A 55549-nucleotide genomic window follows, 5' to 3' on the forward strand; every position below is an offset into this window, starting at 1 on the left:
CAGTGACGGCGAAAAGGTCTGCGCCCGTGTGGGTATAGAGCACGATGCTGCCGGTGACGCAGGTGCCGAGCGGGAAGGTGAAGCCCCACCAGGTCAGGTTGAAGCTCAATTCGCCTGCGCGGGCGGTCTTTACGGTGACGGCCAGGGCGAGCGCCAACCACAGCATGGCGAACCCCCAGGCGACGATGCCGAAGATGACCGAGAAGACCATGAAGCCCTTGGCATAGAGGTCGGGCAAGGCCGAGGGGGCGGCGTTGGCGAGCAGCCCTGCGGCGGTGATCGATTGACCGAGGGGACCGAGCACGATCCACAAGGTGGGAACTGTGCCCGCGGCCGGAGTCCCGTGATGAACCAGGCGCGACCAGATCATGGTGATGGTGACCAGGGCGGCGATCAGGCTGAGACCGAACATGGCGACACACAGCAGGATCATGGTCAGGCGCGGCTGGCCCGCGGGAGTGTGCGGGACGAGCAGCGCCCCCATCGCGGCCGAAACCATCGGCGGCACCACCGGCATCAGCCAGCCACCGAACGCGGCATCGGCGTCGACCCGGCGCCGAGTGAACATGCGGTAGGGGACTGCGAAGGCGGTCAGCAGACCGAGCGCGGTGCCCGCGGTCCACAGCACCCAGTCGATCGCCACCGCGGCGGACATCCCGATCACATCGCCGCCCAGCAGCAGGGTTCCGCCGCCGACGGTCAGCAATGCCATCGGCGGAGCGCCGAAGAACTGTGACATCACCGGATGATTGCGCTGGTCGCGAGCGGTATCGGGGAAACGCACCCAGTGCGCGACCCAGGCCACGCTCAATGCCACCAGCAGCGCGGCGGCCAGTGCCCACACGAGGGTCGCGGCGCCGCGTAGTCCGGTGAATTGCAGCGGCAGGGTGGCTGCGGCAGTGGCGACGATGCCGGTGCCCATCACCGCGGCGAACCAGTTGGGGCCGAGCTGGCGCAGCGAGCCGGACCGGCGGCCCTTGTGGTCGAGGTCGCCGACCAGACGCCGCGGGGCGGCGGGAGGGAAGGTCACGGTGGCGGTCATGTCTCCAGCCTCGCCCGCTGTCGCCGGGTCAGGTAGCTGGCCTGTTCCTATGCATGCATAGACTCGTTCTATGCCGCTGTCGCCGCGTGTCCCCGACCTGGCCGCGCTCGATCTGCTGCTCTCGGTCATCGAACTGGGCAGTCTCGGTCGCGCGGCGGCGGCGCACGGCATCAGCCAGCCCTCCGCGTCCTCTCGCATCCGCTACCTGGAAAAACTCGTCGGGGTTCCGGTGCTGGAACGCACCACGCTCGGTTCCCGCCCGACCCCCGCGGGATCGCTGATCGCGGAGTGGGCCCGCGGCGTAATTCACGCGGCGGAGCAACTCGATGCCGGGATCGACACCTTGCGCGCCGAGCGGCACTCGCACCTGCGGGTCGCGGCAAGCCAGACGATTGCCGAATACCTGTTCCCCGGCTGGCTCATGAAACTGCGCGCCACCGCACCGGACACCGCCATCGCGTTGGAGTCCGGCAACTCGGTCGAGGTCGCCCAGCAGGTCCTCGACAACAAGGCGGCCATCGGATTCATCGAAAGCCCGCAGCACTTCCGCGGTCTGGAGTCACACATCGTTACCGGCGACCGACTCGTCGTGGTGGTCGCGCCGACGCATCGGTGGGCGCGTCGCGGCTCGATAACGCTCGACGAACTCGCCGAAACCCCGCTGATCCAACGGGAACCCGGCTCCGGCACCCGAAACTGGTTCGAGCACGCGATCTCTCGCCGCATCCCCACCTGGACACCCGATGTCGCCCTCGAGCTGTCCTCCACCACCGCCATCAAGACCGCCGTAGCGTCAGGCGTCGGCCCGGCAGTCCTCAGTTCCCTGGCCGTAGCGGCTGAAATCGCCGCTGGCACTCTGGTATCGCCAACGATCACCGGCCTGGACCTGAACCGCACCCTGCGCGCCGTCTGGCCCACCGGCCACCGCCTGACCGGCCCCGCCCGCGACCTCTACACCATCGCGCGCCACTAGAAAACGGTGCGCACACCCTCTTTCGGTGAGCCAAAGGGTGCGCACCCCGGCGGGGTCGCACTCAGGGGTTGTCGGTGGGCTGGGCGGTGGGGGGAATGCCGGTGTCCAGGAAGCGGATCAGGCGATCGATGCGGGCGGTGTGGTCGACGCAGCGTTCCAAATGGTTGGCGAGCAGTGCGATGGTGATGGCGGCGGTGGTCGGCTGGCTCGGCGCGGCGGCGGCGAGGGCCGAATGTAGTTGCTTGTGCAGTACTTCCATCGCGTGCACGCCGGGATCCTGTTCACCGGGCGGTTCTTGGTGGCCGGTGGCGACGGCTCGGCCGCTGATCGCGGTACGGTCCGCCGCGAGCCTGCCCATGGCCGCGAGCACATCGAGAATCCCTTGCGGCGCAACATGTCCCGGATGGCTTTGATAGACCTGGTCGGCGACCCGGCTGACCAGTGCGCCGATGTGCGACAACTCGGTCGCGATCTGGATGGCGGTGACCACGTGCCGCAGGTCGCGGGCGACCGGCGCCTGCAACGCGAGCAGCACCACCGTCCTCGCCTCACACGCGCTGTACATCGTCTGTAGCTGCTCGTCGAGTGCGAACACCTCATAGGTGGCGGTGAGATCGGCGCCGACCAGCGCGTCGGTCACCCGCTCGGCCGCGTCATGGGTAAGCCGGCACATCAGCGTCAAGTCGTTGGTCAACGCGATTAGCTCTTGGGTGAACTGGGTCCGCACGGGCAAATTCTCGCCCATATCCGCGTGGTAGGGCACACTAATCCCCTCTTGGGGATGAATTGGCGGTGCATATGATGCCAACTCGACCCGGCGTGGCCGAGAATACGCCGGTGCAGCGGACCGCGACTGACAGGATTGTGGTGTGAAGCGCGATGTCTCGGCCCAGCTCGAGGTGGCGATCACCGCACCGACCACCCTCGAATTCCAGATCGCCGTCGCCCGGCAGGCGAGCCTGGACCTGACCGAGTCACTGGTGTTCGAGCTCGACGGCTGGGCCGTCACGCCATGGGAGATCCGCGGACCGCACGGCACCCGTATCCACAAATTCTCCGTCGGCCCAGGCATTTTGCGCGCGCACTACAGCGCGACCGTCCTCGGCGCCGCGACACCGGAACCCGCTTCCGACTACGACCGCGCACTGTATCTACGGCCGAGCCGGTTCGCCGAGTCGGACAAGCTGCTCGGCTTCGCCGCCACCGAATTCGGTTCCGGCACACCGGATGCCCGATTGGCGGCCAGGGTGACGGAATGGGTCGGCCGCCGCATCCGTTACGTCGCGGGCAGCAGCGACCCCATCGACGGTGCGGTGGAGACGCTGCTGTCCGGCGCCGGGGTGTGCCGCGACTTCGCCCATCTGGTGGTGGCGCTGCTGCGCGCGGTCAAGGTGCCCGCGCGGGTGGTGTCGGTGTACGCGCCGGGTTGTGCGCCGATGGACTTCCATGCGGTCGCCGAGGCCTACATCGACGGTGGCTGGCGGGCACTCGACGCCACCGGCCTCGCCCCACGCTGCACGCTGGTCCGGATCGCCACCGGCCGGGACGCCTCGGATGTCGCGTTCCTGGACAACCACGGCGGTGAAATCACCGTCAAGAGTTTGCAAGTCACCGCCACCGTCGACGGCTACCTGCCGTTCGACGACAACATCGCCCCGATCTCGATCTGCTGACCACGATCAGGAGATGTTCTTCAGGAACGACACCGCGTTCGCGCTGCCCGCTACCACGATGTCGAGCTTGCCGTCCTCGTCGAAGTCGGCGACCACCGGCGTCTGCGGTGCCGAGGTGACGTCGAAATCGCCGGTCTTGCTGATGCTTCCGCCCTCGCCGGTGAAGATCACCATCTTCGAGTTCAGCACCGCCGACATCGCGGCGTCCAGCTTGCCGTCCTTGTTGAAGTCGCCGGGGGCGATGCTGGTCGGGCCGAGACCGGACAGGTTCACCCGGTCGGTCTTCTTGAATCCGCCCTGTCCGTCGGAGAGCAGCAAGGTGGTGCTGAAGGAGAACGAGTCGGCGGTGATCACGTCATCGATTCCGTCGCCGTCGAAGTCGCCCGCGCGCACGTCCTCGGTGATCAGGCCGGATGTGCTCGCGCCGCGCCGGGTGAAGCTGCCGTCTCCGTTGCCGGTGAAGACGTGCACCTGTTGCAGCGCGTCGTTGTTCACCGCGATATCGAGTTTGTTGTCCGAGTTGAACTTTCCGACCGTGAACGCGGCGGCGACACCCGGAATATGGCTGACCGACCCGTCATCGAGCGTTCCGTCACCCTTGCCGAGCCAGGTCTTCACACCGGTGGGTACCAGGCTGAGCACGTCGGCCTTGCCGTCACCGTTGACGTCGGCGACGATCGCTTCCTGTTGCGCGCCTTCGAGTGTCGGGTATTTCACGGCCGGGCGGAAGGTGCCGTCGCCATTGTTCAGGAAGGTCGCCAGCGTGGTCCACGCCTGCGCGACGACATCGGGTTTGCCGTCACCGTTCAGGTCGCCGACGCCCACCGCGCCGTAACCGTTGCCCGCATCACCGACCCTGGTGCCGGTGTTGAACCGGCCGTCCCCTTTACCGGTCATCAGAATCGGCCCCACCCCTTGGAAATCGGCCGAGACGATATCGGCCTTGCCGTCACCGTTGAAGTCGGCGGTGACGGTGCCGATCGCGGACGGGCCGGGCCCCCACGAGGGAAACTGGCCGCCGGACGGCGAATCCACCTTCGGTGCGAAGTTGATCGGGGCCGCGGCGTGCGCAGTGGCGGGGGCGATCAGGCCGGAACCGATCAGGGAGAACGCCGCGGCGGTCGCGGCGAGAACCAGGCCGCGCGGACGGAGGGGCGATGCGTGCATGACTTGTCCTGGTGTGCTCAGTGGTAGTGCAGGGGACCGGACTGTATGACGCGGGTCACACGAAGGCCGCGGTATTGCGGGCAATTCGTCGAATTGCCCAGCGCGGCGGTATTCGCTTCTGGCACTGTGCCAACGGCTTTTCGGCATCGCGCTTCGGATTCGCTCGTACCTGATGGCACTGTGCCTATGTCAACCGCGGCCTATGTCAACCGCGGCCTATGTCAACCGCGGCCTATGTCAACCGCGACATGAAGGTCGCGTATCGCACAGTCATCATCGGGCGGCTATACCTTCGGTTGAAACCTCATGTGCTGCGCCATCAATGAAGTCGGCCCTCGCTGACTCGCGCGGTGAATCGCCCCCGGTGCTAACGTCGCCGCATGTCGAGTATGGGCGATATTCAACATCGCGTGGTGACGACGCTGCAACGCCGCGTCGTCAATCCGATGCAGCGCAAGCTGCCCGGGCAGCAACTGCTGGAGACCGTCGGCCGGGTGAGCGGGCAGCCGCGCAGCACGCCGATCGGCGGCCGCTTGGTCGGCAACCAGTTCTGGCTGGTCTCCGAATTCGGTGACCGCTCCCAGTACATCCGAAACATCAAGGCGAACAACCGCGTTCGGTTGCGTCTGCGCGGCCGCTGGCACACCGGCACCGCGCACCTGCTGCCCGAGGACGACGCGCGCGCCCGGTTGCGTGAGCTGCCGCGCGGCAACAGCGCGGTGGTCCGGCTGGTCGGCACCGATCTGCTCACCGTCCGCATCGACCTGGACGACTAACCGAACACTCGAACAGCGCGCTGACCTGGATGCGGAGCGTTAGCTGCAACTATGGATCCCATGATCCGTGTGTTGACCAACCGCTGGACCGTGCTCGTTCCGCTCCTCGCCGCCCTCGCGCTGGCCGTTACCTGGGGGCGAAGTCTGTCCGGGGTGGCGGTGGTCGTGGTCGCCGCGGCGCTGATCGGCGCGGTGCTCGCGGCGGTCTACCACGCGGAGGTGGTCGCGCACCGGGTCGGCGAGCCGTTCGGGTCGCTGGTGCTCGCGGTCGCGGTGACCGTCATCGAGGTCGCGCTCATCGTCACGCTGATGATCTCCGGCGGCGAGAAGGCCGCCTCGCTGGCCCGGGACACCGTCTTCGCCGCCGTCATGATCACCTGCAACGGCATCTTCGGCCTGTCCCTGCTGGTCGGCGCGCTGCGCAGGCGGGTCGCGGTATTCAACGCCGAGGGCACCGGCGCCGCCCTGGCCACCGTCGCGACGCTGGCCACGCTGAGCCTGGTGCTGCCGACCTTCACCACCAGCCAGTCCGGACCGGAGTTCTCCGCCGGGCAGCTGGCCTTCGCCGCGGTTGCCTCGCTGGCGCTGTACGGGCTGTTCGTGATGGTGCAGACGGTGCGTCATCCGGACGACTTCCTGCCCGTCGAAGGCGACGGCGTGGTGACCGACGACGACGAGCACGACGCCCCGCCCACCACTAGGGCCGCGCTCATCAGCCTCGCGCTGCTGTTTGTAGCGCTGGTGTGCGTGGTGGGGCTGGCCAAGGTGGTCTCCCCGTCCATCGAATCGGCTGTCGCGTCCGCGGGCCTGCCGCCGTCCGCCGTCGGCGTGGTGATCGCCTTGCTCGTGCTGCTGCCGGAGACTCTCGCCGCGGTCCGCGCCGCCCGCCGCGACCGCGTGCAGATCAGCCTCAACCTCGCGCTCGGCTCGGCCATGGCCAGCATCGGTCTGACCATTCCGGCGATCGCGGTGGCCACCATCTGGCTGGAGGGCCCGCTGGTCCTCGGCCTCGGCGCCACGCAGATGGTGTTGCTGGCGCTCACGATCGTGGTCGGCGTCCTCACGGTCGTCCCCGGCCGGGCGACGCTCTTGCAGGGCGGTGTCCATCTGGCCCTGTTCTCGGCCTTTGTGTTCCTCGCCGCCAGCCCCTAGGGAGCACGTGCGGGCGACGCCCAGCCGTCGGTGTGCTGACTGTTGTCCCTGGGCGGGCCACCGTGCTGTGGGACCGCGGTCCAGCTTGTCCTATTTGCCTATTACGTCCTTCCGTAATCGGCTCGTGATCTTGCTCGGGGTTAGCCAAACGACGTGACACAAAACACATTGATAGCAAATATGCGCTGATAACCCGTTGCAGAACGGCGAATTACTTCCATTCTGTGCTTTTGACCGGCCCGTGAAGCTAGTCATCAGCAAGCGAATAGGAGGCGATGCTCACACCGTGATCAGCTTTACTGTTACCAATGGTCACCGATAGCTTCATGGTGGCAGTGACGCCCATCATGGAGAGAACCACTTTGAAACCTGAGACACACCGGCCTGGTTGGGGCCAAGCGTGGCGTCTGTGACCCGGGCTCGCTCCAGCGCCGCCGTCCGTATCGTCCGCAAGAACTTCTCCGAGACCGTCGTCTCGTCATTGCGGACCTTCGGTCGAGCCGTGGACATCGCGCGCGAATCGGTGACCGGTACGGCCACCGGGATCGCGCGCGGCCAATTCCAGTGGCGGGAAGCGGTCACGCAGGCCTGGCGATTGGTGACCGTCACGGCGATCCCCGCGATCCTCATCGCGATCCCGTTCGGCGTCATCGTCTCGATCCAGGTCGGCAACCTCATCCACACCCTCGGCGCGGACTCGCTGCTCGGCGCGACCGGCGGCCTCGGCGTGATCAAGCAGGGCGCCCCGCTGGCCACCGGCTTCCTTCTCGGCGGCGCCGGCGCCGCCGCCATCGCCGCCGACCTGGGCGCACGCACGATCCGCGAGGAGATCGACGCGCTCAACACCATGGGCATCAGTCCGATTCCGCGCCTGGTGATTCCGCGACTGGTCGCGATGATCTTCGTGGCGCCGCTGCTGAACATCCTGATCATCTTCGTCGGCATCGTCGCGGGCTACGCGGTCGCGGTCGGCGGTCAGAACGTCACCCCGGGCAGCTACTGGGCCACCTTCGGTTCCTTCACCACCGTCGCCGACGTGTGGGTGTCACTGCTCAAGGCCGCCCTGTTCGGCTTCCTGGTGGTGGTCATCGCCTGCCAGCGCGGGCTGGAGGCCAAGGGTGGACCGCGCGGTGTGGCCGACGCGGTGAACGCGGCAGTGGTGCTGTCGGTCGTGTCGATCGCGGTCGTCAACCTCGGCGTCACCCAGGTTGTCGAGATGTTCCTGCCGACCAGGTTGGTGTGACGTGGCTGCTTCGACCTACGTGCCCAAGGGCTTGGGCTGGATCTCCCGCTTCTACCAGCGCCGCGGCCTGATCCTGGTCCGGTTCGAGTCGCTGGGCTTCGTGCTGGCCTTCGTCTGGCAGGTGCTCTCGTCGATTCCGTTGACGATCAAGCATTATCGCGACGAGACGATGCGCATCATCTCCGATATGACCTGGGGCCGCGGCTCGGTCATCGTCGGCGGCGGCACGGTCCCGATGATGATGGTGCTCGGCCTGGTCATGGGCGCCTCGGTCGCCGTCGAATCGTTCACCATGCTGAACATCCTCGGCATGGGCCCGGTCACCGGCATCGTCTCCGCCTACGCGACCACCCGCGAGCTAGCGCCCATTGCCGCGGCCATCGGCTTCGCCGCGCAGGCGGGGTGCCGGATCACCGCCGAGATCGGTTCCATGCGCATCTCCGAGGAGATCGACGCACTAGAGGCGATGGGTGTGCGTTCGGTGCCCTTCGTCGTGACCACCCGGGTGATCGCCGGCGCGATCTCGATCGTGCCGACCTTCCTGATCGGCCTGATCCTGGCGTACCTGTCCTGCCGCGGGCTGATCACGCTGGTGCACGGCCAATCCGCGGGCGTGTACGACCACTACTTCTTCCAATTCGTGGCCGGATTCGACGTGATCGCCGCGGTGATCAAGGTGGCCATCTTCGCCACCGTCGTGATCCTCATCCACAGCTACTACGGCTTCTTCGCCACCGGCGGGCCCGAGGGGGTCGGCATTGCCTCCGGCCGTGCGGTGCGTGCCTCGTCGGTGGCGATCGTTGCCATCGACATGGTGCTCACCATCGTGCTGTGGGGCTTCCACGCGACGATCAGTTTCACGGGATAATGGCGATGCCGAAGTACGGATTGCCCGGAGTGGCAGTAGACAAGCAGCGATCCCGGCTCGTCGGCCTGATCGCGGTCGGACTCATCGCGGCGGTGGTCGCGACCATCGCGCTGCAACGGGAACTGCGCTCCGATGACGGGCTGCACATCGCGATGCACACCGAACAGATCGGCGACGGCATCGTCACGGGCACCCCGGTGCGGGTGGACGGCGTGCAGGTCGGCACGGTCACCGAGATCGACCCGGCCGAGCGGGGAACCCAGCGAATCACCTTGCGGCTGGATCCTGCTCAGCTGCACGGCATCGACGACAGCCTACGAGTCGACTACGCCCCGGCGAACCTCTTCGGTATCAGCGAGATCGAGTTGCGCCGTGGTTCCGGCGGTTCGGCTCTGCGCGACAACAGCGTGATCGACCTGACCGGCGATAATTCCGCCGCGATCTTCGACGCCACCATGGGCAGCATGCTGCGCAACCTCTCGCAGAGCGGCGACTCGGTGCTGACCCCGCAGATGGCGACAGTGATCAGCCAGGTTTCCCACGACATGAAGGCGTTCACCCCACTGGCGCAGGCGATTATCCAGGCGGCCCAGATCGTCACCGACAACCAGCGGATGCCACTCTCCGAACTGGCCGCCCGGCTGGGGCCCGCGTTCTACGGCGCAGGCGATTTCGCCGGCGCCAACGAGGTGATGGTGGACATGCTCCGCAATATCCCACGGCTGCAGTCGAATCGGGAATCCTTCGACGCCGGCGTGCGGATGCACACCGACACGCTGCTGCCGGGCATCGCCGACCTCGGCAACGCACTCGGCGGCGATCTGTCCGGGGTCACCGACATGCTCGCGCCGGTGCTGACGCTGCTCGCGCAGATGGTGCCGCAACCGCGCCAGTCGGGCGCCGAACTGACCGAGTTGCTGCGCCGCCTGCGCGCGGCCATGCCGGACACCCCGAACGGGCCGGTGTTGAACGCCGAGATCGATCTGACCGGAATGCCCGTGCTGGCACCGTTAGTGGCGGGTGTCCGATGACGGTGCGCGCCGCAGCCTGGCGGCTGGGATTGTTCGCCGTGGTGATGATCGTCGTGCTCGGCATCGTCTGCACGGCGATCAAGCGACCGGTGTCGGGACCTACCGAACAGCACTCCGCGCTGTTCACCGACGCCAATGGCCTGAAGGTCGGCGACGACGTGCGCATGTACGGCGTGCAGGTCGGCAAGGTCGACGGTATCGAGCTCGACGGGGTGCAGGCGCGAGTTCGGTTGTCGCTGAAGACCGATGCGTCGATCTACGACAACTCGAAACTGGCCATCCGCTACCAAAACCTCACCGGCCAGCGCTATATCGACCTGCAGCAGCAGCCGCAGCCCGGCAAGCGCATCCCGGGCGGCGCCACGGTCGGCACCGAGCACACCGTACCGTCGTTCGATGTGACCAGCATGTTCAACGGCCTGAAGCCGGTGCTGGCCACCATCTCCCCCGAGGAGATCAACCAGTTCAGCGCGAGCATGGTCGCCCTCATCGAGGGCGACGGCAACGGTATCGGACCCGCGCTGGCGGCGATCGACAAACTCGCGGCGCACGTCAAGGACCGGCAGGTGGTGATCGACAAGGTGCTGCAGAACCTGTCCGACCTGCAAGAAACGGCCGGCGGGAAGGTTCACTACATGGTGCCCCTGCTGGCCCGGCTGGCCGACATCTTCTCCGGCCTGCAGTCCAATATGGCGGGGTTGGCCCAGTTCGCCGCGGCCGCGCCCTCGGTGCTCGGCCCGCTGGAAAACCTGTTCAACGCTCTCGGGCTGCAGAGCCCCGACGATGTGGACGCGTTGATCCACCAGATCTTCCCCGACCCGCAGCAGGCCCTCGAGGTGTTCGACAAGCTGCCCGGATTGCTGGCGGGCTTCGACGCGGCGATCCCCAAATCGGCTGTGGCGGGCTGGAAGCCGCAGTGTTCCAAGGGGCAGGCGGACTTGCCACAGGTGCTCGGCGTACTCATCGCGGGACAGCAGGTGGCGGTATGCGCTGGGTGAGTGGGATGTTCGCCGATCGCCGTGTCGTCGGCGAGCAGGAGAAGAAGCGGCGCGAAATCCGGCTCGGCATCGCCGGCGTCGTGCTGATCGCGGTGCTGGCCGTCGCGGCGGGCGTGCTGTACGTCGTCCCGATCGGCAAGCAGACCTACAGCGCCGATCTGGCGGAGGCCCAGTCGGTGCAGGCCGGTGACGACATCCGCGTCGCCGGGATCAGCGTCGGCACGGTGAAATCGCTGGAGCTGAAACCGGATCGGGTGGTCATGCGCTTCACCGTCGACTCCAACGTGTTCGTCGGCGACCAGTCCACGCTGGATATCCGCATGCTCACCGTGGTCGGCGGCAATTATGTGGCGCTGTTCCCCTCGGGCGCGACACCGTTGGGCGACAAGCACATTCCGCTGGATCGGGTGCGGTTGCCGTACAGCCTGGTGCAGACCTTCCAGGACGCGGCCGAGCCGCTGCGCAAGATCGACGGAGACACGTTGCGGCGCAACCTGGCCGCGCTCGGCACCTCGGTCGCGGAGGCGCCGGACACGCTGCGCACCACCCTCGACAGCCTCAACAGCTTCGTCGACGACCTCAATCGCCAGCACACGATGATTTCCAAGGCGATCGCCAACGCCGATGAGTACGTGACCATGTACGACGGCGCGAAGGGTTCGCTGGGCCGGCTGGTGCAGGCGACCAACCTGATGGAGGACCTGGTCCTGAGCAAGCGTGCCGAGCTGCGCGAGGGTCTGCGGCTGCTGAATGCCGTGATCAGCAAGGCCGCGGCGATCGCGCCGACCTACGCGGAGCTGAAGCCGAAGCTACAGCCGCTGTTCGACGCCGTGCCGCGGCTGACGGAACTGCTCGACAAGCTGGACCCGGTCGTCGCCTCGGTGCAGGACCTGCAGCAGAAGCTGTCGGCGATGGCCATTCCCGACGGTGGCGTGACGATCGACCAGTCCGGTCAGACCATCACCGCGCCACCGAACGCGATCGCGCGGGTGTGCGTGCCGCTGCCCGGGAGGGACTGCTGATGCTGTACAAGATCCTGGGCTCGCGGGCGTTCATGTCGGTGTCGGGTGCGCTCGTGGCGGTCGCCCTCGTCGTCGTCGGGTATTTCATCGCCTTCGATCCGATGAAGCAGACCCAGAGCTACTGCGCGATCATGCCCGACAGTGTCGGCCTGTACGTCGGCAATCAGGTGACCATGCGGGGCATTCCGGTGGGCACCGTGACTTCCATTGCCCCGCAGGGCAAGTCGGTGAAGGTCGAATTCGACGTCGAAGCCGACAAGCCGGTCTACGCCGACGCGGGCGCCACCACGCTGGCCGACAGCATCGTCGCGGCCCGCGAACTCGCCGTGGTTTCCGCGGGCAAGGACACCGCGCGCTGGAACGCCGCGCAGTGCATCACCAAGACGCTGACGCCCAAGAGCGTCTCCGAGACGCTGAACGCGGTCGCGCAGCTGTCCGCGCAGATCTCGGGTCCGGACGCCAAAACCCCGGACGCCCTCGCCCAGGGCTTGTCGCAGCTCAACGCGGCGACCGCGGGAACCGGGCCGCAGATCAACGACATCATCAAAAAGCTGAGCGGGGCGATGGCCTCGCCCGATGCCGACATCGGCCATCTGGTCGGCGTTTTCGACGCCTTCGCCTCGGTCGGTAAGAAGGTCGAGGAGCACTGGGGCGACATCGAATCGATGTTCCGCCGGTTGGCGCCGGTGCTCAGTGCGTCGCGGACCGATCTCCTGGAGCCCGGTGCGCAGGTGATCGACGGACTCGCGCAACTGCTTCCGGTGCTCAACGACCTCACCACGGCCTTCGGCGATCCGATCATGAAGGCCCTCGATTTCACCGTGCCGCTGGTGAAATTCCTGCGTGCCCGGGTCGGATCGCTGGCCCAGGTCGTGTCCATGATGCCGGTGCTGACCGACGCCCTCCGGTCGGTGGGGCAGTCCGGGATCACCTATGCCGCACCGAAGGTCGCGATCCCGCAGCAGCAGGCCGACCAGGTGTGCGCGGTGGTGAACGCGCTGGCGCCCGGTCGCTGTGACGCGGCGGCGGGTATGGCGAAGGTCGATATGGCGGCCCTGGTGTTCGGATTGGCAGGCGTGCGATGAGGATCAATCGGGACGAGACCGGACGGCTGGTCGTCACGCTGGACCGGGCGCGTAGCGAGAAGGGTTGCCGCGGTGGCCGTTTCGTCGCCGGGCTCGCGGTGGCGCTGGCGGTCGCGGTGCCCGCTGCGGGCTGCTCGTTCGACCCGTCCTCGGTTCCGGTGCCCGGCTCCGAGGTTTCCGGCGACACCTACGACATCCACATCCAGTTCGCCAACGTGCTGAACCTGCCCGCGCGGGCCAAGATCATGGCCAACGGCGCCCAGATCGGCACGGTTTCCGGTGTGTCGGTAGTTGATTCGGCCAAGACCGGCGGTCGCGGCGGCTACGTGGTGGTCGACGCCAGGATCTCGACATCGGCGCGGCTGCCCGCCGACACGCTCGCCGAACTGCGGCAGAACACGGTGCTCGGCGACATCCACCTCGCGCTGCTCACCCCGCCGGACGGCTTCGGCAAGCTGCTGCCCGAAGGCGGCACGATCCCGCTGGCGCAGACGAAACCGCCGGTGCAGCTGGAGGACACGATGGCCGCACTGGCCACGTTCACCCAGGGCGGGGCGGTGCAGAAGGTGCAGGACACCATCGAGCAACTCAACGATGTGCTCCCCGCGGATCCCGCACGAACCGCGCAGATCGGCAAGACCCTGGCCGACGACGCCGTGGATCTGGGCAACCACCTGGACGAGCTCGATTCGCTGCTCGACGGCATCGACAACAACACCAATGTGCTGCACGGCATCCGGCCGGTGCTCGCCGACCTGCTGACCCAGGAATCGGTCGACCAGATGACCGGCATCGCGCCGTCCATTGTCGGCGTGACCAAGATCTTCAGCGTGCTCGGCCCGATCGGCACCTCGCTCACCTGGCTCGGCCCGCTGCTGAACAGCGCGGACGGCACCGTGCAGGCGTACCTGCCGCTGTTGGCGTCGGCCCGGCCATTGGATCTGAGCCAGCCGTCGAATCTGCAGGCGCTGATCTCGCTGGTCCGCGACAAGATCATTCCGTTCGCGGAGCACGGGCCCAAGGTGAATATCACCGGCGTGAAAACCGATGCCCCCGTGCCGATTCAGGACCAGACGGACCGGATCATCCAGACCCTACGCATGATCGGAGTCGTCCGATGAAGCTCGGCCCGCTCGCCTCACTGGGCGGTATCGCCGCCATCACCGTGCTCGGCGCGGGATATCTCACGTTCGCAGTGGTGCAAGCGGATCCGCTGGCCGACTACACCCACGCCACCATGGTGCTGACCAACTCGGGTGGACTCGCCGTCGGATCGCCGGTGTTGCTCACCGGGATCGAGGTGGGCCGCGTCAGCTCGGTGAGCAATAGCGCGGGCGGCGTCGAGGTCGGGCTGAAGCTGGCCGCAGACCGGCGGGTGCCCACCGACAGCACGGTCACCATCGAGCATCTGTCCGCACTCGGCGAGCCCTACGTCGAGTTCAAGCCGAATTCCGGCGACGGACCGTACGTGCGCGACGGGCAACAGCTGAAGACCGCGAATGTGCGGATGCCGCTGTCGATTCCGGAGGTCGCCCGGCTCGCCACCAAGACGTTGAACCAGCTCGATCCGAAGGTGGTCGGCTCGCTGGTGGACACGGCCGAGAAGTCGCTGGCCGATACCGACGGCGCGATCCCGAATCTGGCGCGCTCGGGTGATCTGCTCGCGGCGGCCATCATGAGCCGGAACCCGCAGATCGCCTCGCTGCTCAACAGCTTCCAGAACACGGCGACCAACATGGACTGGGTAGGTCCGTCCTTCAGCGCCGCCGCGCCCGAATGGGTCGAGTTCACCCAGGCGCTGAGCGAGTTGGTGGCCCATGTCGGCCGCATGGTCGACAGCCAGCCGATCGACGAGTACACGACGGGAAACGGGGTGGCCCCGTTCACCGCGAAGACCGTCGACAGGTTGCGTGAGCTGCAACCAGAGCTGAGTTCGCTGGCCCCGGCGCTGCGGCCGCTGGTCGACGCGATCGTCTCGGCCGCGCCGCGCATCGATATTTCCGACCTGATCTCCCAGGCTCTCGCCGACGTCGACGCCGATGGCGCCGTCAAGGTGCGGGTCGCCGTCAAATAGAAAGGAGGCCGCGATGTCGAACGACGTTGTGACCGAACCGAAGCAGGCCGGCGACGAGGCGGAGGTCACCCGCGCCGCCGAGCCGGTGCGTAACCCGAAGACCGTCTCGATTCGCCTGTCCACGGTCGCGATCGCGGTCGCGGCGGTGGCGTTGGTCGGCGCGACCGCGGTCTTCGCCGCACTGTGGGCGTCCGCTCGTGGTGACCTCAGCGATCGGGACGCCGCCGCTGCCGCCGACCAGCACGCCGAGCAGGTCGCCACCGACTACGCACTCGGCGCCTCCACCATCAACTTCCAGGACGTCAACGCCTGGGTTGCCAAGCTCAAGGCCAACACCACCCCGCAGCTGGCCACCAAGTTCGACGCCACCGCGTCGAAGCTGCAGGACATCCTGGTTCCGCTGAAGTGGACCTCGACCTCGACCCCGATCACCGCCAAGGTGATGAACACCGACAACGGGATCTACAAGGTGAACGTCTTCCTGAACGTCACCTCGACCAGCGCCCAGACTCCCGAGGGCGCGCAGACCACGGTCACCTACACGGTCAACGTGGATCCGAACAACGGCTGGAAGGTCGCCGATGTCGGTGGGATGGCGGGCGCGCTGCCCAAGCAGTAACGCACTTCGTTGGCTCCGGTAGCACCGCACTATTAAATGAATAAAGCGGTGGCTATTTCCAGTAAATCGCCCTGACCTGCATAAATGCAATTTCATAAATTGACGATTGAGTCAGCAACCTTCGGGTAACGTGCCATGAAGAACGGCTTGTGCATTCGTACCGGTATTTCCCTGTCCAGCAGTGAAGGCGGTTTCGATGGCAACACCCGGCGGCAGTCACGACCCCGAAGCAGGTCGCGGATCCGGCAACAACCGCGCTCTGGTCATCGCGGCCGTGCTCGCCGCCGTCCTGGCGCTGGTGGTCGCGGCAAGTCTGCTGTTGCGGTCGAATGAGGACTCGAAGGACGACAACTCGCCGCCGCCGACAACCACCTCCAAGGCCAGAACGATCAGCTCGTCGCCCACCATCAGTCCCGGCCGGATGCCCGGACCGCCGCCGCCCACGCAGCTGAGTCCAGGTCCGGCGACACCGGTGGTTCCGGCGCAGCCCGCACGCAAGATCGGCGACGACTGCTCGGCGGGCGGCATAGTCGCGCAATGGGACCTGCGCGACGGCCAATGGGCGTGCATCCCGCAGGCGCAGGGACGGGCCGAACATCAGGTCGGCGAGGACTGTTCGCACGACGGCATCGTCGCCCAATGGGCACTGAGCCCGGACGGCCACTGGGTCTGCGTCCCGCAAGAGCAGGGCGGCGACGAACACCAGGTCGGCGAGGACTGTTCGCACGACGGCATCGTCGCCCAATGGTCGCTGACACCAGACGGCCGCTGGGTCTGCCTCCCGCAAGAGCAGGGCGGTACCACCGAACCCGTACCCACCACGCCCACCGCACCCGGCACGCCCTAGGCGTATCGACGCAGGGCAGCCCGTCAGGCTCCGGTGTCCGGTGCCGGTGCGAATGCCGCACCAGCCGCCATCAGCCTCTTCGCCAGCGCGCGACACCGCCTTCCGAGCTCTGGCGGGTCCAGCACTTCGAAGTCGTGGCCCAGCAGGACCATGTGCATGAGCACGATGTCGAGGCCGCTGTCGGCGCCGCTGACCACCTCGCAGAGCTCGCTGCCGCGCGGTTGTACGGCGGCCGCCGACGCCGGAATCTGCGCGCGCACCGTGTCGGCCGGCGCGCGCACCAGGAACCGCGCTCGGTGCGGGTAGACCCGGCTCGCCACACCTTCCTGCACATAGGTCGCCGCGGCGGGTGCGGGGCGCGGGCGAAACCGCCAGGTCCGTGCGGACACCTCGGTCATCCGGTCGACACGGAACGTGCGCCAGTCGTCGCGGTCGAGATCGTAGGCGAGCAGGTACCAGCGCCGGTCGGAGGCGACCAGCCGGTAGGGCTCGATCCGCCGCCGGCGCACCTCGCTTCCGGACGGGTAGTCGAAGTTGATTTCGACCTCGTCGCGGCAGGCTCTGGCCAGTGTCATGAGCACGTCGGCGTCGACCGGTGTCCGGCCGCCGTCGAAGGACTCCACCGAGTCGGCGAGCGCGCGCATCTCGTGCCGTAACCGGTTGGGCAGCACCCGGTCGAGCTTGGTCAGTGCCCGCAGTGCGGCGTCACCGGCGCCCGCGACCGCGCCACCCGCGCCGACCAGCAGTGCGACCGCGGTGACGATCGCCTCTTCGTCGTCGAGCAGTAGTGGCGGCAGCTCCTGTCCCGGCCCGAGCCGGTAACCACCGCCGACACCGTTGCTGGCTTGTACCGGATAGCCGAGCGTGCGCAGCCGTTCGACATCGCGCCGTACCGTGCGCGGCGTCACCCCGAGCCGGTCGGCGAGTTCGGGGCCGGTCCAGACCTGGCGCTGCTGCAACAGCCCGAGCAAGGTGAGCACCCGCTCGGTCGTGCCCCGCTCGTCGCCGTCCATGCCACCCATCCTGCCGCACAATAGCGGACCGATCCTGTCCGCTAGGGGTGCCAAGGTGGCCTCATGGATACAGACGAACTCGACTGGAACCGGACACTGCGCGAGCAGTGGGAGTTCCACTGGAACCATCAGTTGCGAGCCCGGCTCGACGGCCTCACCGACGACGAGTACTTCTGGTCGCCGGTGCCGGATGCCTGGAGTGTGCGCCCGCGCGGCAGCTCGACCGCACCCGTTCAGGCCGGTGCCGGAGACTTCACGATCGACTACGCCATCCCGGCGCCGGACCCCGCGCCCTTCACCACGATCGCCTGGCGGCTCGGCCACGTCATCGTCGGCGTGCTCGCCGCGCGCAACGCGGCGCACTTCGGCGCACCCGCGGCGTCCTACGAGAGCTGGGAATACGCCGGTAGCGCGGCCACCGCGCTCGACCAGCTCGAAGCCGAGCTCGATCGCTGGCTGACAGGGGTGCGCGGGCTCGGCGCCGCCGGACTCCGGGTCCCGGTCGGCCCGAAGGAGCCCTACCCCGACCTGCCCATGGCCGACCTGGTGCTGCACGTCCATCGCGAGCTGATCCACCACTTGGCCGAAGTCTGCCTGCTGCGCGACCTGTACCTGCACACCAAACCTGAGGCCCGCCAGGAGGGAACCGCATGACCACGAAGACGACGCACCTCGATCCTGCAGAACTGCATTACAACTCGGCCTTCACGCAGGGCGTGATCGCGCCCGCTGCCCGAACGCTCTATGTCGGTGGCCAACTCGGTACCGATGGCGCCGGAAATCTGCTCGACGGTATCGAGGCGCAAACCACGCAGGCGATGCGAAATGTGCTGACCGTGCTCGCTGCCGCGGGTACCGGTCCAGAGCATGTCGTCAAACTCAACATCTATCTCGTCAACGGAGTCGACGCGCAGGTGGGATACGCGGCGGCGCGGTCCGTGTGGGGCGATCACCGCACGGCCATCACGGTCGTTTCCACCGCCGCGCACGCTCGCCCGGGCGCGCTCGTCGAGATCGACGCAGTGGCGATCATTCCCGAATAGCGCCGGAGCACTGCCGAAGCCGAGGCCCGGGTCCCGGCTTCGGCAGGACGAAGCCGGGCCGAAAATCGATCGACACGGCTGAGATGCTCGACTCGTGACCGTCGTTCCGGAATTCTTCGCTACTCGTCTCACCAACCAGGAGGGCGCACCCGCCCGCGCCTGGCTCGACCGCCTGCCCGGCCTCGCGGCGCACTACGCCGACCGCTGGCAGCTCACCTTCGACGGTCCATCCATGCACGGTTACGGCGGGTTGGTACTGCCGGTCCGCCGGGCCGACGGCACCCCGGCCGTGCTCAAGCTGAACTATTTGACGCCCGAGACCAAGGATGAGCCGATTGCGCTGGCCGCGTGGCAGGGTGACGGTGCGGTGCTGCTGTTCGACAGCGACTCCGAAAACGGGGCACTACTGCTGGAGCGTTTGGCGGCTGGACGTTCCCTGGAAACCGAACCGATCGACGATGCCGTGCGGATCACCTGCGAACTGATGCGCAGGCTCGCAATTCCGGTGCCGCAAGGCATTTCCCGCAACTTGCGGACCGAATCAGCGGCCTGGGCCGAGGAATTGCCGCGGGAGTGGGAGCGGCTCGGCGCACCGTACCCGCGCAAGCTGCTGGACGCGGCCGTCGAGGTGTGCACCCAGCTCGGACCCAGCACGGACCAGCTCCTGGTCAACGAGGACCTGCATTTCGAGAACGTGCTTGCCGGAGAACGCGAGCCGTGGCTGGTCATCGACCCCCAGCCGTTGGCAGGTGATCTCGAATTCACCACGCTGTCGCTGCTGTGGAGCCGCCGCACCGAATCCGCCCTCGACGACCGCTTCGCCGCCGTCGTCGACATCGCCGGACTCGACGCCGATCGGGCTCGCGCGTGGACCCTCGTACAGTGCGCGCGAAACTGGCTGTGGTTCGCCGAGGAGGAGGAGTGTGACGACCCCGGCTACCCGTCCGTCCAGGAGATCGGTCCGTGGGCATTGCGTTGAAACCGATTGCTGCCCGAGTCGAATTGACCGTAACTTTCGGCGTCTCGGGCTCGACGGTGAATGTTCACGCATGCGCGGTCTTGCCACCGTCGATGACGAGCTGGGCTCCGGTGAGATACGGGTGCTCCGGCGAAGCGAGGGTGAGCGCGAAGGCCGCGATCTCCGCGGCGGTCGCGAGTCGGCCGAGTCCCGGAACATTGCTGCCCGCCCACTGTTTCATCAGTACCCGCCACGCGTCATCGGGAATGTGCTCCATGCCCGCTGCTCGGCGCACCAACTCGGTGTCGGTGGTGCCGGGAACGAGTGCGTTGACCCGAATCCCGTCCGCCGCATAGTCGAGCGCCGCCGACTGGACCAAGCCGACAAGCCCGCGCTTGCTGGCGGTGTACGCACCGCGACCCGCGTCCGTGGCGAGTGCGTTACTCGACGAGGTGACCACGATGGTGCCCCCGCCACTGCGAAGCATGTGCGGCACTTGATATTTGATGGAGAGGAAGGTTCCGCGCAAGTTGGTGTTCAGGACCTGATCGAACTCGGCGGTGCTGTACTCGTGCAGCTTCTTCTGAATGGTGATGCCCGCGTTGTTGAATGCGACATGCAGTCCGTCATAGGTTTTCACCGCCGTATCGATGAAATTCCGGACGTCGTCCTCGACCAGGACATCCGCGCGAATGTAGGTCGCCTCACCGCCTGCCGCCCTGATCTCGCGCTCCACCGCGCGGCCGCGGTCCTCCCTGCGTCCACAGAACGCGACCCGCCCACCCTCGGCGGCGAACAATCGCGCCGCCGCCGCACCGATCCCCGAGGTCGCCCCGGTGATCACCACGGTCTTGTCCGCGAACCGCCGCAAAGCCGTCGGCTCGAACCGCGGCGGATTCGAATTCGCGCCCAGCGCAACACCTCCGGCCAGACCCGCACCCACACCGACCGCGAGCCCGGACGCGGCAGCCATGGTGCCGAGCAGTCGCCTGCGGCTCGGCTTCGCTGCCTGCGGCGCGCTGTCCCCGGCCGCTGTGGCCCGGGGATCAGGTTGCTCGCCAGCATCGGACACCAGCACCGAGTCGTCTTCGTTCGTCATGTCACAACCCTCGCGAGAACCGTGCTCCGGTAAATCCGCCTGCCGGTCCGAATCGTCGGACATGCGGCGGACGCCGGTCCGTCCAGCGAAGGAGAGGTGGTCGGCTCGGCTCGCGCCCGCCCAGGCCGCGAGGCGGACGCATGCGCCGTTCCGGGTCCTCCTCGAGGATGAGGCTGCTCCTCCGCTGGGCGGAACCGGACGACGCGGGCGCACGGCATGATGGTGCCGTGGTGAGTTCGGCCGGGGTGACGCGTGGCGTGGAGTCCTGGCTCGACGTGCGGTTCTTGCCGGTGCGGATGTTGGTGCTGGTGCTCTCGGCGGTGGGTTGCCTGCTGTTCCTGACCGATTCGCCGAGCGTCCTGGACTGGACGATCGGGATGCTCGCGGTGCTGGTCACCGCCGGTGGGGTGGGGCGGCCGTTCGCCACGTCGCTCGTGGTGAGCGGTCTGCTGCTGCTCGGTTTCGAGATCGGCGATACCGGACCAATGGTGGCCAAGGTCGCTGCCGCGATCGCATTGATCGAGTTGTCGGCCCGCCGGTCCGGCTGGCAGCCGTGGCTCGCCGCCTGCGCGGTGGCCGCCGCCTATTTCCTGCATCCCAGCGGCGACCTCGCCGCGAACGGCTATCGAGCGGTGGTGATGGCGGGCGCGCCGCTGCTGGTCGGCGCCCTGCTGCGCGCGGCACGCGAGAGCGCCGACCACGCGCGACAACAGGCCCACGAGATCGCACAGCGCCGCGACGCCGAAGTGGCGGCCGCCCGCGCCGTCGAACGAACAGCCATCGCCAGGGAATTACACGATCTGATCGCCCACCACGTGTCCTCGACGGTGCTGCGTGTCGGTGTCGCCCGCCATGCCATGCCCGACGCGCCACCCGGGGCCAGGCAAGTCCTCGACGACATCCACGCCAGCGGCAAGGAAACCCTCGCCGACCTGCGCAGGCTGGTCGCCATCCTGCGTGATCCCGTGATGACCGGCGACTCCTTCATCGCGCCCGCCGACCTGCCCAGCGCGCTCACGGCCGTGCTGGATCGCGCACGGCGATCGGGCATCACCGTCGACGCCGAGGTGACCGAGCAGGTCACCGATGTCGATGCGGTACTTGCGCTTACGCTGTTGCGACTCACCCAGGAGGGCATCTCGAACATCGCGAAACATGCTGGGCCGGGCACAACGGCGAAATTGACCATCGCCATGCGGGACAGCGAAATTCAGTTCACGTTGCGCGACACAGGGTCGAACTCGAACCCGCGCAATGGGCTGCTCGAAGCGCGCGACAAGCCCTCGGCCGCAACGCCGTTCGCCGCGGACGGGCACGGCCTCGGCTTGATCGGACTGCGCGAGCGCGTCGAACTGCTCGGCGGCGAGTTCTCCGCCACCGAGGTCGGGTCGGAATGGCAACTGGCAGCGCGTCTTCCGACCGGCCGACCGGTGCCGTCATGACGATCCGCGTCTTCATCGTCGATGATCAGCACCTGGTCCGCGCCGGTCTGCGCATGCTCTGCGAGACCGACGACGGCTTGGCGGTAGTGGGGGAGGCCGCCACCGGCAGCGACGCCGTGCGGCTCGCCGAGCAACTGACCCCCGATGTCGTCCTGATGGATCTGCGCATGCCGGGGATGGACGGAATCCGCGCCACCGCGGCCATTCTCGCGGCCAGACCGGCGACCCGTGTGGTCGCGCTGACCACATTCGACGACGATGACCACCTCTACCCGGCACTCGCGGCCGGTGCCTGCGGCTTCCTGGTCAAGGACGCCTCGCCCGCCGATCTGCTGCACGGCATCCACCGCGCCGCCGTGGGTGACCACCCGTTCTCGCCCGATGTCCTACGCCGTGTGGTCGATTCCGCCCTGGCCGCACGCACCAACCCGCCTGCGGCCGAAGCTGTCGTGCCCCCGGGCCTGACGGCTCGCGAACTCGAAGTACTCGCCCTCGTCACCGAGGGCCTCGCCAACGCCGAAATCGCGCAGCGCCTACACCTCGGGATCACCACCGTCAAAACCCACGTCACCAACCTGATGGCAAAAACCGGCGCCGCCAACCGCGTCCAGCTCGCGGTCCTCGGCACCCGGCCCCGGTGACGCCCGGCGACCGCCCCGCGTACGAACCATCAGCCCGCGCACGAACCATCGCCCGCGCGCAGAATTGCTGGCGATTTCATGCGCGGCAACGCAACTCGTGCGCGGCAGTACGGTCAGCGGGGGTGTTGGGCGGCGTAGGTGGCGCGTTCCTGGGCGCGGCGGTGGGTGCGTTCGGGGTTTTCGAGATCCGCGGGGAGGCCATGTTCGGCGAGGCGGTGGGCCCTGTTCATCGGCATGAACGCGGTTGTGTAGAACAGGGCGAGGAGAAAGGCGAGCAGCACCATCGAGCCGCGTAACCACAGTTCGCCGGGGAAGAGTAGGAAGGCCGCGAACAGCGGGGTGAACGGGATCAGGCCGCGCAGGAGGTGGCGGGCGGTGGCGTGCTTTCCGGTGAGGTCGTTGCGCACCCAGTCGGTCATCGAATCGGGCAGGCGGCGCCCGAAGACGTAGCCGATCCACTGGATCGGATTGGGCCGTCGCCGTTCTCTGGACATGCGTGGGCTCCTAACTGGGTGGGCTCAGGCGAGCACGGATCGACGTGCGGCCTCGTTGACGCGGGTGAGGACTTCGCGCAGCTCCTCGAGATCGGCCAGCGTGACGCCGAGCCGCTCGACCACCGCGGGCGGGATCCGCACGGCCTGCTCGCGCATCGCGGCACCGGCCGAGGTCAGGTTCACCACCAGGTTCCGCTCGTCGCGGCTGTCCCGCACGCGCGTGATCAGTCCGGCGCTCTCCAGCCGCTTGAGCAGCGGCGAGAGCGTCGGCGAGTCCAGCTGGATCGCCTCGGCGATCGCCTTGACCGACATCGGCGCCTCACCCCACAGTGCGAGCATCACCAGGTATTGCGGATGGGTGAGCCCGAGCGGTTCGAGCAGTGGCCGGTAGACGGCGAGCACCGCGCGATTGGCCACCGCCAAGGCGAAGCACACCTGCCGGTCGAGCTGTAGCGGATCGTCCATCAGTCCTCCCGTCGACTGCCGTCCAGGTTAACGCACGAACAGTTAATGCATTAACTATGTGGGCGACATCTCGTCGGAGAAGCGTGGTTCCGGCGTGGGTGGTCGTTAGTTTGAGACACATGCAGAACGACGCCGGTCGCATCCACGAGCTCGACGCTGTACGCGGATTCGCCCTGTGCGGGATTCTGGTCGTCAACATCTGGCAGCTCACCGACATGACCGCGGTGAAAGCGCCGGGCGAGATGGTTCCGCTGCGGCACGTGCTCTCGGTGTTGTTCGAGGGTCGGTTCTTTCCGATCTTCTCCTTCCTCTTCGGGCTGAGCTTCGCACTGTTCCTGGATGGAGCGGCGCGCCGCTCCGAGCACCCGCGACTGGTCTTGCTCCGGCGGCTGGTAGCGCTCGGGGTGCTCGGGTTCGTCCATCACCAGTTCCAGCCGGGTGAAGCGCTGTTGCCGTACGCGATAGTCGGATTGGTGATCCTGTTGCCCGCCACGAGTCTGCCGCGCTGGGCGGTGCTGATCGCCGGACTCGCGACGACCGGTGTCGGGTTGGCACTCGGCGGCGGGTTCGGCCTGGTGCCCGGCCTGTTCCTACTCGGCCTGGCGACCGCCCGCTACGGCATCGCCGAGACGCTCGACGAGCGCGCCTGGCAGATCACCGCGGTCTTCGCCCTCGCCCTACCCGCCGCGGTGGTGACGGCCATCTGGGAATTCCGCACGCCCTACCTCGACCTGCTCGCCAGCAGCGCCCCACCGGTCGCCGGTCTGCTCGGCGCCCTCGCCTACCTGACCGGCATGCTGCTGGTCCTGCGCACCGAAACCGGCGCGATACTCGCGGAGGCGCTGGCGCCCCTAGGCCGAATGGCGCTGACCAATTACATCTCCGCAACAGCCTTGGTCCTGATCGCCGAGCCACGACTCGCCCTGTCCGGTTCCGACAAGTACGGCGCGCTACTCGCCCTGGCCGCCGCCATCATCGCCCTCCAGGCGACCGTCAGCTGGTGCTGGCTGAAAGTATTCCGATACGGCCCCCTCGAATGGCTCTGGCGCTGTGTCACCTGGTGGGAGCTGGTCCCCGCGCGGCGGGCGAGGAACTCGCGCGCCGCATCGCAGACTGGGCGGTCATGGACCAGTTAGTGCTGATGTTCGTCATTCTGTTCGCGGCGATTTTCGCCGAACCGCTCGGTAAGCGGCTCGGGGTCGCGTCGGCGGTGCTGATGACGGTGTTCGGCTGTGTGGTGGCGTTGGTTCCGTTCGCGCCGCGTATCAATATTCCGCCGGACCTGATTCTGCCGTTGGTGCTGCCGCCCCTGTTGTACGCGGCGGCGCGACGTACCTCGTGGCGGCAGTTCGCGGAGAACTGGCTGTTGATCGCTCTGCGTGCGGTCGGCCTGGTCGCGGCGACGGCCGCCGCGGTGGCCGCTGTCTTCCATGCCTGGTATCCGGCACTGCCGCTCGCCGCTGCCGTCGCGCTCGGCGCTTTGGTCGCACCACCGGATCCGGTGGCGGCCACCGCGCTGGCGGGCCGACTCGGGCTGCCCCGCCGCCTGGTGGTGGTGCTGGGTGGGGAGGGTCTTTTCAACGATGTCACCGCCATCGTCATCTACGGTGTCGCGATTCAGGCCGTGGTCACCGGCCGGTTCTCCACGCCGCACGCGGCGGCGGAGTTCGTGATCTCCGCGGTGGTCGCGATCGCCGTCGGGCTGGTACTGGGGTGGGCGGGGAGCAGGCTGACCAACTACCTCGCGGAGGCGACCTGGCAGGTGGCGCTGAGTCTGCTGCTGCCGTTCGCCGCCTACGGACTCGCCGAGGCGTGGCACGGCTCCGGCGTGCTCGCCGTGCTGGTCTGCGCGTTGTATCTGACCGATGCCGTCACCGAATTCGGCGACTCGGACTACCGGCTGGTCGGCGCCGCGTTCTGGGACATCATCGAAATGCTGTTGAGCGGCTTCGCTTTCGGCCTCATCGGTCTGGAGCTCGGCGCGGTACTGGACGCCACCGGCGACGACTGGCCGCGGCTGCTCGGCGGTGCGGCCGCCGTGGTCGCGGCCGTGGTCGGGCTACGCCTGATCTGGCTGATGGCCACCTGGGCGATCGGGCAGACCTGGTGGCGCAGGTCGCGCGCCGACGAGCCCTATACCTGGCGAGAGACCATCGTCACCTGGTGGGCGGGCATGCGCGGCGTCGCGACCGTCGCACTGGCACTGGCCATTCCGTTCGTCACCGACGCGGGCGCAGCCTTTCCCGGCCGCACCGAAATCCTGTTCACGGCCTTCGTCGTCGTGCTGTTCACCCTGTTGCTACAGGGAACGACACTGCCGTTGGTTGTCCGGCTCACCGGTGTGCATGCCGACACCCAGCGGGAGCGCGAACTCGAACGGCAGCTGTGGGAGCGCGTCATCAAGGCGGAGCTGGCGCGGTTGAAAGAGATCGCCGCAGCCGAACAGCTACCCGACGAGTTGTACGAACGCCTCCGCGACGGCCTCCGGCAACGGATGGCGCGGGCCGACCCGCAGGCCGCCGACGCGGACGCCGAGTCCGAAGCCGCTCGAAACCTGAAGTTGGCCAAGAAGTTACGCGACGTCCGGGAGGACGTCGTCGAAGCGGGCCGCCGCGAAGCGCTCGCCGCCCGCCGAGAGCCCGGTATGCCCCCGGACCTGGTCGACCGAGTGACCAGGCGACTGGACCTCGGTCGACGTTGAACCCGAATCGGCTACCCGGGCAACAAGTTTCAGCTAGCCGCCACGCCGGTATCGCGGATCGCCTCGAGCACTTCGTTATAGGTCAGCGAGGTGTTCACGATGGCACTCTCGGACGCCACATCGATGTCGACGGAATCGACACCGTTGACGCCGCGCAGTTGTGACTCGATGGCGGAGGCGGACTCGCGGGTAACGTTGGGCAAAGTGATGGTGTACGAACTCATGTACACCGAATAGACCGAATCGACGAGCGCAAACGCCGTCGAGCAGTCGAGTTCGATCTCCTACGTTTGGTTGTCGTGTCCCCGGGAATAGCTGGGGTGTCATACAACTCGACGCAACAGGATTGTCATGATCATCATCATCGGGCTTGTCGTCTTGATCGCAGCAGTGATCATCGGAGTCGCCGGCGTGGTGGCGAACAACGGCGAAGCCAATTTCCTACCAAGTGATTTCGCCGTCTTCGACTACCACTTCCACGGTTCCAGTGGTTTGCTGTTCGGCTACGGCATCGCCCTGGGCGCCATCGGCACGCTGGGCTTGGCCCTGCTGCTGACCGGTGTCTGGCGTGTCTCCCGCCGAAACATGGCGGCACGTCGCGAGCTCAGGCAATCCCGCCGCGAAATGGCGGCGGTACGGCGCGATCTAGCGGACGGCGCCCCGCCGGTCCGTTCGGAGCCCGCACCGCAGCCGCACCGCGAGCCCGTCTGGAGTCGATTCGTGCGCCGCCCGGCCACGGCTCCCGTCGGTGACACTTCGCGCGCCGACAGCACGCCCCGCGTGCAGGCGCCGACGTCGAAATAATCATAGAGAAAAGGAAATACAACCATGATTATTCTCGGACTTGTCCTCCTCATCGCGGGGTGGCTGCTCGGAATCGGATTACTCACCACCGCGGGCATCATCATCCTCATCGTCGGCCTCGTGCTGATGATCGCGGGTTCGGTCGGCCGCCCCGTCGGTGGCAGGCGTTGGTATTACTAGGGATCGACGATGAACAAATTCGAAGACCGGATCGCGCACCAGGTGCAAGCCGCACGGGGCAATGTCAAACGGATTCTCGGTCGTTCGTCGGGAGACCGTCGAATGGAGGCCGAAGGACGTCGAGAACAGACTCGCGGCAACCTCGAGCGAGCTGCAGATAAATTGAGGGCGGCGTTCAAACGGTAACCCTGTTCGAACGCCGACCCAGTAACCGATATCAGCCGAGGGGCGCGCCCCTCGGCTGATATCGGCTGTAACCACGTTAATGGGGGACCGGCGGTGGCGACCCCGGTCGGCTGCGCAACGGCGCGGCATCCGCGAGCAATGCGCACACCTGCGCCTCGGTGACTTCCTCGAAGTGCTGGTACCACTGCCTAACCGAATGGAACAACTCCGGCGTCTCTATGCATACGACATTGTCGGCTGAGGCGCCGAGCGCGCGGACCGGCAGGCACGAGCCGACCGGCGCCGCGTACACCACCCGCGCCGCGCCCTGCCTGCGGACAATCGCGCAGGCCGCGTGTGCCGTGGCGCCGGTGGCGACCCCGTCGTCGACGATCACCGCGGTGCGGCCGGACAGCGGGACCCGAGGGAATTCCTTGCGATAGCGGGCGAGGCTGCGAGACAACTCATCTCGCGCCTCGAGCGTTACCCGCTTGCGTTCGGCGGTGGAGACGAAGGCGCGACCCATCAAGTCCTTGTCGACAACGGTTACGCCATACTCGCCGATGGCGCCGAACACCATTTCGCGCTGATAGGGCACGCGCAACTTGCGCACGACGATGACGTCGAGTGGAACATGAAGCGCTCGGGCTACCTCGTCGGCGACCGGAACGCCACCGCGCGGCACGCCGAGTACGACAACATCCTGATCACGAAAGGCCGATAAACGTCCAACGAGTCGTCGACCGGCGTCACGACGATCGCGAAAGGGCATGCTCGTCCTCCTGAATGTGGGGTGCAGGGGAAGCGAGCCGCGCTACGGGACTCGGGAAGGTCTTCGTAGATTACACGTAGCGAACCGTCAGCGACCGCGGGTTATTCGTGATGGCTCGTTGAAATGTGGCTGCTCCTCCGGCTCGGCCCCGGTCCACGTCCGGATGGTCTCGCGGGCCAAGTCGATGATCTTCATATTGCGGCGCTGGGACGCCTTGCGGAGCAGGTCGAATGCCGCATCGCGATCACAGCGTCGCTGCCCCATCAGAATGCCGAGCGCCTGATCGATCATCGTTCGTGACGCCAGCGCGGCCCGTAATTGGTCGGTCAGGTCGGCTTGACGCGTCGCGGCGAACACGGCTGTCAGCAGAACGCCGGTGTGCTCGCCGGTCAGGTTGATCGCGCGCTGCGACGGTTCATCGAAGCCGTAGGGGAGGCGCGCGTAGAGGTTCAGTGCGCCGACCGGCTCGCCCTCGGCCAACAGCGGTTGCGCGTAGACCGAGTGGATGCCGTGGGCGAGAGCCCGCGCCGGATAGTCGCCCCATCGTTGTTCGTGTGTCAGATCAGGCGCGGACACCGGCTGCCCGGTTTCCATGGCCGCCAAGCACGGCCCGTGCCGCTGGTTGTACTGGGCCTCATCGACCACGATGACCTCGGTCCCGGTCGCCGCGACGGTGACCGGCTCCCCGGCGAGCCGCATGGTGACGCCGACCATCGGCCGACCGGGCAGCATCCGGGACACGATCTCGGTCATGGCATGCAGTGACGCCCCGATGTCGTTGGCGGACAACAGCAATGCCGTCAGCTCGGCCATCCCGGTGGCCAGTTCGTCGCTCGTGCTCGTCTGTTCCGGCATCGCGGAACCACCTCCGTTGGATACCTGCTGCATACCCGGGACGGCGGGGCCGGAAACGACCCGGGGCGGATCAGATCCCGGCGACGCCCGCGAGTTGCCCGATGCCGTAGGTCACCGCCATGGCCAAGGCGCCGCCGACCATCACCCGCAGCACCGCACGGCCACGGGCGCTGCCGCCGAGCCGGGCACTGACCGAGCCGGTGACCGCGAGCGCGACGAGCACGGCGGCGAAGGTGACCGGGATGCGGGCCGGAACCGGCGGCAGCAGGATGGCCAGCAGCGGCAGCAATGCGCCGAGGGTGAACGACACCGCGGAGGAGAACGCGGCCTGCCACGGATTCGTCAATTCGTCCGGCTTGAGCCCGAGTTCGGCTTCGGCGTGCGCGGTGAACGCATCGTGCGCGGTGAGCTCCTCGGCCACCTTGCGTGCCGTCGCCGCGGACAAGCCCTTGGACTGGTAGATGCCCGCCAGTTCGTTCAGCTCGTACTCCGGTTCCTCGCGCAATTCCTTGCGTTCTTTCGCGAGCAGCGCCCGTTCGGAGTCGCGCTGGGTGCTGACCGACACGTATTCGCCGACCGCCATCGAGATCGCGCCCGCCGACAGCCCCGCGATGCCCGCGGTGAAGATGGCCCCGGTGCTGGTCGTCGCCGCGGCGACGCCGACGACGAGACCGGCGGTGGACACGATGCCGTCGTTCGCGCCGAGCACCCCGGCGCGCAACCAGTTCAGCTTGGACGCCAGCCCTTCGGCGTGGGGCTCGTGCGGGTGCGCGCCCGCGGTGGGTTCGCTGGTCGTTTCGTCCATGAGGCGAAGACTAGGCGAAGTTCGTGCAGGTGACCGGTAGCCTCAGCAGCCCGGCGACAGCAACGCCCGCAGGTATCCCGCCGACTGCCGGATATACATCCAGGTCCAGAAGCGCGGTCCGGTGTCGTTCGGGCTGGCCACCATGGTCAGCTCGCCGTCGAAGCACTTCGACACGATGTAGCGCGCCCGCGACACGTGCGGCGTGTAGGTCACCACGATGATGTGCCGCCAGCCGAATCGCGCTGCCCGCCGCCCGATTTCCTGCGCCTCGCCCTCGGTCGTCCATGGATCGGGGACGAAACAGCTGACGGTGAAGTCGAATCGGCCCGCGCAGTACTTGTCCATCTCGTGGTCGTCGAGCCCGGTGGAGCGCGAAATCAGCAGTGTCGGAGCGTATCCCCGGCGCGCGAGATCTAGTCCGAGGTCGAAGCGTTGGTAGGCGGTGCCGCCGAGCACCACGATCGCGTCCGCCCGGCGCAGCGGATCGGTTTGCGGATAGACGTACACCGGCAGACCCGCGAGCCCGATCAACACGACAAGGGCGAGTAGGGCTCCGAAGAAAATTCCAGCTCGTCGCAGGCCGGGCACCACCCCGACGATACCGAAGTTCCGGCGCGGGCCGATCGACCGCAGCCGGTGTTAACTTTCATTCGGCAATACAGCCGTGCTGAGAAAGGCGGGGATCAGTGATGCGGTGGTTCGGTGTGCTGCTCGCGGTGCTGGCGCTGCTGACCGGGTCCTGTGCGGACGATCCGCCGCAGCGCACCGATCCGGCCTGGTCGCCGTGTGAAGGCGTCGTCGGGGACGGGCGGAGGTGGGAATGCGCGACGATCAGCGCTCCTCGCGACCACCGCGATCCCGACGCGGGCACGATAGAACTCGCGCTGATCCGCACCCGCAGCGCCGATCCCGCGCAGCGGCTCGGGTCACTGGTCTACAACCCGGGTGGGCCCGGCGGGTCCGGCCTGGAAACCGTGGTGGCGGCGGCATCTCGGTTCGCGGCCCTGCTCGACCGCTACGACCTGGTGTCCTGGGATCCCCGCGGTGTCGGCCGCAGCTCACCGGTGCACTGCTCGGATGGCGCGCTGCCCGAACGTGTTCCGCGCACCGACGCCGAATGGGTGGCGGTCGACGCGAGCAGTCGGCGGTTCACCGATTCGTGTGTCGCGACCTCCGCGGAGTTGCTGCCGCACATCGGGCTTTTCGATTCCGCGCGCGATATCGACCTCGTCCGCGCCGCGGTCGGCGACGACAAGCTCAACTACCTCGGCGTCTCCTACGGTGGCCAACTCGGCGCCGCCTACGCGACGCTCTTTCCGCAGCGAGTCGGCCGGATGCTGCTCGACGCGCCGGGCACGCCGTTGCGCACCTTCCGGCAGAGCCTGCTCGATCAGTCCGCGGGCAGTGAGATCGCGTTGCGGCAGTTCCTGGGTTTCTGTGTGGCCCAGGGTGATTGCCCGCTCGGCGGCACCGAGCAGCAGGCATTGGATCGGGTGGACGGGTTTCTCGCCCGCACCGAAGAGTCACCGTTGCCCACCGATCGCGGCACGCCGCTCACCCGGTCGATCGCGACGGCGGGACTCGGCCTCGGGGTGGCGGCGCCGGAAGCCTGGCCGCACCTCATCACCGCGCTCGACCGCGCCTTCTCGGGCGACGGCACCGAGCTCGTCGGCTACGCGGATCTGTTCGCGGGCCGCCGCCCGGACGGTTCGCAGTCGAACTTCGCGTCGATCAACACCGCCGCGAACTGTGCCGACTATCCGGATCACTACACCGTCGCCCAGATCCGCGGGTTCATGCCCGAGTTCGCCGGAGTCTCACCACGTTTCGGCGAGCTCACCGGGTTGCGCCTGGCCGAGTGCACGTACTGGCCGGTCCATGGCGTCGGCCGGGCGCCGATCAGTGGCGCGGGCGCCGCGCCGATCGTGTTGCTGGGCAACACCGGTGATCCGGAGGCGCCGATCGACTGGGTATCGGAACTGGCGCGGGCGTTGGCCTCCGGTGTTCTGGTGACCTATCACGGTGTCGGCCACGGCGCGTACGGCGGCGTGAACGACTGCGTCGACCACGTGGTGAACGCGTACCTGCGCGACGGTGTCGTGCCGGAGCGCGGAGCCGTCTGCCGGTAAGCCCACTCGCCACTCGTTGAACGCGAAACCATCTGGGGGCGAGCCCTTCCCACGCCATCAGCCCGGTTTTCCACCGCCGAAATACTGTGCGGTTCACCTCGATACCGATACGATCAGGCACACCACGATTCGATCGGTACGGGGGGAGGTGTGGCGGACAGGAGATTCGAGCCCAGTGCGCCGACCCGTCTGCGCGTCCGTGCTGCGCTCCGCCTGGCGTCGGTCACGTTCGTCGGCGAGGGAGCGGGCACGCTATGCGCCTCGCGCACCCCTCGAGCGCGAGTCGACGCGGTCCCGGCCCGCCGCCCGGTCTCGGTCCGGGCGGTCGCGAGTCCGCACGGCTCATCTCCTGTCCACCACTGGCAATGGTGTTCTCCTCGACAAGGTAGCGTGCCACCTGCGGTTCAGCGCCCGATAAATAACGAATCAACGTTCGTTATCGGGCGCCGGTGAGTTAGTCTGCGGCGGGGCCGAACAGCTGGTCGATGGTCGGCGGCGGCAGTCCCGAGCGCTTGAAGATCTCGGCCGATTCGCCGAATTCCCGCTCGGCGCGTTCCGGGCTCCCCCGCGCCGCCAGCGCTGCGGCGTGCAACGCCATCGCGCGCGCCCGATCGATCGGATCGGCGGCCTTGGTCAGCAGTTGCAGCGCCTCGGCGGCGTGCGTCTCCGCCTCGGCCACATTGCCCGCCTGTAGCTGAATCTGCGCCAGCCTGGTGCGCGCCCAGCCCTCCCACAGGCGCACACCGTTGCGTTGCGCCAGCCGTACCGCCTCGCTGCCGAGCTCGATCGCGCGCCGGTGTTCGCCGAGCATCGACAGGGTGGCCGCCAGCTCGTGCGTCGCCCAGCCGAGTGCCACGGGATTCGACGACTCGCGGGCGAGTGCGATGGCCCGCTGCCCCATTTCCATCGCCTCGGCGTATTGCCCTGCCGCGCAGAAGGTTCGGGTGACCAGCGCCAGACACCACGCCTCCATGGAGCGGTCACCGAGGGTGCGGGTGAGCTGCGTCGCGTGCTCGAAATGCCGACGCGAGGCGTCCGCGTCGCCCATTCGCCGCGCCGCCACGCCGAGCAGCACCGACGCGAGCACCGACAGCCGCCGGTCGACATCGCTCGCCGGTGGCCCGGATACCGCGTGCAGATGCGGCAGACTCGCCTCGACCTCACCGAGTCCGACCTGCAGCAGCGCGCCGAGCGCCGTCCTGATGCGGCGCTCCGCGGCCAGGTTGTCTTCCGCGATCGCGGTGTCCAGCAACGACTCCAGGGCGCGGGACAGTTCACGTGCGCTCGTGCCCGCGTCCATCAACTCGGCCATCACCCAGGCGAGGTCGGCCGCCACGTCGAGCGCGCGACCGCCGATCCGCGCCGCCTGCTGATGCAACGCGATGACCACCGGGCGCTCGATGTCGTTCCACGCCTGCCCCTCCGCGCCGCCGGCGAACGCGCGGCCGGGGACGGTGGTCGGGACGAGCAGCCGCGTCGTGTTGCTGTAGTCGATCGCGCTGAGCAGGTTCTTCGCACCGGCCAGGTAGAAATCGAGCACGCGGACCAGGACGGCGGATTCGTCCTCGTCGGCGACGTTACGCGCGAAAAGCCGCAGTAGATCGTGGAATCGGTACCGGCCGGGGGTGGTGGTCTCCAGCAGACTCAGGTCGACGAGGGATTCGCACACCCGCTCCGCGTCCGACTCGGCGACGCCGAGGACCGCCGCGACACCGTCGAGTGGGAGATCGGGCACATCCGCGAGCGCCAGCGTGCGAAAGGCCCTGGCCTGCTCGTCGGTCAACTGCCCGTAGCCGAGCCGGAACGCCGCCTCCACCGCCAGCTCGCCCGTCTTCAGCACGTCCAGTCTGCTCTTCTCATCGGCCAGCCGTTCCGCGAACGAGGCGATCGTCCACCGTGGTCGCACTGCCAGCCGCGCACCGACGATGCGAACCGCCAGCGGCAGGTAGCCGCACAGCGCGACCACCTGCCGAGCCGACTCCGCCTCGGCGGCAACGCGTTCCGCACCGAGAATGCGAACGAGCAGGGCCATCGCCTCGTCCGCTTCGAGCACGTCGAGCCGGGTGCGGGTGACCGCGGGCAGTTCGGTCAGCGCGGACCGGCTGGTGATCAGCACCGCCGACCCGGCGAGCAGCGGTTCGACCTGTGCGTAGTCGCGGGCATTGTCGAGCACCATGAGTATTCGCTTGCCGGACAATCGGGTTCGCAGCTCGGCCGCGCGCTCGTCGACCGTGGACGGGATGTCGCCCTCGGCGACACCGAGCGCGCGCAGAAAGCCACCGAGCGCGGCGCCGGGGGAGGTGGGCACCGGGTCGACCCCGTGCAGGTTCGCGTACAACTGACCGTCCGGGAACCGATCCCGCACCCGATGCGCGACGTGCAGGGCGAGGGTCGTCTTGCCGACGCCACCCATGCCGCCGACCGCGGAGATCGCCACCGCACTGCCCGCGCCGGTCAGTTGTGCCGCCAACTCGTCGACCAGTCGCTCGCGGCCGGTGAAATCGGCGATGTCGGGCGGTAACTGGGCGGGCACCGGTTCGGGGCCGTGCTCGCCTTGCGCGGGCGGTTCGATCGTCGAGCCGCGTCCGCGATCAGTGCGGAGCTCGACAAACGAACGGTGCCCGGCGATCTCGGGCATCGCGCCGCGCAGGATCCGTTCGTGCACCACCGTCAGTTCGGGGCCCGGCTCGACGCCGACCCCGTCCACCAATGCCCGGCGGGCCTGCGCGTAGGCATCGAGGGCGTCCGACTGGCGGCCGCAGTGATACAGCGCGGTCATCAGCAGTGCCCGGAACCGTTCGCGCAGTGGATGTTCCTCGATCAGCGCGCCGAGCTCGGCGACCGCCTCGGAGCTGCGGCCGGTCTCGATGTCGAGGGCGAGCCGATCCTCCAGAATGGTCAGCCGCCACTGCTCCAGCCGTGATCGTTGCCGCTCCGCGAACGGGCCGGGCAGCCCGCTCAGCGCGGACCCTTGCCACTTGCCGAGCGCGGCAACCAGGTTCGCCCGCGCGGCAGCGGGATCGTGGTCGCGAACCTGACCTGCCGCGGCGACGAGTCGCTCCACCTCCGCCACATCGGTCGCGCCGGGCGGTATCCGCAGTGCGTAACCGTCCCCGATCGACACCAGCACCGTCGACGGCCCACGCGTCGGCCGATCCGGTTCCAGTGTCCGGCGCAGCTGCGCGACGTGGGTGCGCAGCGCGGCGATCGCGCGCGGCACCGGCCGCTCTCCCCAGATGCCCTCGACCAATTCGGCCGCCGTCACCGCGTTCCCGGCACGTAAGAGCAGGGCCGCCAACACGGCCCGACGCTGCGGAGGTCCCAGTTCGAGCGGCGCCTCCCCGCGCCACCCCCTGACCTCTCCCAACACAACGAAGTGCAACAACCGACCTCCCGAACGCTGGGAGTGTACGTGGCGTCCCGCCATGTTGCCTCGTGCACCGGGGCGACCGAGATCAACCAGATATCTGCCGTGGCGCTCTCGGGCGATGCCGCCACACCATGTCACCTCGATTATGAAAGGTGTGGACCGCGAGGTCACGCCTTGGCGCGGCGTATCGCGGTTGGTGTGGTGCCCCACCAGCGTCGGGCACAGCGGGTGAAGGTGGACTGCTCGGACAGGCCGATGAGGGATGCGACCTGGCTCATGGGCATGTCGGTAGCGGTGAGATACCGGCGGGCTTCGTCGCGACGGACTTCGTCGAGAATTGTGGCGAACGAGGTGCCCTCCGCGGCGAGGCGGCGTTGCAGCGTGCGCGGATGGACAGTCAGCAGCCTTGCGACGGCGCCGATTTCGGGCGGGATGGTGCCGAGGAGCTGTTGGACGGCGGCGCGCACCTTGGGCACCACCGAGGCGTCGGCGCCACCCGCTTGCTCGGCCAGGAATGCCATCGCCAACCGGTGCAGATTTTCGTCACCGCCGCTCAGCGGTCGGGTCGGTAGGTTGCGCGGCACCCGCAAGGCGGCGTACGGCCGGTTTATCCGTACCGGTGCGCCGAAGAATTCCTCGTAGCGGGCGATCGGCGCCGCGGGCCGGTACGGCAGCTCGACCGAGAGCAGGCCATAGCTGTTGTCGACCAGACGCTGGATTGTGCGGTGCACGAACGCGAGTCCGAGATCCGTGCCTTGGATGGGCGTCGGCAATCCTGGGGGCAGGCCGTACCGCAGCGCGATCACGCCGCGGTCGCCGTACGGGTCCGGCTCCGGGGTCAGCGTGAGGGCGCGGGCGTGCAGGAACAGATAGCGCGCCGTGCACTCCAGCACGTGCGTCAGCGACGGCGAGTTCCGGATGGCCAGTGCCAACGGGCCGAGCATGTCGAGGTCTTGGCGGCGGGAGATCCGCAAGCCGAGGTCCGCGCAGTCCAGCTGCTGTGCGGCCAGCTCCAGCACAGCTGCCAGTGCGTGGTCGGGAATCAACAGGTCGTCGGTGTCGAGCGCGGCGATCGGCAGCCCGCACGCGGTGGCGAACTGCTCGGCATCCGCGCCGAGCTCGGCCACTGTCGCGCGGAACCCGCGCAGTCCTGCGGAACGGATCACCGACATGTCGTTCAGAATCAAATAGTTGTCGCGTAAAGTCAAGAATGCGACGCCATTCGGTCCCAGACTGGAACCATGAACGAGACTGTCGTAGCCCCCGAACACCTCGACGTCGTGATCATCGGCGCCGGACTGTCCGGTATCGGCGCCGCCTACCGGTTGCAGACCGAGTGCCGCGGCAAGACCTACGCCATCGTCGAGGCCCGGGCCGCGATGGGTGGCACCTGGGATCTGTTCCGCTATCCCGGTGTCCGCTCCGACTCCGACATGTTCACCCTCGGCTACCCGTTCAAGCCATGGCGCGATGCCGAGTCGATCGCCGACGGGACGTCGATTCGCCGGTATATCAACGAAACCGCCGCCGAGTTCGGCATCGACCGGCACATCCGCTACTCGACCAAGGTGATCGCCGCCGACTGGTCGAGCGAAACCGCCCGCTGGACACTGACTCTCGAAGCGCGTGACGCGGCGGGCAACGTCTCGCGACGCGAGCTGACCTGTGGCTTCCTGTACGCGTGCGCAGGTTACTACGACTATGACCGCGCCTACACGCCCGAATTCCCCGGCATTTCCTCGTTTTCCGGACAAGTGGTGCACCCCCAGTTCTGGCCGGAGGAACTCGACTACACCGGTAAGCGGGTCGTCGTGATCGGCAGCGGCGCCACCGCGGTCACCCTCGTGCCCGCGATGGCTCAGCAGGCCGAACGGGTGACCATGTTGCAGCGCAGCCCGACCTGGATCAGCGCGGTTCCCGGTCGGGACAAGTACGCCGACAAGATCCGTGAGTTGCTGCCGCCGAACCTGGCGCACCGGCTGATTCGCACCAAGAACATCCTGTTCGCCATCGGCTTCTACCAGTACTGCCGCCGCCGCCCGGACTCCGCGCGCAAGCTGCTCACCGGCCTGACCACCCGAATTCTCAAGGACGAGAAGGCCGTAGCCGAACACTTCACCCCCACCTACAATCCGTGGGACCAGCGCCTGTGTGCCGTCCCGAACGCGGACTTCTTCAAGGCGATGAAGAAGGACAAGGCCGAGGTCGTCACCGATCACATCGATACCTTTGTGCCGGAAGGCATCCGGTTGAAGTCCGGCCGTATCCTGCGGGCCGACATCGTCGTCACCGCCACCGGCCTGCAAATGCTTCCCCTCGGCGGCATCGCACCGCGCGTCGACGGCCAACCGGTCGTCCTGTCCGACCAGTTCGTCTGGCAGGGCGCCATGATCACCGGCCTGCCCAACTTTGCCGTCTGCGTCGGCTACACCAACGCCTCCTGGACTCTGCGCGCCGACCTGAGCTCCCGCCTGGTCTGCAAGATCCTCAACCACATGGACCGCCGCGGTTACGCCGCCGTTGTCCCGACGCCGGACGGCAACCTCACCGAGCAACCACTCCTCGACCTCGCCTCCGGCTACATCCAGCGCTCGATCGCCGAGTTCCCCCGCCAGGGCGACCGCCACCCCTGGAAGGTCCGCCAGAACTACCTGCTCGACTCGGCCACCACCCTGCGCACCGACTTCGCCAAAACCCTTACTGCTACCCCCAAATCCGCCCTTCCACAACCCACTCTGACCCCGGCCCACTGATGCCATGAATATTCGGTATCCGTCGTCACGGAGGTAGGGCACGATTCCGGGGGTTGGCCGATGGCTTGTCGCCGATGAATGGTGACCTACTGGATGGGGTGGTCGGGAATGGATTGGGTGAAGCGCTTCTTCGATACCGCGCCGGAGTCGGCACCGACGCCGAACAGCGCGCCTTGTTGCGCCGGGTCAGCGGAGAATGGTTGCGGCCCGGCGGGGCGATGATCGTCGATGTGTTCAGCCCGTGGAAATGGGCCCGCGTCGCAGGCGAACTCGACCAGGAGAAGTATGTCGTCGAACTCGCGAACTCCAACGACTACGACCCGGTGACGAGCCGGTTCAACGACCGGTGGTGGCCGGTCGGCCAGGAGTCCGAAGCTCTCGATCAGTTCGGGCGCTGCTATACCCCCGCCGATCTGCTGCTGCTGGTCGAAGGCACCGGCCTTGCCGTCGAGCGGATGGAACTCGACGGCACGGAACTTCGGACAGACCAACGGTATTCGGCAACGCACCCGCTCTGGGACGCTTGGGAGTATCAAGCGGTGCTGCGTCGAGCCGCCTGATCGCGACCAGCAGCGGTCAGCCGACTCCCACCGAGGTGAGCAGCATGCGGAGGGCGTTGCGCATCTGCACTTTCCACGCCGCCCAGTCGTGGCCGTGGCTCGGTTCGTATCGTTCGTCTACTCGCGCCCCCAGTTGTTGGAGGCGATCGACGAAGCGGTAGTTCTGTTCGTAGACAAGGGATTCGACGGCACCCGCCTTGCCGTAGGAGACGAAGAGCGGGATATTGGTGAGTTCGGCGGCCTGGCTGTAGGGGTTGTTGGCGACCCAGATGTCGCGGTTGGTTTTGTAGTCGCCCCAGACTCGTTTCCAGTCGGCGGCGCAGCCCTGCCCCGGCTTGTCGGGTTCGCCGGGGGCGCCCGAGTCGTGCAGCGGGTCGACATTGCCGCTGAAGGAGGCGGCCGAGTTGAACCAACCCTGATGCGCGGCAGCGAATTTCATGGCGCCGAGACCGCCCATCGAATTGCCCGCGATGGCCCGGGTCGTGTTGGCGCGATAGGTGGTTTCCAAGATGGTGCGGACATCGCCGAGCAGGTACTTCTCCCAGGCGGGCGGACCGCCGCGACCATCGTTGTACCAGTCGGAATACGCACTGCACCAGCTGGTTTCGGGGAGCACGAAGATGGCGTCCTTGCCCGCGGTCATCGCTTCCAGGTCGCCTTTGTCGGTCCAGGATTTGTGATCGTCGAAGCCGCCGTGCAGTACCCAGATGGTGGGCCAGGTGCGTGAGGTTTCCTTGGTCCAGCCCGGCGGGAGCAGCAGGCGGACCACCTTGACGGACCAGTCCGGCCCTTCGAGATTGGGCGAAGAGATGCCGATGTCGAGGATGCGATCGCTGACTCGGGTCTCCCAGCGGACCGTGCCCGCCGCGGCGTGTGCCGGGCCAGCAGCCGCGAAAGGTGTTGAGAAACTGACGATTATGGTGGCGACGGCCACGATGAGCCTGCTGATTCGGGGCAACGGATGATCCTTTCCTCCGGGGTCGGCGTCGAACTGCGCGATCCCGCAGGGCTGAATCTAGAGCACCGAGGCACTCTACGAATAGCGTTGTTCGCAAATTGGGGAATCTCATGATCTGGCACCTGGGCCAACCGGAACGTGTCCTGATTGTTATCTCGAACAACAAATTGGTCGCTCGAACAGGTTGTGCGGTGAGTCACAGTCGAATATGTTGCAGCGAACAACATTCGCTCTACCTCGACCGCCCGGGCAACACCGGGGCGGTGGTTCCACGAAAGGCCCCCTCATGCGTAAGGGCATTCTCGGCGTTGCGGCCGTCTCGGTCGCCGTGCTTGCTTCATTGACTGCTTGTGGTGACGATTCGAAGGATTCGGGGGGTGGTGGGGCCAAAATCGGGGTGATCCTGCCGGACAGCAAGACATCGGCGCGGTGGGAGACGGCGGATCGCAAGTATCTACAGCAGGCGTTCGACTCGGCGGGGGTCAAGGCCGACATCCAGAACGCGCAGGGCGACAAGAACGCCTTCCAGACGATCGCGGATCAGATGATGACCAACGGTGCGTCGGTCCTGCTGATGACGAACCTGGACAGCGGCACCGGCAAGGCGGTCATCCAGAAGGCGAAGGCGCAGGGCGTCACGGTGATCGACTACGACCGGCTCACGCTCGGCGGTGGCGCCCAGTTCTACGTGTCGTTCGACAATGTGAAGGTCGGCAGCCTGCTCGGCGAGGGCGTGGCGAAGTGTCTGACCGACAAGAACGCGGTCAATCCCGTTGTCGCCTATCTGAACGGCGGGCCGACGGATAACAACGCCACCCTGCTCAAGACCGGCTACGACGCGGTGCTGAAGCCGAAGTTCGACGCGGGCCAGTACGTGAAGGGCCCGGATCAGGCGGTGCCGGAATGGGATAACACCCAGGCGGGCACCATCTTCGAGCAGATGCTCACCAGCCAGCCGAACATCGGTGGCGTGGTGGCCGCCAACGACGGCCTGGCCAACGCGGCGATCGCGGTGCTGAAGAAGCAGAAGCTCAACGGTCAGGTTCCGGTGAGCGGCCAGGACGCCACCGTGCAGGGCCTGCAGAACGTCCTCAAGGGCGACCAGTGCATGACCGTCTACAAGGCGATCAAGAAGGAAGCCGAGGCCGCGGCGGAGCTGGCCATCGCGCTGGCCAAGGGCCAGCAGGGTCATGCGAACGGCAAAGTGCGTGACCCCGAGGCCAACGCCGACGTGCCATCGGTGCTGTTGGAGCCGAAGCCGATCTACGCGGCGAACGTGAAAGACGTTGTCGCGGATGGTTATGTGACCAAGGCCGAGCTGTGCACCGGCGAGATCGCGAAACTCTGCACCGACAACGGCATCTGATCGTCTCGAGCCCCTTCCGCCGTTTCGATGAGGGGACAGCGGAAGGGGCCCCTTCTCAGGAGCAGCACTATGAGTGAAGCATCGCGCAGCGATTCGAAGAGGGGTGGTGGCCGGGTGACGGGTGGGCCGGATACGCCGGTAGTCGAACTACGTGGCTTGGAAAAGAGTTTCGGGCCGGTTCACGTCCTGCACGACGTCGCCTTCGCCGCCTACGCGGGTGAGGTGACCGCATTGGTCGGCGACAACGGGGCCGGAAAGTCCACGTTGGTCAAGTGCATCGGCGGCACCCACCCGATCGATGCGGGCGAATTCCTGTTCGAGGGCAACCCCGTTCAGGTGCACAGTCCCCGCGACGCGGCCGCGCTGGGCATCGAGATCGTGTACCAGGACCTCGCGCTCTGCGACAACCTCGACATCGTCCAGAACATGTTCCTCGGCCGGGAGAAGAAGACCGGGATCGTGCTCGACGAGTACGCGATGGAGGAGCTGGCCGGAAAGACGTTGGCGAGCTTGTCCGTTCGGACGGTCAAGAGCGTCCGTCAGCAGGTGTCGAGCCTGTCCGGCGGGCAGCGCCAGACGGTGGCGATCGCGAAAGCCGTGCTGTGGAACAGCAAGGTGGTGATCCTCGACGAACCGACCGCCGCGCTCGGCGTGCAGCAGACCCAGCAGGTGCTCGAGCTGGTGCGCCGCTTGGCCGACCGAGGTCTCGCGGTGGTGCTGATCTCGCACAACATGAACGACGTCTTCGCGGTCTCGGATCGGATCGCCGCGTTGTACCTGGGTCGCATGGCGGCGCAGGTGCGGACCTCCGACGTGACCCACGGACAGGTCGTCGAACTGATTACGGCAGGCCGCAGCGGCGCACTGGGCCTGGACCCGAACGGAGTCAACAGATGAGTGAGCGCAGCGAGCGAACAAAAAGCACAGCCGCCCTGACGGTTATGCCGGAGCCGAGCGCCAGCGAGGCACAGGCATGAGCGCCGTTTTGACCGAAAAGCCCGCAACCGCACCGGTTTCCGATCTGGTTAATACCTACGTCGGGCGGGTACGCAGCGGCGATATGGGCGCGTTGCCTTCGGTGCTCGCCCTGGTCATCCTGTCCTGCGTCTTCTGGGCCGCGCGCCCGGTCTTCATGTCCGAGGCCAACTTCGCGAATCTGTTCACCCAGGGCGCGGCGATCGCGGTGATCGCGATGGGCCTGATCTTCGTGCTGCTGCTCGGCGAGATCGATCTGTCGGCGGGATTCACCAGCGGTGTCTGTGCGGCCGTGCTAGCGGTGCTGCTGACCGACCGTGGCTGGCCCTGGTATGCGGCGGTGCTCGTTTCGCTGCTCACCGGAGTGCTGATCGGGCTGACGATCGGCACCATCGTGGTGAAGATCGGCATTCCGTCGTTTGTGGTGACGCTCGCGGCATTCCTTGCGCTGCAAGGGGTCGCGCTGAAGATCATGGACAACGGCCGCAACATTTCCATCCGCGACGACACCATCCTCGCCATCGCGAACAAAAACGTCCCGCCCTTGCTCGGCTGGGTGATGTACACGGTCCTCGTCGCCGGATTCGCCTTCCTGCAATACCGAAAACTGCGGGCCCGCACCAAACTCGGGCTCACCGGCGAGACCGCACCGGTGATCGTGGCGCGGATCGTGGCCGTTGCGGTGGTACTCGGCATCGCGGTGCTCGTGCTCAACGGCGAACGCAGCCGCAACCCGGAGCTGCACTCGCTCAAGGGCATGCCGATCGTGGTGCCGCTGATCGCGATTCTGTTGCTGCTGTGGACCTTCGTGCTCAACCGGACGTCGTTCGGCAGGCACATCTACGCCGTGGGTGGCAACGCCGAGGCGGCCCGGCGCGCGGGCATCACGGTCGATCGGGTGAAAATCACCGCTTTCGTGCTGTGTTCGACAATGGCCGCGGTCGGCGGCCTGATCGCGGCCTCGCGGGCCAACTCCGTCGACCCGAACACCGGCGGCAGCAGCGTCCTGCTGCTCGCGGTCGGCGCCGCGGTCATCGGCGGCACCAGCCTGTTCGGCGGCCGCGGCCGCATGCTGGACGCGGTCCTCGGCGCAGCCGTGGTCGCGGTGATCGATAACGGAATGGGCCTGATGGGCTACAGCGCGGGCACGAAATTCGTTGTGACAGGATTTGTGCTGCTCTTGGCGGCCGGAGTGGACGCCTTGTCGCGTAAGCGCACGTTACTCCGTAGATAACCCATCCCTCGGCGAAGGACGGTGAATGAGGGCAGCTTCTTCTCCCGAGGATATTCGGAAGAGCAACCTGGCTGTGCTGCTCCGGCACGTCCACCGCGACGGTCCGGTATCGCGAGCCACGCTCGCCGAACGAATGGGCCTGAACCGCAGCACCATTCTGGCCTTGACCGCCGACCTGGCCGCGGCCGGGCTGATCCGCGAGGAACTGCCCGGCCAGACCGGTAGGGCGGGCCGCCCGTCGCTGGTGGTGCGGCCGGAATCGGACCGCATCTACGTCGTCGCACTCGACGTGGGCGCGGATCGACTCGCCGCGGCCCGGGTCGGCTTGGGCGGCTCGGTCCTCGACCAGATCGAAACCGACCGTCCGCAAGGCACTTTCGACCCGGACGACGTGATCAGCACGCTGGCGACCATGGCCCGCGGCATGATCGACAAGGCGGCCCGCGACGGCCTGTGTGTCGGTGTCGGCGTGGCGTTCTGCGGGATGGTCCGGGAGGAAGACGGGGTCGTGCGCTACGGCCCGAACATCGGCTGGGTCGATGTCCCATTCGGCGCGAGCCTGACTCGGGAACTCGACCTCGGCCTGCGGGTCGCGGTCGGCAACAACGCCAACCTCGGCGCGCTCGCCGAACGCGAACGCGGCGTGGGTGCGGGCCTGTCCGACCTGATTTACCTGCACGGCGACGTCGGCATCGGCGGCGGCATCATCATGGGCGGACAACTGCTCGGCGGCGAGGGCGGCTACGCGGGCGAGGTCGGCCACATGATCGTCAACCGGGACGGGCGAGCCTGCGCCTGCGGATCGCGCGGCTGCCTCGAAGCCGAGGCGGGCGAACTCGGCTTGATCGCCGCCGCCGGGCGCACCGACCCGGCGGGCCGAGCCGCCGTCGAGGCGATCGTGGAGGCCGCGGCCCGCGGCGACTCGACCGCCAGGGATGCCCTGCACCAGGTGGGGGATTGGCTCGGCTACGGCGTCGCCAACCTGGTCAATATCTTCAACCCGTCGATGGTCGTCTTCGGTGGAGTGCTGCGGGAGATCTACCTCGCCTCGGCGGCCCAGGTGCGCAGCAGGGTGGCGGTGGACGGCCTGCTCGCGGTCCGCGAACGGGTGAAGCTGCGGACCTCGGCGCTGGGCGGCGACGCGACCCTGATCGGCGCCGCGGAGCTGGCCTTCACCGACGTACTGACCGACCCGGTACAGACCCTGGCCAGGATTTCCGCCGGGAGCCGGTGAAACCGTGGGCTGGGTCCAGCACGGTCATCGGCGAGCTTCCCGCAGGTCACCAAACCCGACTACTATGCGCAGACCACCGTTTGGGTGATCGAGCACACGACGCCCGCGTGGATCGGCCGGTCCGAGGTCGGCGAGTTTCGATCGTGAGCAATAAGGGGTTTCGATGGATAGGCCGGCGTGGGCACCTGAGGGCGTGGATATGCAGCAGGCGAGCCCGGCACGAATGTACGACGCGTTGCTGGGTGGTTCGCACAATTTCGAGATCGACCGCAGGGCCGCCGAGATGGGCAAGACGCTGGTGCCGGACCTGCCACGATTGGCGCTGAGCAACCGGGCCTTCCTGCGTCGCGCGGTGCGCTTCCTGGCCGATTCCGGGATTCGGCAATTCCTCGACATCGGGTCGGGGATCCCGACAGCCGGAAATGTGCACGAAGTCGTGCAAGGTATCGACCCCGATATTCGAGTGCTCTACGCGGACATCGATCCGGTGGCCGTCGCGCATTCGCGGGCGATTCTGCGCGGCAACAGCCGGGCCGGCGCCATCGAGGCCGACCTGCGCAAGCCCGCCGAGTTGCTCGGCAAGGCCGCTGAGACCGGGTTGATCGACTTCGATCAGCCGGTGGGTGTGCTGCTGGTCGCGGTGCTGCACCTGCTCTCGGACAGTGACGAGCCCGTCGCGAAGGTGGCCGAGCTGCGCGCCGCCGTTCAGCCGGGCAGCTACGTCGCCATCTCCCACCTGACCTCCGAAATGCGGCCCGACGACGCGGGCAAGCTCGGCGCCAACGCGAGCACCGAGAATCGAATTGGTATCCATTTCCGCAATCGCGATGGAATCGTCGCTATGTTCGATGGATGGGACCTGATCGAGCCCGGCGTAGTCGAGCTGCCGGTCTGGCGCCCGGAGTCCGAGCGGGATCTGCACGAGGCGCCGGGCCGTTCGCTCGGTCTGGCCGGCGTCGGCCGAAAGGCCTGAAGCGCGAACACGAGCCGGCAGGGAGTCCCTGAGTGGGGTCGCATGAGCTAGCGATTCAGTGGGCCGAGGCGCTCGACGGCGCGGTGGCCCCCACCCTCACGCGGACCCAGATCGAAGCCATGCTCACCGACCTCGGCGAAGCGCTCGAGGCCGTGGTCCTCGGTACCGCCGAACTCACGGTCGCCCGCGATGCCGCCTCGGTGCTGGTCGCGGCGAACTATCGCGACGCGGTGGCGGTCAGCCGTTCGGTGGTGGTGATCTGTCACGACCTGGTGGACGACCTCTGCCCGACCCGGACCGAGCCGGAATATCAGCGGATCCGCGACCGCGCGGTCGTCGTCGCCGCCGAATTCGCGGCCGGCTTCACGGCGGCATTGCGGACGGCGGCGCTGGCCGAACAGGAAGCCACGTTGGTGGCCACCCTGGCGGCCGCGCAGGAGGCCGAGGCCAAACGGCAGCTGTCGGAGGCCAGGTTCGCCGCGGTCTTCGCGGGCGCCTCGGTCGGCATCGGCACCATCGATGTCACCGGCAAGGTGCTCGACGCGAACGTCGCTATGGCCGAAATGCTCGGCCTGCCAGTCGAAGTCATGCCCGGCCGACCGGTGGCCGAACTGCTCGGTCCGGCGAACATCGGGTACGCCTTCGACGAAATGCAACGGCTGCTCAGCGGTGCGACCGACCGCTTCCGGCTGGAGACCGACCATCTGCGCCCGGACGGCGCCATCACCACCATCGACCTCTCGATGTCGGCGGTGCGCGACAGCGCCGGACAGGTGCGGTTCCTGATCGGGGTGGCCGTCGACATCACCGAACGCAAGCAGCTGGCCGACCGGTTGTGGCACGACGCGAACCACGACAGCCTCACCGGCCTGCCCAACCGCACCTTGTTCTTCGACCGGCTGGCGAACGCGAGCCCGCCGATCGGCGTGTGCTACCTCGATCTCGACGGGTTCAAGGAGATCAACGACGTTTGGGGCCATACGGTAGGCGACCGGGTGCTGCGCGTTGTCGGTGAACGATTACAGGCGGCCGTCGAGCCGGTCGACGGATTGGTCGCCCGGCTCGGCGGCGACGAATTCATCGTCCTGATCGAAAAGTGCCCGGGCGCGGACACATTGATCGAAGTCTCCGCCTGGCTGTCGCAGGCACTGACTCAGCCGATGGAGGTGCAGAACCACCTGGTGTCCGTAGCCGCCAGCATCGGTACCGTCTTCCTCCACGACGTCCCCACCGCCCCAGACCAACTCATGCACGCCGCCGATACGGCCATGTACCGCAACAAGGCCGCGCACGGCGCGCGTGAGTCACGGTTCCGGCAGCGGCATTAGCGGATTCGGCGTGTCGGACAAGCTGTTCGGTACGAAGAACGGTGGTGTGCTGTGGCCGGAAATCCGGTAGCGGCCCCAGAAATCGATGTCGCCGATGACGGCGTGGGCGGTGCCGAAGGAGGTTCGGACCTCGACGTTGGCGTGCTCGCCCACTGCTGCCGCGAGCGCTGGGTTCGGCCGGATGCGCCCATACCAGCGGTAGATTCCGTCGATGCCTTGGACGTGTCCGCGCAGCGTGAGCTGGACCAGGATGCCGGTGCCGTCGACGGTGACGATTGCCAGGCCCTGGTAGTCGTAGTCTTCGGCGGGATCCGCCATGGTCGTCCCTACTGGTCGAAGGCGATGTCGACGTGGTCGGTGAGCGGGAGGGATTGGCAGGCGAGGGTCAGGCCGATGGCCAAGTCGGCGTCGACCAGGGTGTCGTTGCGGAGCATGCGGACCTCGCCCGCGCGGACGGTGCAGGCACACGCGCTGCACGCCCCCTCGCGGCAGGAGTAGGGAGCGTCGTAGCCGCTGGCCAGCAGCACATCGAGCAGTGGGGTATGCCGGGGCCAGGACAGTTCCAGCTGTCGGCCGTCGAGTTCTACCGTTGCGGTGGCCGGGGTGTGCGCATCGTCGCGGGCGATCACGATCTCGGCGAAGGGGTCGCCGGTCAATGATCGGTAGATCTCGGTGTGTATATGTCTTTCGGTCATCCCCGCGGTGATCATGGCGGAACGCGCGGTGTTCATGAATGCTGTTGGCCCGCAGAGAAATGCGTCGAAACCGCGGTAGGGCCACAGCCGCTCGGTCAGTGCTTCGGCGGTGGGCAGTCCCATGACCGATTCCAGCCAATGGTCGACGATGAGTCGATCCGGATACTCGGCCATCATGTCCGTGAGTTCGGCGCCGAAGATGACCGAGGACACGTCGCGATTGGCATAGAGCAGGTAACTGGTGCCGGTACCGGCGATCAAGGCCGACTTGATGATCGACATGACCGGCGTGATACCGCTGCCCGCGGCGATCAGCAACAGGTCGGCGTCCAGAGACTTCGGCGTGAACACACCGGAGGGAGACAGTGTGGTCAGCCGAGTGCCGGGAACAGCGTTGTCGCACAGCCAGTTCGACGCGTAGCCGCCTGGGGTACGTTTCACGGTGATGATCAGATCGTCATCGAGATGCGGTGAGCTGGACAGCGAATAACAGCGAGCAACCGAGCCGGTTCGGTCACTCGGAACGCGCAAGGTCAGGAATTGCCCTGGGCGATAGCGTAATCGGGGCACCTGCGGTTCGGGCACCTCGAAGACCAGCGAGACCGCGTCGGCCGTCTCGCGGATCAGCTCGACGACTTCCAATTCGTGCACATGGGTGTTCGCGGTCGTCACCGGCAGCGGCGTGCTGGTGTCCGGCTCGGCCATTGTCACACCGTCCGGGCCAACTCGGCCGACACGTCGTCCGGCAGGGCCCGGGCCAGCCGCAGGATGCGGGTGCTGACGGCGCCACGGACCATGCCCACCTCGTAGGCATAGCGCAGCAGCATTTCCCCGGCGAATTTCGCGTTCTCCCGATAGTTCGGGTTCAGCAGCGCGACCGCGAGTCCGTGCAGCGGGTGGATGCCGACCGAACGATAGACCCGCGGCGTCACGACGGCGGGCTGGATGCCGAACACCATGACGGCGAAGGCGAGTCGATGGGCGGCATTGGCCATCTTTCCGCGTCTGCCGATCTGTCGCACCAGTTCCTCGCGGGCATAGGTGATGTGCCTGGCCTCCTCCAGCACGTGAATCTTGTTGAGCTGCCGCATATGTGGCTGGATCCGTGGGTCGTCCATGTTCTCCCGCTGCAACCGATCCAGCGTCTCCTCGACCAGCAGCAGACCGGCCATGGTCGCCGGGCCCATCGGGACGAGCCCCATCAGCCGCACCGCTTTGAACAGCTGCTTGGGCACGAACGGCTGATACGCGGGCAGGCCCGACTTGTTGATCAGCCTGCTGAACATCGTGGAATGCCTTGTCTCCTCGCCGACCTCCGCCAGCGCGTAGCGACTGTGCTCGTCGCCCGGGTTCTGGTATTCGATCACCTGCCGCAGCAGGAAGGTGGACAGTGCGGCCTCGGCGAGCAAGCCGAAGCTCAGCGCGCTGACCGCCTCGTGCATGCCGAGGGTCCGGCGCTCCTCCTCGGTCAGCCTGTCCCACAGGTAGGTTCCGTACAGCGTCTGCCGGTGGTCGAGCATCCAGCGCTTGTCCGGCTCGAGTGGTGCGTCCCAATTGATGTCCACCTCACCGTCGTAGGCGCGGTCGGCCGCCGAACGCAGCAGGCGCTGCGCGGTTTTCTGCCGGTCGCCGACATTCTTGGCGCGGGTGGTCGACATCCCCGCCGTGCTGACCGCGTGCCGGATGGGTTCGGTCATCGGTGCCTCCTCGGTGCGGAACCGGGCCAGACGCGACCCAGCCGGAGAATGGTGGTGGTCAGCGGGTCGCCGAAGAGTCCGGCCCGGACGCCCTGGCGGACAAAGGATTCGGTGAACGTGCGGGCCGATTCCTGGTAGTTGCGGCCGAGGTATGCGGCGGGCAGCGCGTGGCTGGCAGGCACACCGGCCGCTCGATAGGGGCGTGCCGCGATGACCGCCGGATACAACACCGCGGTGGCCGCCGCGGTCCAGAGCGCGGCGAGTGCGTTGGAAACTCTGCCGTGCTGCTCGATTTCGGCGATCAGCTCGTCCTGGGCGTAGGCCAGGTTGCGCCGGGCGGCGACCCGATGGATCTTCATCAGCTGGCGCAAGTGCGGTTGGATATCGGGGTCGTCGGCGATCGTGGTCGCCAAGTCGTACATGGCCTGCTGAATCAGCAGCGTCACCGCCGATGTCGCGGTGTTCTTCGGCGTCAGCAACACCAGTCGGGACACCACCTGAGCGAGTACCGGTCGCCGGTAGGGGGCCAGCCCGCTCTTGTGCACCATCCTGCCGAACATGGCCATGGTGCGGCTGTCGGCGTGAATGGCCGCCAGCGCGGCGCGGGTCTGATCGTCGGCCGGGCCCGAGGCCTCGATGATGTCGCGGAACAGCAGCATGGACCGGGCCGCATCGGCATAGATGGCCAGGGTGAGCAGGTTGGCCAGCTCGTATTTCGCGAGGGTGGCGCGCTGTTCGGTACCCATCCGATGCCACAGCCAGGTGCCGTGGATGGTGCTGAGCTGGTCGGGCAGCCAGCGCTTGCCGGGATCGAGCGGCGCCACCCAGTCGATGTCGAGGTCGCCGTCGTAGGTCTCCGCCGCGGCATCGAGCAGTAACCGCCGAGCACTGAGCCCGCGATCGGTGACGGCGCGGCGGCGCCGTACCGGGGCACCCGAAGTGGTAGTGGGCGACGGGAATTCGATCGGCTCGGGGCTCGGCGTTCCCATCGTGATCGGCTCTCTTCCGGGTCGCGCGCGTGCGTCGCCTGCGTCGACCCGCAACGGCGCACGATCGTGAAATGTTTATCCGGTACCGCTGGTACCGACACCTTGAGTCTGAAACTCGGGGCCGGTATTGTCAAGATTGTCTGAGACACTTAGGGCGACGAAGGTGGACGCGATGGCACGGCGCAGCACAGACGAGGGCAGCCCACACGCCGGGGCCGACTACCACGGCACCGCAATCCTCGTCGTTCGCGGCGTGGAAGTGCCGGTGCGCGTGGAGATGCGGGGATATCCGGAACCGACGGACGGCGTCTACCGGTGGGTCGGCCGGATCGACGCCGACGACGCGCTCATCGTCGTGCTCGGCGACGAACAACGGACACCTTGCGTGGTGCGGACCGGCGACACCGCCCGCCCCGCCGTGGTCGGCGACCGCGATCTGTGGAACCGGTACCGCGTCATGGGCAAGAGCACGCCGCCGTATCCGCTGCTCTGACCCCGATCGGTGGCGTTTGTCGGTGCCTACTGGCACGGTGTCCGGATGACTGAAAATGTATGGCCGGTAGTCGAACTCAGGCAGTACACGCTGCACCCCGGCACCAGGGACGTGCTGATCGAACTGTTCGATCGGGAGCTCGTCGAGACACAGGAAGCCGTCGGCATGCGCATCGTCGCGCAGTTCCGGGACGAGGACGACCCGGACAGATTCGTCTGGGTTCGCGCCTTCCGCGACATCGAATCACGCGGCGCCGCGTTGACCGCCTTCTACGTGGACGGGGAGGCGTGGCGGACGCACGCCCCAGCGGCACGGGCGACGATGGTCGACACCACCAATGCGCTTCTGCTACAGCCCGCCTCGGCGACATCGGGATTCGCGCTCTCGGGTGAGCGTCCCGGTGTGCACGCCACCGAGCTACCGGACTCTCGGGTGCTGGCAACGATCTACTACCTCGATACGCCTGCCGACGAGTTCGCGGAATTCTTCGACAGCCGGGTTCGGCCGCTGCTGGCGGCGACCGGTGCGCCGCCGATCGCCTGCTACCTGACCGATCCCGCGCCGAATACCTTTGCCGCGCTTCCGGTCCGATCGGAGACGGTTTTCGTGTGGTTCGCGCTGTTCGACAACGCCGATCAGCGTGCCGAGCATCTCGACCGGCTGGCCGCCGCATCAACGTGGACCGCCGAGGTCGAGCCAGAACTGGCGAAACGGTTGTCCGGCCCGGTCGAGCGATTGCGGCTCGCGCCGACCGCGCGATCTCTGCTGCGCTGACCGAGCGGCCCTGTCGACACGCCCAGCCGGATTGTGCAAAAGCGAAGGAACTGCCCGACCCGCCACGACATGGGTTTCGGTTCTGTTAGAACCGAAATGACTGAGACAGTTGCTGGCCGAGAGTGGTTGTTCAGATGAAGATCTCGTCGATTTCGATAATCGGTGTCGTAGTTCTCGCCGCGGTGAGCGGGGCCCCGGTCCACGTGGCCGCCGACACGGGCTCGGCCGGGCCGCCACCGGAAGTCTTCACCGTGACGACGACCGCCGACGGTGCGGCAGCGAACCCGTTCGAGGGCCGATGCCGCACCACGACCGGCGAGTGCACGCTGCGCGCGGCGGTGCAGGCCGCGAATGTCCGGCCGGGCAGCACCATTCGGGTGCCCGAGGGACGGTACGTGCTGACCATCCCGCCGAATTTCTGGAACACCAACGGCCCCTTCATCGATCCGGCCACCGGTGACCTCGACGTCACCGCCGACACCACCATCGAAGGCGCGGGCCAGGACCGCACTGTCATCGACGCCGGGCACCGCGACCGGGTGGTACTGACCACGGCCAACGTCTCGATCTCCGGCTTGACCATCACCGGCGGCCGCGCGGCCGAACACGAGATCCCGCTGTTCGAGACCGGCGGCGGTGGCATCGCCAACTCGGGCAAGCTGGTGCTCGACCACGTGACGGTCACCGGCAATGCCGCCGACTACGGCGGCGGCATCTTCAACATTCCGGTCGCGGACATGAAGGTGACCGACAGCATCATCACCGCCAACGCGGCGGGCGAAGCCGGAGGAGTGCGCTGCGACAACACCTGCACGTTCACCAGGACGGCCATCACCGACAACCACGTCGTCAATCCGCGCACCAAGTGGTACCGGATCGGCGGATTCGCGGGCCGCGGTGGCGGACTCGATATCCGCGGGATCGGCGAGGTGGTGCTCATCGACACCGTCGTCATGGGCAACAGCGCCGATGAGGGCGGCGGCGGCATCAATATCGCGCCCGCCTATCTCGACACACTGCCGTATCAATTCACCGATGTCGTCAATCCCGGTATGGGCCACCTGATCCTGCGCGGTTCGACCATCGCGCAGAACACCGCGGGCCTGGGCGAACAGAACTGCAAGAAGGTGTTCGCCGTGATCCTGTCCACCGGCGGCAATCTCAGCAACGACCACTCCTGCGACCTGACCGCGGCAGGTGACGAGGTCCGTCCCGACGCGGGCACCCGCTGAAATACCCACAACCAGAAGGAAATCCGCGATGGGTTCGTTCAATGTAGGCGACTGGATGACGATGCTCGGCCAGGCCTTCGCCTGGGTGATGTCGATGCTGGTGTCCGGCGCTACCGCCGGGTCGTCCTGATCAACTGGCACGACGCCCGGCCGGATAAGTCCGGAGACCGCGGACGAGCGGGGCGGCAGTTCCGGCGAAGCCCCGAGCTCGACCCACGGCTGACCACGCCACGTCGGAGCGGTTATGAAATGGCGGCGCGCAGCTTGGCGGAGATGCCGTCGATGCGCCGTTGCTGTTGCGCGATATTCGACTCCGGGTGATGGATCTCGATGCTCAACCGGCCGCCGAAGGTGCTGACCACGCAGGCACCGCCACCGGGCGCCTCCGCCCGGCGCATAGTGGTCCGGTCCGGCCGCGCGGTCAAGGTGGAGCGGAAATCGTTGATACGCAACGCTTCAGGTGCCCGGAGGTCCGGCACCCGCCCCCAGTTCGTGACGATGACCATACCGGGCTCGAGTCGAAACTCGCCCGCCGCCATATCGGGAATGTGCAGCGGAGTCTGCTGCACGATTCCGGCGGCCAAGCTCGTCCGCAGCGACTCACAGATACCGCGGGCGAGGTCGAGCAGTCCGGTGGTCTCCTGCGGGACGTAGTTGGCGAAGCCGAGGACGTTGGTGCCGTCGGTCAGGCCGACCGTCGGCGTGATCCGGCTGCGGAGATCGACCGGGTACGTGTACAGGATGTCGGTCAGCGGGAGTTCCAGCACCTCCGCTTCGCTGAGCAGGACCGCCGCCGACACCAGGCCATTGATCGTCACCCCCTCCCGATGTCCGAGCTCGACCAGCGCCGTGGTCTCCGCCGCCGACAAGTGGCACCGTGCGGTGCGCGGCGAAATGAATTCGAGATCGTCAGGACCGGATTCGGGCACCGATGATTCGGGCGTAGCCGATTCGGGCACAGTCGATTCGTCAGCGGCGGAACCCGGGGGCTCGGCCACATTCGGATCGACCATCTTCTCGATCCCCCGCTCCGCGAGCAGGTCTTCGACGGACCGCGGATACGGCCGAACCGCCCGCTCCAGCGGTCGGCCCGCGACGGCGTCGGTGTAGCAGGACCACAGCTCGGCAAGTACGGCCAGCGAGTGATAGGCGTCCGCCACGCTGTGATGCGTCACCAACGTGACGCTCGCCGTGTCCCCGTCGCGGACCACACACACCGCGCTGAGCGCGACACTCTGATCGAATTTCGGATCGACCAGCAGCCGCTCCGGGTCACCGTCGACCACCGAGATCTCGGGTGTCGCACGCGCCGACGAGACCAGGACGTAGCCGCCGTCCTCGGTCGGCTCCAGCCGCGCGCCCAGCACCGGATACGCGCGCACCACGGCCTCGTATGCCGCGGACAAGGCCGCCAGGTCCAAGCGACCCGACACCAGCACCCCGTACCCCACATAGGCTTCCGTACCCGCGAACATCTGCTCGCTCGGTGCCAACGGGCGGATGACAGTAGACGTAGTCATAGAGCTCCCCTTCTCCTGTGCCGAGTTTCGTGCCAACGGGGTGATCCAAGCCGCGGCACGCACGCCGGAGCAAACGGATTTTCCGGCCGCCGACCACCATCCACGAGCCGGGTTTCACCGGCGTCTCACTGCGGTTTCGCGGTCAGGGGGCGAGGATCGCGGGCAGCGCGACCAGGCCGTGGGAGCGCCACGAGGCGCGGTAGGTCAGCTCGGCTGCCGGGATCGCCAGCCGGGCGCGAGGGTGGCGCGTGAACAATTCCGGGACGACGGCGTCGACGATCAGCGAGGCCGCCTGGGCGCCGAGGCAGTAGTGCGGGCCGCGGCCGAACATCAGGCTCCGCCTGCCGTTGCGGGCGGGGTCGGAGTCGGCGCCGATCAGCGACAGCAGGACGGTGTCGCCCTTCGGGATGGTCGTGTCGCCGACGGTGAGGTCGGCGATCGGAAACCGGCGGATGGCGAACGCCGACGGATTGGCCTGCTCCATGAGCTCACCACGGCGGGACGGCCATGCGGCGACGGCTGCCGGAGCGTCGCCGGAATCGAGCAGGGTGGCAATGATGTTGCCGCACATGTGCACCGCGTTCTCCAGGCCGGCCAGCATCATCAGGAAAGCCAGCGACACCAGTTCGTCCTCGGTGAGCACCGCCTTGTCGTCGCGGGCCCGTACCCAGCCGCTGAGCAAATCGTCGCCGGGGTCGGCCCGTTTCGCGGCGACCAAGTCGGCGAAGGTGGTGGTCAGCCAGCCGATGGCTGCCTTCAGCCGCTGCCTGGATTCCGCCGACGAGGTGTCGACGGTGAACATCGCCGCCGCGGCGTCGCGCAGGTGCGGGGAGAGGTCGGCGGGTACCCCGAGTAACTCGCCGAGGACGAGGGCGGGCACCGGGACACACAGCTCGTCGAGCAGATCGATTGTCTCACTGCCGTTTTCGGGAAGCGAGTCGAACACCTCACCGCTGATCCGCCCGATCGCGGCACGCAGATCATCGACCGATCGCCGGGAAAACGCCGGTGCGGCAAGCTTTCTGATCCGGTGGTGCTGGTCGCCGTCCATGTTCAGCAGGTTCCGATCCAGCGCGGGCGGCAGCGCGAAGCCGGTGTATCCGTCGCACGCGTGCCGCTTGTCCAGGCTGAGCCGGGGATCGGCGAGCAACGCGGATACCTCGTCGTATCCGGCGATCACCCAAACCGGGTGGCCATCAGGCGTTTCCATACGGCGTACCGTTCCCCGCCAGCTCGCGTGCTCGGCCCATCGTGTGCTCGCA

General features: G+C 67.3%; 57 protein-coding genes (1 of these 57 cut by a window edge). 36 read left to right on the top strand and 21 right to left on the bottom strand.

All coding sequences use genetic code 11. The features are described 5' to 3' along the window. Positions 1–1042, bottom strand: partial view of a TDT family transporter gene (locus tag ACFK0J_RS07640; RefSeq protein WP_378737832.1) — the 5' portion only. Its footprint begins 104 nt before the window's first position; the window shows 1042 of its 1146 coding nt (coding positions 1–1042); it begins with the start codon at positions 1040–1042; its stop codon lies beyond the left edge, outside the window. A 70-nt stretch (positions 1043–1112) separates the two neighbouring features. Here ACFK0J_RS07640 and ACFK0J_RS07645 point away from each other — a divergent pair, with 70 nt between their 5' ends. Next, entirely contained in the window at positions 1113–2015 is a 903-nt protein-coding gene (locus ACFK0J_RS07645; RefSeq protein ID WP_378737834.1) for a LysR family transcriptional regulator, read from the top strand. A 61-nt stretch (positions 2016–2076) separates the two neighbouring features. Here the strand turns inward: ACFK0J_RS07645 and ACFK0J_RS07650 are convergent, their stop codons facing one another. Then, the gene (locus tag ACFK0J_RS07650; RefSeq protein ID WP_378737836.1) at positions 2077–2760 is read right to left on the bottom strand and encodes a phosphate uptake regulator PhoU; all 684 of its coding nucleotides are present in this window, start codon (positions 2758–2760) and stop codon (positions 2077–2079) included. Positions 2761–2884: 124 nt separating this feature from the next. Between ACFK0J_RS07650 and ACFK0J_RS07655 the strand changes: the two genes are divergently transcribed. Next, a complete protein-coding gene (locus ACFK0J_RS07655; protein WP_378737837.1) occupies positions 2885–3688 on the top strand; it encodes a transglutaminase family protein in 804 nt (267 codons plus the stop codon). A 6-nt stretch (positions 3689–3694) separates the two neighbouring features. On the opposite strand, the gene ACFK0J_RS07660 is transcribed toward ACFK0J_RS07655, so the two are convergent. Further along, complete coding sequence (locus ACFK0J_RS07660) at positions 3695–4855, bottom strand: FG-GAP repeat domain-containing protein (protein ID WP_378737839.1); 1161 nt, start codon at positions 4853–4855, stop codon at positions 3695–3697. A gap of 380 nt (positions 4856–5235) precedes the next feature. On the opposite strand from ACFK0J_RS07660, the gene ACFK0J_RS07665 reads away from it, so the two are divergent. The 12 genes from ACFK0J_RS07665 (at position 5236) to ACFK0J_RS07720 (ending at position 16570) form a co-directional block, all read left to right on the top strand. After that, a complete protein-coding gene (locus ACFK0J_RS07665; RefSeq protein WP_378737841.1) occupies positions 5236–5631 on the top strand; it encodes a nitroreductase/quinone reductase family protein in 396 nt (131 codons plus the stop codon). A gap of 60 nt (positions 5632–5691) precedes the next feature. Then, positions 5692–6783 carry a calcium:proton antiporter gene (locus ACFK0J_RS07670; protein WP_378737843.1) on the top strand — a complete coding sequence of 364 codons (1092 nt, stop codon included), beginning with the start codon at positions 5692–5694 and terminating at the stop codon, positions 6781–6783. A 400-nt stretch (positions 6784–7183) separates the two neighbouring features. Continuing rightward, entirely contained in the window at positions 7184–8026 is an 843-nt protein-coding gene (locus tag ACFK0J_RS07675; protein ID WP_378737845.1) for an ABC transporter permease, read from the top strand. A 1-nt stretch (position 8027) separates the two neighbouring features. Beyond that, complete coding sequence (locus tag ACFK0J_RS07680; protein WP_378737847.1) at positions 8028–8894, top strand: ABC transporter permease; 867 nt, start codon at positions 8028–8030, stop codon at positions 8892–8894. A gap of 29 nt (positions 8895–8923) precedes the next feature. Further along, a complete protein-coding gene (locus ACFK0J_RS07685; RefSeq protein WP_378737849.1) occupies positions 8924–9925 on the top strand; it encodes an MlaD family protein in 1002 nt (333 codons plus the stop codon). Then, complete coding sequence (locus ACFK0J_RS07690) at positions 9922–10923, top strand: MCE family protein (RefSeq protein ID WP_378737851.1); 1002 nt, start codon at positions 9922–9924, stop codon at positions 10921–10923. The genes ACFK0J_RS07685 and ACFK0J_RS07690 overlap by 4 nt, the downstream gene beginning before the upstream one ends. Next, a complete protein-coding gene (locus tag ACFK0J_RS07695; RefSeq protein WP_378737853.1) occupies positions 10911–11945 on the top strand; it encodes an MlaD family protein in 1035 nt (344 codons plus the stop codon). Before ACFK0J_RS07690 ends, ACFK0J_RS07695 begins: the two co-directional genes overlap by 13 nt. Continuing rightward, entirely contained in the window at positions 11945–13030 is a 1086-nt protein-coding gene (locus ACFK0J_RS07700; RefSeq protein WP_378737855.1) for an MlaD family protein, read from the top strand. Before ACFK0J_RS07695 ends, ACFK0J_RS07700 begins: the two co-directional genes overlap by 1 nt. Further along, a complete protein-coding gene (locus ACFK0J_RS07705; RefSeq protein ID WP_378737857.1) occupies positions 13027–14151 on the top strand; it encodes an MlaD family protein in 1125 nt (374 codons plus the stop codon). Before ACFK0J_RS07700 ends, ACFK0J_RS07705 begins: the two co-directional genes overlap by 4 nt. Continuing rightward, positions 14148–15104, top strand: coding sequence for an MlaD family protein (locus ACFK0J_RS07710; protein ID WP_378737859.1), 957 nt, complete (start codon positions 14148–14150; stop codon positions 15102–15104). Before ACFK0J_RS07705 ends, ACFK0J_RS07710 begins: the two co-directional genes overlap by 4 nt. A gap of 13 nt (positions 15105–15117) precedes the next feature. Then, positions 15118–15723 carry a hypothetical protein gene (locus ACFK0J_RS07715; RefSeq protein ID WP_378737861.1) on the top strand — a complete coding sequence of 202 codons (606 nt, stop codon included), beginning with the start codon at positions 15118–15120 and terminating at the stop codon, positions 15721–15723. 196 nt (positions 15724–15919) lie between these two features. After that, the gene (locus ACFK0J_RS07720; protein ID WP_378737863.1) at positions 15920–16570 is read left to right on the top strand and encodes a hypothetical protein; all 651 of its coding nucleotides are present in this window, start codon (positions 15920–15922) and stop codon (positions 16568–16570) included. Positions 16571–16593: 23 nt separating this feature from the next. On the opposite strand, the gene ACFK0J_RS07725 is transcribed toward ACFK0J_RS07720, so the two are convergent. Continuing rightward, complete coding sequence (locus tag ACFK0J_RS07725) at positions 16594–17583, bottom strand: helix-turn-helix transcriptional regulator (RefSeq protein WP_378737865.1); 990 nt, start codon at positions 17581–17583, stop codon at positions 16594–16596. 63 nt (positions 17584–17646) lie between these two features. On the opposite strand from ACFK0J_RS07725, the gene ACFK0J_RS07730 reads away from it, so the two are divergent. From ACFK0J_RS07730 to ACFK0J_RS07740, 3 genes are all read left to right on the top strand, one after another. Further along, entirely contained in the window at positions 17647–18237 is a 591-nt protein-coding gene (locus ACFK0J_RS07730; protein ID WP_378737867.1) for a DinB family protein, read from the top strand. After that, positions 18234–18626, top strand: coding sequence for a RidA family protein (locus ACFK0J_RS07735; protein WP_378737869.1), 393 nt, complete (start codon positions 18234–18236; stop codon positions 18624–18626). The genes ACFK0J_RS07730 and ACFK0J_RS07735 overlap by 4 nt, the downstream gene beginning before the upstream one ends. 94 nt (positions 18627–18720) lie before the next feature. Next, a complete protein-coding gene (locus ACFK0J_RS07740; RefSeq protein WP_378737871.1) occupies positions 18721–19605 on the top strand; it encodes an aminoglycoside phosphotransferase family protein in 885 nt (294 codons plus the stop codon). Between the two features lie 64 nt (positions 19606–19669). Here the strand turns inward: ACFK0J_RS07740 and ACFK0J_RS07745 are convergent, their stop codons facing one another. Beyond that, on the bottom strand, positions 19670–20683 hold the full coding sequence (locus ACFK0J_RS07745) for an SDR family NAD(P)-dependent oxidoreductase (protein WP_378737873.1): 1014 nt from the start codon (positions 20681–20683) through the stop codon (positions 19670–19672). A 167-nt stretch (positions 20684–20850) separates the two neighbouring features. Here ACFK0J_RS07745 and ACFK0J_RS07750 point away from each other — a divergent pair, with 167 nt between their 5' ends. After that, the gene (locus ACFK0J_RS07750) at positions 20851–22125 is read left to right on the top strand and encodes a sensor histidine kinase (protein WP_378737875.1); all 1275 of its coding nucleotides are present in this window, start codon (positions 20851–20853) and stop codon (positions 22123–22125) included. Next, on the top strand, positions 22122–22766 hold the full coding sequence (locus ACFK0J_RS07755; protein WP_378737877.1) for a response regulator: 645 nt from the start codon (positions 22122–22124) through the stop codon (positions 22764–22766). The genes ACFK0J_RS07750 and ACFK0J_RS07755 overlap by 4 nt, the downstream gene beginning before the upstream one ends. A gap of 113 nt (positions 22767–22879) precedes the next feature. Here the strand turns inward: ACFK0J_RS07755 and ACFK0J_RS07760 are convergent, their stop codons facing one another. After that, positions 22880–23260, bottom strand: a complete 381-nt coding sequence (locus ACFK0J_RS07760; RefSeq protein WP_378737879.1) for a DUF5313 family protein — start codon at positions 23258–23260, stop codon at positions 22880–22882. A 24-nt stretch (positions 23261–23284) separates the two neighbouring features. Continuing rightward, on the bottom strand, positions 23285–23725 hold the full coding sequence (locus ACFK0J_RS07765) for a MarR family winged helix-turn-helix transcriptional regulator (RefSeq protein ID WP_378737881.1): 441 nt from the start codon (positions 23723–23725) through the stop codon (positions 23285–23287). A gap of 119 nt (positions 23726–23844) precedes the next feature. Between ACFK0J_RS07765 and ACFK0J_RS07770 the strand changes: the two genes are divergently transcribed. Continuing rightward, entirely contained in the window at positions 23845–24861 is a 1017-nt protein-coding gene (locus tag ACFK0J_RS07770; RefSeq protein WP_378737883.1) for a DUF418 domain-containing protein, read from the top strand. Beyond that, positions 24849–26426 carry a Na+/H+ antiporter gene (locus ACFK0J_RS07775; protein WP_378737885.1) on the top strand — a complete coding sequence of 526 codons (1578 nt, stop codon included), beginning with the start codon at positions 24849–24851 and terminating at the stop codon, positions 26424–26426. Before ACFK0J_RS07770 ends, ACFK0J_RS07775 begins: the two co-directional genes overlap by 13 nt. Positions 26427–26455: 29 nt before the next feature. Here ACFK0J_RS07775 and ACFK0J_RS07780 read toward each other — a convergent pair whose 3' ends face one another. Continuing rightward, positions 26456–26650 (bottom strand): heavy metal-associated domain-containing protein, encoded by a 195-nt coding sequence (locus tag ACFK0J_RS07780; RefSeq protein ID WP_378737887.1) that lies wholly within the window; start codon positions 26648–26650, stop codon positions 26456–26458. A 127-nt stretch (positions 26651–26777) separates the two neighbouring features. Here ACFK0J_RS07780 and ACFK0J_RS07785 point away from each other — a divergent pair, with 127 nt between their 5' ends. From ACFK0J_RS07785 to ACFK0J_RS07795, 3 genes are read left to right on the top strand one after another with little or no spacing between them, the layout of a single operon-like run. Then, on the top strand, positions 26778–27230 hold the full coding sequence (locus ACFK0J_RS07785) for a hypothetical protein (protein ID WP_378737889.1): 453 nt from the start codon (positions 26778–26780) through the stop codon (positions 27228–27230). A 24-nt stretch (positions 27231–27254) separates the two neighbouring features. Continuing rightward, positions 27255–27410, top strand: coding sequence for a DUF6131 family protein (locus ACFK0J_RS07790; RefSeq protein ID WP_167768950.1), 156 nt, complete (start codon positions 27255–27257; stop codon positions 27408–27410). A 9-nt stretch (positions 27411–27419) separates the two neighbouring features. Next, positions 27420–27596, top strand: coding sequence for a CsbD family protein (locus ACFK0J_RS07795; RefSeq protein ID WP_378737891.1), 177 nt, complete (start codon positions 27420–27422; stop codon positions 27594–27596). 76 nt (positions 27597–27672) lie between these two features. Here ACFK0J_RS07795 and ACFK0J_RS07800 read toward each other — a convergent pair whose 3' ends face one another. The 4 genes from ACFK0J_RS07800 to ACFK0J_RS07815 all read right to left on the bottom strand — a co-directional run bounded on the left by ACFK0J_RS07800 (position 27673) and on the right by ACFK0J_RS07815 (position 30595). Next, complete coding sequence (locus ACFK0J_RS07800; protein WP_378737893.1) at positions 27673–28347, bottom strand: phosphoribosyltransferase; 675 nt, start codon at positions 28345–28347, stop codon at positions 27673–27675. 87 nt (positions 28348–28434) lie between these two features. Beyond that, positions 28435–29202 (bottom strand): GAF and ANTAR domain-containing protein, encoded by a 768-nt coding sequence (locus ACFK0J_RS07805; protein WP_378737895.1) that lies wholly within the window; start codon positions 29200–29202, stop codon positions 28435–28437. A gap of 70 nt (positions 29203–29272) precedes the next feature. Continuing rightward, positions 29273–30007, bottom strand: coding sequence for a VIT family protein (locus ACFK0J_RS07810; protein WP_378737897.1), 735 nt, complete (start codon positions 30005–30007; stop codon positions 29273–29275). A gap of 42 nt (positions 30008–30049) precedes the next feature. Continuing rightward, positions 30050–30595 (bottom strand): YdcF family protein, encoded by a 546-nt coding sequence (locus ACFK0J_RS07815; protein ID WP_378737899.1) that lies wholly within the window; start codon positions 30593–30595, stop codon positions 30050–30052. Between the two features lie 101 nt (positions 30596–30696). Here ACFK0J_RS07815 and ACFK0J_RS07820 point away from each other — a divergent pair, with 101 nt between their 5' ends. Then, a complete protein-coding gene (locus tag ACFK0J_RS07820; protein ID WP_378737901.1) occupies positions 30697–32136 on the top strand; it encodes an alpha/beta hydrolase in 1440 nt (479 codons plus the stop codon). 454 nt (positions 32137–32590) lie between these two features. Here the strand turns inward: ACFK0J_RS07820 and ACFK0J_RS07825 are convergent, their stop codons facing one another. Both ACFK0J_RS07825 and ACFK0J_RS07830 read right to left on the bottom strand, forming a co-directional pair. Next, a complete protein-coding gene (locus tag ACFK0J_RS07825) occupies positions 32591–35563 on the bottom strand; it encodes a BTAD domain-containing putative transcriptional regulator (protein ID WP_378737903.1) in 2973 nt (990 codons plus the stop codon). Between the two features lie 110 nt (positions 35564–35673). Further along, positions 35674–36678: an AraC family transcriptional regulator gene (locus ACFK0J_RS07830; RefSeq protein WP_378737905.1), complete on the bottom strand. Its 1005-nt coding sequence runs from the start codon at positions 36676–36678 to the stop codon at positions 35674–35676. Between the two features lie 69 nt (positions 36679–36747). On the opposite strand from ACFK0J_RS07830, the gene ACFK0J_RS07835 reads away from it, so the two are divergent. Both ACFK0J_RS07835 and ACFK0J_RS07840 read left to right on the top strand, forming a co-directional pair. After that, positions 36748–38259, top strand: a complete 1512-nt coding sequence (locus ACFK0J_RS07835; RefSeq protein WP_378737907.1) for a flavin-containing monooxygenase — start codon at positions 36748–36750, stop codon at positions 38257–38259. Positions 38260–38333: 74 nt separating this feature from the next. Further along, on the top strand, positions 38334–38819 hold the full coding sequence (locus ACFK0J_RS07840; protein WP_378737909.1) for a hypothetical protein: 486 nt from the start codon (positions 38334–38336) through the stop codon (positions 38817–38819). Positions 38820–38835: 16 nt separating this feature from the next. Here the strand turns inward: ACFK0J_RS07840 and ACFK0J_RS07845 are convergent, their stop codons facing one another. Then, positions 38836–39777, bottom strand: a complete 942-nt coding sequence (locus tag ACFK0J_RS07845) for an alpha/beta hydrolase (RefSeq protein ID WP_378737911.1) — start codon at positions 39775–39777, stop codon at positions 38836–38838. Between the two features lie 286 nt (positions 39778–40063). Here ACFK0J_RS07845 and ACFK0J_RS07850 point away from each other — a divergent pair, with 286 nt between their 5' ends. The 6 genes from ACFK0J_RS07850 (at position 40064) to ACFK0J_RS07875 (ending at position 46887) form a co-directional block, all read left to right on the top strand. Then, the gene (locus tag ACFK0J_RS07850) at positions 40064–41143 is read left to right on the top strand and encodes a sugar ABC transporter substrate-binding protein (protein WP_378737913.1); all 1080 of its coding nucleotides are present in this window, start codon (positions 40064–40066) and stop codon (positions 41141–41143) included. 69 nt (positions 41144–41212) lie between these two features. Beyond that, the gene (locus ACFK0J_RS07855; protein WP_378737915.1) at positions 41213–42040 is read left to right on the top strand and encodes an ATP-binding cassette domain-containing protein; all 828 of its coding nucleotides are present in this window, start codon (positions 41213–41215) and stop codon (positions 42038–42040) included. 76 nt (positions 42041–42116) lie between these two features. Next, positions 42117–43352 carry a sugar ABC transporter permease gene (locus tag ACFK0J_RS07860; RefSeq protein ID WP_378737917.1) on the top strand — a complete coding sequence of 412 codons (1236 nt, stop codon included), beginning with the start codon at positions 42117–42119 and terminating at the stop codon, positions 43350–43352. 25 nt (positions 43353–43377) lie between these two features. Further along, positions 43378–44586 carry an ROK family protein gene (locus ACFK0J_RS07865; protein WP_378737918.1) on the top strand — a complete coding sequence of 403 codons (1209 nt, stop codon included), beginning with the start codon at positions 43378–43380 and terminating at the stop codon, positions 44584–44586. Positions 44587–44749: 163 nt separating this feature from the next. Beyond that, positions 44750–45559, top strand: a complete 810-nt coding sequence (locus tag ACFK0J_RS07870) for an SAM-dependent methyltransferase (RefSeq protein WP_378737920.1) — start codon at positions 44750–44752, stop codon at positions 45557–45559. A gap of 32 nt (positions 45560–45591) precedes the next feature. Then, positions 45592–46887 (top strand): diguanylate cyclase domain-containing protein, encoded by a 1296-nt coding sequence (locus ACFK0J_RS07875; RefSeq protein WP_378737922.1) that lies wholly within the window; start codon positions 45592–45594, stop codon positions 46885–46887. On the opposite strand, the gene ACFK0J_RS07880 is transcribed toward ACFK0J_RS07875, so the two are convergent. From ACFK0J_RS07880 to ACFK0J_RS07895, 4 genes are read right to left on the bottom strand one after another with little or no spacing between them, the layout of a single operon-like run. Beyond that, positions 46864–47205, bottom strand: coding sequence for a DUF4873 domain-containing protein (locus ACFK0J_RS07880; protein ID WP_378737924.1), 342 nt, complete (start codon positions 47203–47205; stop codon positions 46864–46866). The genes ACFK0J_RS07875 and ACFK0J_RS07880 overlap by 24 nt on opposite strands. An 8-nt stretch (positions 47206–47213) precedes the next feature. Continuing rightward, positions 47214–48287 (bottom strand): 2Fe-2S iron-sulfur cluster-binding protein, encoded by a 1074-nt coding sequence (locus tag ACFK0J_RS07885; protein ID WP_378737926.1) that lies wholly within the window; start codon positions 48285–48287, stop codon positions 47214–47216. A gap of 2 nt (positions 48288–48289) precedes the next feature. Further along, positions 48290–49279 (bottom strand): diiron oxygenase, encoded by a 990-nt coding sequence (locus ACFK0J_RS07890; RefSeq protein ID WP_378737928.1) that lies wholly within the window; start codon positions 49277–49279, stop codon positions 48290–48292. Next, positions 49276–50268 (bottom strand): diiron oxygenase, encoded by a 993-nt coding sequence (locus tag ACFK0J_RS07895; protein ID WP_378737930.1) that lies wholly within the window; start codon positions 50266–50268, stop codon positions 49276–49278. Before ACFK0J_RS07895 ends, ACFK0J_RS07890 begins: the two co-directional genes overlap by 4 nt. 172 nt (positions 50269–50440) lie before the next feature. Here ACFK0J_RS07895 and ACFK0J_RS07900 point away from each other — a divergent pair, with 172 nt between their 5' ends. The 3 genes from ACFK0J_RS07900 (at position 50441) to ACFK0J_RS07910 (ending at position 52767) form a co-directional block, all read left to right on the top strand. Beyond that, on the top strand, positions 50441–50761 hold the full coding sequence (locus tag ACFK0J_RS07900; protein ID WP_378737932.1) for a DUF4873 domain-containing protein: 321 nt from the start codon (positions 50441–50443) through the stop codon (positions 50759–50761). Positions 50762–50806: 45 nt separating this feature from the next. Continuing rightward, positions 50807–51535, top strand: a complete 729-nt coding sequence (locus ACFK0J_RS07905; protein WP_378737934.1) for an NIPSNAP family protein — start codon at positions 50807–50809, stop codon at positions 51533–51535. A gap of 134 nt (positions 51536–51669) precedes the next feature. After that, complete coding sequence (locus ACFK0J_RS07910; protein WP_378737935.1) at positions 51670–52767, top strand: CSLREA domain-containing protein; 1098 nt, start codon at positions 51670–51672, stop codon at positions 52765–52767. Between the two features lie 242 nt (positions 52768–53009). Here the strand turns inward: ACFK0J_RS07910 and ACFK0J_RS07915 are convergent, their stop codons facing one another. Both ACFK0J_RS07915 and ACFK0J_RS07920 read right to left on the bottom strand, forming a co-directional pair. Next, a complete protein-coding gene (locus ACFK0J_RS07915) occupies positions 53010–54287 on the bottom strand; it encodes a hypothetical protein (RefSeq protein WP_378737937.1) in 1278 nt (425 codons plus the stop codon). Between the two features lie 142 nt (positions 54288–54429). After that, positions 54430–55497, bottom strand: coding sequence for a cytochrome P450 (locus ACFK0J_RS07920; RefSeq protein WP_378737938.1), 1068 nt, complete (start codon positions 55495–55497; stop codon positions 54430–54432). Positions 55498–55549 lie beyond the last annotated feature (52 nt).

It is taken from the genome of Nocardia brasiliensis (genome assembly GCF_042691675.1).
In the GTDB taxonomy this organism is placed as follows: domain Bacteria; phylum Actinomycetota; class Actinomycetes; order Mycobacteriales; family Mycobacteriaceae; genus Nocardia; species Nocardia brasiliensis_D.

Excerpts from the sequence above, each read along its gene's own strand:
- ACFK0J_RS07645 (WP_378737834.1), top strand. The coding sequence starts at position 1,113 with ATGCCGCTGTCGCCGCGTGTCCCCGACCTGGCCGCGCTCGATCTGCTG.
- ACFK0J_RS07650 (WP_378737836.1), bottom strand. The coding sequence starts at position 2,760 with ATGGGCGAGAATTTGCCCGTGCGGACCCAGTTCACCCAAGAGCTAATC.
- ACFK0J_RS07660 (WP_378737839.1), bottom strand. The coding sequence starts at position 4,855 with ATGCACGCATCGCCCCTCCGTCCGCGCGGCCTGGTTCTCGCCGCGACC.
- ACFK0J_RS07665 (WP_378737841.1), top strand. The coding sequence starts at position 5,236 with ATGTCGAGTATGGGCGATATTCAACATCGCGTGGTGACGACGCTGCAA.
- ACFK0J_RS07670 (WP_378737843.1), top strand. The coding sequence starts at position 5,692 with ATGATCCGTGTGTTGACCAACCGCTGGACCGTGCTCGTTCCGCTCCTC.
- ACFK0J_RS07690 (WP_378737851.1), top strand. The coding sequence starts at position 9,922 with ATGACGGTGCGCGCCGCAGCCTGGCGGCTGGGATTGTTCGCCGTGGTG.
- ACFK0J_RS07695 (WP_378737853.1), top strand. The coding sequence starts at position 10,911 with ATGCGCTGGGTGAGTGGGATGTTCGCCGATCGCCGTGTCGTCGGCGAG.
- ACFK0J_RS07700 (WP_378737855.1), top strand. The coding sequence starts at position 11,945 with ATGCTGTACAAGATCCTGGGCTCGCGGGCGTTCATGTCGGTGTCGGGT.
- ACFK0J_RS07705 (WP_378737857.1), top strand. The coding sequence starts at position 13,027 with ATGAGGATCAATCGGGACGAGACCGGACGGCTGGTCGTCACGCTGGAC.
- ACFK0J_RS07710 (WP_378737859.1), top strand. The coding sequence starts at position 14,148 with ATGAAGCTCGGCCCGCTCGCCTCACTGGGCGGTATCGCCGCCATCACC.
- ACFK0J_RS07715 (WP_378737861.1), top strand. The coding sequence starts at position 15,118 with ATGTCGAACGACGTTGTGACCGAACCGAAGCAGGCCGGCGACGAGGCG.
- ACFK0J_RS07720 (WP_378737863.1), top strand. The coding sequence starts at position 15,920 with ATGGCAACACCCGGCGGCAGTCACGACCCCGAAGCAGGTCGCGGATCC.
- ACFK0J_RS07725 (WP_378737865.1), bottom strand. The coding sequence starts at position 17,583 with ATGGACGGCGACGAGCGGGGCACGACCGAGCGGGTGCTCACCTTGCTC.
- ACFK0J_RS07730 (WP_378737867.1), top strand. The coding sequence starts at position 17,647 with ATGGATACAGACGAACTCGACTGGAACCGGACACTGCGCGAGCAGTGG.
- ACFK0J_RS07735 (WP_378737869.1), top strand. The coding sequence starts at position 18,234 with ATGACCACGAAGACGACGCACCTCGATCCTGCAGAACTGCATTACAAC.
- ACFK0J_RS07745 (WP_378737873.1), bottom strand. The coding sequence starts at position 20,683 with ATGACGAACGAAGACGACTCGGTGCTGGTGTCCGATGCTGGCGAGCAA.
- ACFK0J_RS07750 (WP_378737875.1), top strand. The coding sequence starts at position 20,851 with ATGAGGCTGCTCCTCCGCTGGGCGGAACCGGACGACGCGGGCGCACGG.
- ACFK0J_RS07755 (WP_378737877.1), top strand. The coding sequence starts at position 22,122 with ATGACGATCCGCGTCTTCATCGTCGATGATCAGCACCTGGTCCGCGCC.
- ACFK0J_RS07760 (WP_378737879.1), bottom strand. The coding sequence starts at position 23,260 with ATGTCCAGAGAACGGCGACGGCCCAATCCGATCCAGTGGATCGGCTAC.
- ACFK0J_RS07765 (WP_378737881.1), bottom strand. The coding sequence starts at position 23,725 with ATGGACGATCCGCTACAGCTCGACCGGCAGGTGTGCTTCGCCTTGGCG.
- ACFK0J_RS07770 (WP_378737883.1), top strand. The coding sequence starts at position 23,845 with ATGCAGAACGACGCCGGTCGCATCCACGAGCTCGACGCTGTACGCGGA.
- ACFK0J_RS07775 (WP_378737885.1), top strand. The coding sequence starts at position 24,849 with ATGGACCAGTTAGTGCTGATGTTCGTCATTCTGTTCGCGGCGATTTTC.
- ACFK0J_RS07780 (WP_378737887.1), bottom strand. The coding sequence starts at position 26,650 with ATGAGTTCGTACACCATCACTTTGCCCAACGTTACCCGCGAGTCCGCC.
- ACFK0J_RS07785 (WP_378737889.1), top strand. The coding sequence starts at position 26,778 with ATGATCATCATCATCGGGCTTGTCGTCTTGATCGCAGCAGTGATCATC.
- ACFK0J_RS07790 (WP_167768950.1), top strand. The coding sequence starts at position 27,255 with ATGATTATTCTCGGACTTGTCCTCCTCATCGCGGGGTGGCTGCTCGGA.
- ACFK0J_RS07795 (WP_378737891.1), top strand. The coding sequence starts at position 27,420 with ATGAACAAATTCGAAGACCGGATCGCGCACCAGGTGCAAGCCGCACGG.
- ACFK0J_RS07800 (WP_378737893.1), bottom strand. The coding sequence starts at position 28,347 with ATGCCCTTTCGCGATCGTCGTGACGCCGGTCGACGACTCGTTGGACGT.
- ACFK0J_RS07805 (WP_378737895.1), bottom strand. The coding sequence starts at position 29,202 with ATGCCGGAACAGACGAGCACGAGCGACGAACTGGCCACCGGGATGGCC.
- ACFK0J_RS07810 (WP_378737897.1), bottom strand. The coding sequence starts at position 30,007 with ATGGACGAAACGACCAGCGAACCCACCGCGGGCGCGCACCCGCACGAG.
- ACFK0J_RS07820 (WP_378737901.1), top strand. The coding sequence starts at position 30,697 with ATGCGGTGGTTCGGTGTGCTGCTCGCGGTGCTGGCGCTGCTGACCGGG.
- ACFK0J_RS07825 (WP_378737903.1), bottom strand. The coding sequence starts at position 35,563 with ATGGCGGGACGCCACGTACACTCCCAGCGTTCGGGAGGTCGGTTGTTG.
- ACFK0J_RS07830 (WP_378737905.1), bottom strand. The coding sequence starts at position 36,678 with ATGTCGGTGATCCGTTCCGCAGGACTGCGCGGGTTCCGCGCGACAGTG.
- ACFK0J_RS07835 (WP_378737907.1), top strand. The coding sequence starts at position 36,748 with ATGAACGAGACTGTCGTAGCCCCCGAACACCTCGACGTCGTGATCATC.
- ACFK0J_RS07840 (WP_378737909.1), top strand. The coding sequence starts at position 38,334 with ATGAATGGTGACCTACTGGATGGGGTGGTCGGGAATGGATTGGGTGAA.
- ACFK0J_RS07850 (WP_378737913.1), top strand. The coding sequence starts at position 40,064 with ATGCGTAAGGGCATTCTCGGCGTTGCGGCCGTCTCGGTCGCCGTGCTT.
- ACFK0J_RS07855 (WP_378737915.1), top strand. The coding sequence starts at position 41,213 with ATGAGTGAAGCATCGCGCAGCGATTCGAAGAGGGGTGGTGGCCGGGTG.
- ACFK0J_RS07860 (WP_378737917.1), top strand. The coding sequence starts at position 42,117 with ATGAGCGCCGTTTTGACCGAAAAGCCCGCAACCGCACCGGTTTCCGAT.
- ACFK0J_RS07865 (WP_378737918.1), top strand. The coding sequence starts at position 43,378 with ATGAGGGCAGCTTCTTCTCCCGAGGATATTCGGAAGAGCAACCTGGCT.
- ACFK0J_RS07870 (WP_378737920.1), top strand. The coding sequence starts at position 44,750 with ATGGATAGGCCGGCGTGGGCACCTGAGGGCGTGGATATGCAGCAGGCG.
- ACFK0J_RS07880 (WP_378737924.1), bottom strand. The coding sequence starts at position 47,205 with ATGGCGGATCCCGCCGAAGACTACGACTACCAGGGCCTGGCAATCGTC.
- ACFK0J_RS07885 (WP_378737926.1), bottom strand. The coding sequence starts at position 48,287 with ATGGCCGAGCCGGACACCAGCACGCCGCTGCCGGTGACGACCGCGAAC.
- ACFK0J_RS07890 (WP_378737928.1), bottom strand. The coding sequence starts at position 49,279 with ATGACCGAACCCATCCGGCACGCGGTCAGCACGGCGGGGATGTCGACC.
- ACFK0J_RS07895 (WP_378737930.1), bottom strand. The coding sequence starts at position 50,268 with ATGGGAACGCCGAGCCCCGAGCCGATCGAATTCCCGTCGCCCACTACC.
- ACFK0J_RS07900 (WP_378737932.1), top strand. The coding sequence starts at position 50,441 with ATGGCACGGCGCAGCACAGACGAGGGCAGCCCACACGCCGGGGCCGAC.
- ACFK0J_RS07905 (WP_378737934.1), top strand. The coding sequence starts at position 50,807 with ATGACTGAAAATGTATGGCCGGTAGTCGAACTCAGGCAGTACACGCTG.
- ACFK0J_RS07910 (WP_378737935.1), top strand. The coding sequence starts at position 51,670 with ATGAAGATCTCGTCGATTTCGATAATCGGTGTCGTAGTTCTCGCCGCG.
- ACFK0J_RS07915 (WP_378737937.1), bottom strand. The coding sequence starts at position 54,287 with ATGACTACGTCTACTGTCATCCGCCCGTTGGCACCGAGCGAGCAGATG.
- ACFK0J_RS07920 (WP_378737938.1), bottom strand. The coding sequence starts at position 55,497 with ATGGAAACGCCTGATGGCCACCCGGTTTGGGTGATCGCCGGATACGAC.